Below are 56,438 nucleotides of genomic sequence, written 5' to 3' on the forward strand. Positions count from 1 at the left end.
GGCCGCTGGGCACCTCGGATCGCTACCCCTGCCGGAACACTTCGCGAGCATCGACGGCCACGGTGTGCACGGCGTCGTCGACGGGCACACCGTCATCGTCGGCCAGCCGTCGCTGCTGGCGGCACGGTCTCACCACCTCAGCGACCACCTCACCCGGGCCAAGATTCACGCGGAGAGCCAGGGCAAGACGGCGGTCGCCGTCGGCTGGGATGGGCAGGCCCGCGCTGTCTTGGTGGTCGCCGATGAGGTCAAAGCCACCAGCGCCGCAGCGATTGCCCAGCTGCGTCACCTCGGGCTCACACCCATATTGCTCACCGGTGACAACACCGTCGTCGCCCGCCAGATCGCAGCGCAGGTCGGCATCGATGAGGTGATCGCCGAGGTCTTGCCACAGGACAAGGTCGAGGTGGTGGCCGGGTTGCAGGCGGCCGGTAAGACCGTGGCGATGATCGGCGATGGCGTCAACGACGCCCCCGCGCTCGCGCACGCCGACCTCGGGTTGGCGATCGGCACCGGCACCGACGCCGCGATCGAGGCCGCAGACATCACCCTGATACGCGGAGACCTGTGCAGCGCCGTCGACGCGATCCGGCTGTCCCGCAAGACATTAACGACGATCCGGGCCAACCTGTTCTGGGCATTCGCCTACAACGCGGCAGCGCTCCCCGCCGCGGCCCTGGGCATGCTCAATCCCATGCTGGCCGGGGCCGCGATGGCGCTGTCGAGTGCATGTGTGGTCGCCAACAGCCTGCGGCTGCGCCGATTCCGCAGCACGGCGCCCGTCGGTGCAACGACATCAATCCGGTACCGCCGCGTGACCGCCACACCTCGCCCCATACCGGTACGGGGTATAGAGTGACGGCTGTGGGTAGCTCAGCGATCCTGGATCGCCGCGCCGTGCAGATGCACCGCGGCGGGTCGGCGTTAGTCGCTCGATCCCGCGCCCCGCGGTCGCTGATCGCCGGAATTGCCGTCGCGGCGATGGTATTCGCGATCATCGGTATCGGCGCCCACCACGGCGAGCACAGCGAGCACGGCGAGCATCACCATGGGCACGGCATCGCGCATGCCGGGCTGACCACGACCGGACATGTCAGCGCCGTCGGCGGCCGTCACTCCTTCCTGCTGGGTGGGTCGGCCGCTTCGCATCATCCTGAGCAATTGACCAACGCGGTGCGGCCCCATCATCTCGGCACCGGAGTCGCGGCCGGTGTCGGTGCCGTGATCACCGTTATCGGCGTGGCCGCCGCCGCCTTGTCGTCGTGGACGTGGGCCGGTCGCGATCCCCCGCGCAGACCTTTGTATGCCATGAGTGGTCGATCTCTGCTGACCAGGTTCTGCCTCGCCCGCCGCTGACTAGTCAGCGCCAGGCCGTTGTGCGCTGTCACGACGGCCAGAGCCCGCTGTCTCTGTCGGCGGTCACGGCTTCGTCGTGGCCACGTGCCCAGCGAGGAATTCATGAACCACGTTCTGCCTATCACCAGCGCGCTCGCGCACACTCCGCACCACACCGCGCTGCAGCGCGGGCCCGCCATGCCTGCGCAGACGCGCGCCGCGCTCCCCCAGCGCCGGCATGCGCCCGACAAGTACCGCCGGATCGGCGCCATGGTCGGCAACACCCCGGTGCTGTGGGTCTCCGAACCGTTCGCTTCGGGCCAGCGCGGATTCTGGGCCAAACTGGAGGGCGCCAACCCCGGGGGAATGAAAGACCGGCCGGCCATGCATATGGTCGAACGCGCGCGATTGCGCGGAGATCTTCTACCAGGCGCGCCGATCATCGAATCCACCAGCGGCACACTAGGATTGGGGCTAGCGCTGGCCGGGATGGCCTATCATCACCCCGTCACGTTGGTCACCGATCCCGGCCTGGAACCGATCATCCGGCAGATGCTGGCAGCCAACGGCGCCACCGTCGACGTCGTGGACGAACCCCACCCGGTCGGGGGCTGGCAGCAGGCCCGCAAAGACCGCGTCGCTGAGCTGATGACAGCGGCGCCCACGGCGTGGAATCCCGACCAGTACAACAACCCCGACAACGTCGACGCCTACCGGCCGCTGGCCGAGGAGCTGCTCGAGCAACTCGGCGAGGTCGACGTGTTGGTCTGCTCGGTGGGCACCGGCGGTCACTCGGCCGGCATCGCCCGGGTGCTGCGACGCGCCAATCCCGACCTCAGGCTGATTGGGGTGGACACCGTCGGCTCGACGATCTTCGGTCAGCCCGCCGGCACGCGGCTGATGCGCGGCCTGGGGTCGAGCATCTATCCCCGCAATGTCGACTACGGCGCATTCAGCGAAGTCCACTGGGTCGCCCCCGCAGAAGCCGTCTGGGCCTGCCGCACGCTGGCCGCCACGCACTACACCAGCAGCGGCTGGAGCGGGGGAGCGGTCGCATTGGTCGCGGGCTGGGCGGCACGCAATTATGCGCCCGGCACCACGATCGCCGCCGTGTTCCCCGACGGGCCGCAACGCTACTTCGACACCATCTACAACGACGACTACTGCCGCCAGCACAGCCTGCTCACCGACACGCCACCCGAACCCCCCGAGCAGATCGGCGCGCCCACCGACACCGTCGTGCAACGCTGGACGCGCTGCACCACCGTGGCCGACCCCACGGCGTCGGCTCCCGCGGCTGCAAACGACAGGCCGTCGACGCCGGGCCGGCACACCCGGTCGCACCCCCTCTCCGCCTAGAACACCCGCGGCTGGCATGAGCTGGCGACCGCAAGGCCGACGACCGCCACTGGCCGCACCGACGATCACGACATCAACAGATTGGACTTTAAAGTGACGAATCCTGCAGCAAGCCAGCCGGTCCAGCACATCGCCTCCCGCGAGGGAGTGGCGTTGCCGGTGCTGACCCGCAGCGATCTCGCCGACATCCCGTTGTGCCCGCGCGACGTCATCGAGGCGGTCCGCGGGGCCTATCTCAGGGTCGCGCAGGGCTCGTCAGTGGCGCCGGCGAAAATCATGATGCGCTCCCCGCACCGCGACTCCGCCGCCTACGCCATGCCCGGCTACGACGGCGGGCTGCAGGTGACGGCGTTCAAGGACTATTACATGCAAAACGATGACGGGAAAAAGGAATACATCACCATCGTCTTATACGACGACCGGTCCGGAACGCCGATCGCGTTCATGGACTGCACGCGGGTCACGACGCTGCGCACCGCCGCCAGCACCGCGCTAATCGCCGGTTCGTGCGCCCGCGAGGGGGCGCGCACCGCGATGGTCAGCGGCTCGGGCGCTCAAGCTCGCGAGACATTCCCGTTCCTGCTGGCGGCGCTGCCTGATCTGGACCGGTTACTGTTGTTCGCCACCCACGCCGACGGGATCGCCTCGGTGGTCGCCTATGTGCGCGAGCAGCACCCCGGCCGCGACATCGAGGTGGTGAGCGACCCCGAACATGCCGCGGGTGAATCCGACATCCTGGTGGCGACGTCGGCGGGGCCGGCCACCGCCGTCAAACTGCGGACCAGCTGGCTCAAACCGGGCTCGCTGTTCATCTCGGTGAACGGAACCGGGGTCCATCCCTCGTCGCTACGCGACGCTGACTACGCGGTGGCGACCAGCGCTGGTCAGCTGGCGGTCACCGGTCGGCGCTTCGTCAGCGACGACGGCGCGTTAATTCTGGATGCCGAGCTGCCGCAGATCTTGGCGGGGACCGCGCCGGGCCGCCGCGAGGAATCCGATCGGGTGTTCGTGTTCAACAGCGGCATGGCGATCACCGACATCCCGGTAGCCCATGCGCTGGCCACCCAGGCCATCGCCCGTGGGCTCGGGCAGGAGATCCACTTGTGGAGCTGACCCGCCACACGGTGTCCTTACCGGCGTTTGAGCCGCAGTGGTGTCGTGGACTGCGAGCCGACCCCCACTTGCTGGGCGACATCCACCACGCGGTGGGCGGGCCGTTCCACGTGCTCTACCCGCCGCGTTTCGCCCGGAACCTGCGCGCCTTCACCGGAGTGATCGCTGCCGCCGGAATCTCCGGTCAGGTGTATTTCGCCAAGAAAGCCAACAAAGCGCTGTGCTGGCTGCGCGAATGCGCGCAGGAAGGTGCCGGTGTCGACGTCGCCAGCGTCCCCGAACTCACTGGAGCGCTCGGCCACGGTGTGCGCGGCGCCGATATCGTGGTCACCGGCCCCGCCAAGAGCGATGAACTGTTATGGTTGGCGGCCCGCCATGGCGCGTTGGTCGCCGTGGACGCCCTCGACGAGCTCGACCGGGTGATCGCGCTCGGGCGCGCCGGGTTGCCTGCGCGGATCCTGCTGCGGGTGTGCCCGGACGTCAATCCCGACAGCCGATTCGGCCTGTCCCTCGCGGAGCTGCACACCGCAGTGATCAACTGCCGTGACGCGAGTCCTCGAGTGCTGATGCAAGGATTTTCCTTCCACCTCAACGGATACGAGGTTGCGCCGCGAGCCCGGCTTGCCGACCAGCTGATTGATCTTCTGCTCGAATGCCGCACGTTGGGCCTGCCCGCCACATCGTTGTCCATCGGTGGGGGGTTCGCCGTCAGCTACCTTGACGCTACGACCTGGACCCGGTTTCAGCACGAGCACCGCGACACAGATTTCCACACCGGTAAAACCTTCACCCACTTCTACCCCTACCACCAGTCGGTCACCGGGGCCGACATGCTGGCGGCGATCCTTGCCAGCCCCACCGCGTCGGGGCATAAGGCCCTGGGTGACAAACTCGCCCAGACACGGACCACGCTGTTGATCGAACCCGGCCGCGCACTGCTCGACGGAGCCGGCGTGACCGTCTTTCCCGTCCAGGGCTTCAGGCGGCGCGGCGACTACGGCATCACCACCGTCGCCGGACTGAGCATGAGCCTGTCCGAGCAGTGGAAGTCCAGCGAATTCCTGCCCGACCCCGCGCTGTGGCCGGACCACGACTCAACCACACCCGTTGAGGTCCGCAGCTGCGTTGCCGGCGCCAGCTGTCTGGAATACGACATGATCAGCTGGCGCAAAATCAATTTCACGCGCGAACCACGGCCCGGCGATCTGCTGATCTACCCCAACACCGCGGGCTATCAGATGGATAAGAACGAATCGGCCTTCCATGACGTGCCGCTACCTCCGAAAATTGTGCTCACCGACGCCGCCAGCCGGTTTCGGTGGCGCCTCGACCGCAGCAGCCCACACCCGTGAGCCACGGCCGCCGCACAGACCACCGGCGCGCGTCCCAGCTGGCCGGCAGCAGCCGACAACTGATCGCCCTGGCCGCCCCCATCGCCGGTGTCCAGTTCGCCCAGGTCGCATTGACCACCACCGACATGGCGATCATGGGCCTCATTGGGGTGCAGGCCATCGCCGCGGGCGGGCTGGCGGCGGTGCTGTACAACCTTTTCCGCACGATGTGCGTTGGGGTGGTGACCGCGGTGGGCAACCTCGTCGCCGGCGCAGCCGGTCGCGGCGAAACACGCTCGGCCTCCGATAGCCCCGACGCAGTCGCGGGTGAGGAGATCCGGGCAACGACCCGCTCGGGGTGTCTGCTGGCCACCGTGACCGCCGCCCTGCTGGCCGCCGTGTTGATCGCCGCGAGCTACGTGTTACCTCTGGTCGGGGTCGACGCAGAGGTGATGGCGCGCGCGCGACCGATGATCATCACCCTTGCCCCTGGCCTGGTACCGATGGTCTGGCTCAACGTACTTCGCCAATTCAGCGTCGGCATGCGCCGTCCCGGGCCTCTGCTCACGGTGTCCATCGCCTCGATCGCGCTGAACGCGGCCCTCGATTTCGCGTTCGTCTACGGGCTGTTCGGTGCGCCGAAGCTCGGTTTGGCCGGTGTCGGGCTGGCCACCACGATGGTGCAAATCCTCACCGCCGCCGCCTTCTACACCGTCGTGCGCCGCGATACGCGGCTGGCGCCGTATCTGTCGGTGAACCTATGGCACGCTGATTCCGCGACCGTGCGCCAGATCCTGCGCCTGGGCTGGCCGATCTCGGTGACCTACGGCTCTGAGGCCGGCATCACCTCACTGGCGGCGGTCATCATGGGCGCGTTCGGGCCGGTCGCCCTGGCGGCCCACAATGTGGTGACCCAACTAACCCGCATCGCTTTTCAGGTCAGCATCGGCCTGTCGCACGGGTCGTCGATTCTCGTCAGCCGCGCGATCGGTCGACATGACATCCGCGACGCGCACCGTATTGCCACCGCAGCGATCGCCTTGGGCGCGGCCACCACCGCGCTGCTGGGGCTGATTTATGTGGCCGTACCGAGCTGGGTGTTGCGCCCATTCCTTGGGCCGGCCGACGCCACCACGATGTCGGTGGCCAGGATTTTCCTGCTCTTTGCCATCCTGCAGCAACTGGTGGATTTCACGCAGAACATCGCCGTGGGTCTGCTGCGTGGAGTCGGCAACACCCGCTACAGCTTGCGGGCAACATCCATCGGCTACTGGGCGGTGGGCCTACCGGCCATGCTCCTGTTCGCCTACCCCGCGCACCTCCGCGGACCGGGCATCTGGCTGGGGCTCAGCGCCGGCTTCGCCACCACCGCCGTCCTGCTGTGGCGACGCTTCCGCCGCGACCTGGCCGCCGCAGCTGATAACAGCCCCTAAACCTGATCCGCGGCCGTGCGCCGCGACCCTGTTGTTGGGTCCGCCGATCCCAGCTAGCGACCACGACGCGACCCTTCCCCGGTCCATTTACCCATCCTCAAACCCTAGGTACGTATACCCTACGGGGGTATAGTATCTGGTGTGGAGGCGATGCCCAACGACGAAGCCGATCCGCGACGCGGAAGCCTTGTCCGCGCCCACGCCAACGGCGTACTGCCGCGCCGCATCGACGTCACAACCGCTAATCCATCGACAGAATGAGGACGATCATGAGTCCCACCAGAAAAGCCGCCGCCGGCGGTCTCGTCGCCACCGGCGTCGGCCTGATCACCGTATTCAGCGCCGCTGCGGCTCAGGCGCAAACGGCGCCACCACCACCTGCGGCGCACAGCGTCATCTGCCCGAGCGACCTCGAAGTGCACTACCTTCCAGACCCGTTGGACACCAACGCCTACTTCGTCTGCCGGGACGGAGTGCAGACCCAGCACATCGCGTGGCCCACCGATCGCGAAACTGGTCTTCACGACGCCACCGAGGTGCGCACCACAAAGTAACCACCACATGGCGTGATGTCAGGCGCCGCAGCGCAATTGGTGCCCCTGGTGGGACATGTTGCCGGTGACCGCAGTCTTTGACTGTCATGGAGCCGCCGCAGGGACGGGTCGCCGCCCCGCTGTCGTGACTAGGAGCGAACGAGGCGGGCGATCGCTGCTGAGGCCTCGGCGAGTTTCGCCTGCGCGTCCTGTTCGGCGTCGCCGACCGCCTCAGTGAGACAGTGCCCGAGGTGATCATCGAGGAGAGTCAGCGCCACCGACCGCAGGGCACTGCTCACGGCGTTGATCTGGGTGAGGACGTCGATGCAGTACTTATCCTCGTCGATCATTTTCGCGATCCCGCGCACTTGGCCCTCGACACGGTTGAGCCGCGCGGCATAGTTGCTCTTGCCGCCTGTGTAGCCCGGTGCGCTCGCCATGGGGCGAGTCTAGCTGAGGATACCCCGGCTGGGTATGCGTGAGCGCGCCGCCGAATCCGCTGCCGCGCTGCCCGCGCCATACGCGGTTCGCGCCGGCCAGCGTGCTCACGATCGCGGCCGTCTGCGGCCCGAGTCGCCCGCGTGCACAGGTCGCTCCCTCGTTGACTCGATACCCCATGGGGGTATAGGTTGGTCGCGCTGGTGACAGCGAACACGGCGAAGGAAGGGTGATCCAGGTGGGTGCGATCGGGCATGCGTTGGTGCTGGCGGGCGCGATGACATGGGAGATCCTGTGGGCGCTGATCCTGGGTTTCGGGCTGTCGGCGGTGGTGCAGGCCGCGGTGCGGCGCTCGACGATCGTGGCGTTGCTCGGCGATGACCGACCGCGCACCCTCGCGGTCGCCACAGTGCTCGGCGCGGCATCCTCGTCGTGCTCATATGCCGCGGTCGCGTTGGCCCGATCGCTGTTCCGCAAAGGCGCGAACTTCACCGCTGCCATGGCTTTTGAGATCGGGTCCACCAATCTCGTTGTCGAACTGGGCATCATCATGGCGTTGCTGATGGGCTGGCAGTTCACCGCCGCCGAATTCGTCGGCGGGCCATTGATGATTGTCGTTCTCGCGGTGCTGTTCCGGCTGTGTGTGCGCTCCCGATTGATCGACGCCGCCGCCAAGCAGGCCGGCCTCGGGCTCGCCGGTTCGATGGAAGGCCACGCCGCGATGGACATGTCGGTCGCGGGCCCGGACACGGTGTGGCGCCGCATCGGTTCCAGGCAAGGTTTCACCGCGATTTCGCATATTTTCGTGATGGAATGGGCTGCGATCGTGCGCGACCTCGTGCTGGGGTTGTTGATCGCCGGCGCCATTGCAGCATGGGTGCCTGAATCCTTTTGGCAGAGCTTCTTTTTCACCCAACATCCGGTGATCTCCGCGCTGTGGGGGCCGATCGTGGGCCCGTTGGTCGCCATCGCGTCGTTTGTATGCTCGATCGGCAACGTGCCGCTGGCGGCGGTGCTGTGGAACGGTGGCATCAGCTTCGGCGGGGTCATCGCGTTCGTGTTCGCCGACCTTCTGATCTTGCCGATCTTGAATATTTACCGCAAATACTACGGTGCGAAAATGATGTTCACCTTGCTCGGCACCTTCTACGTCGCGATGGTGGCCGCCGGATATCTGGTCGAATTGCTCTTCGGTGCAACGGGTCTCATCCCGACCCAACGTCATGCGAGCGTGATGGGCGCCGGCATCTCGTGGAACTACACCACCTGGCTGAATATCATCTTCCTGCTGATCGCCGCCGCGCTGGTGGCCCGCTTTCTCACCTCCGGCGGAGTGTCGATGCTTCGGATGATGGGCGGTTCACCCGATTCCGCTGACCAGCACCACCATCACGACGGTCCCAACGGCGGGCACCTTCACGGCGGGTGCACACCCGCACCTGATGAGCCGTCGGCAAGCCGACCGGCATGCGGCGATGATGAGACCAGACCGAACACCGATCAACGATGACTCCCCAGCGACCTGTCCCGGTGTCGACCGCGACCGAATCATCTTCATTATCAACGGTGTTGAGCCGGCGAGCATTCGTGACCGCCACGATCGCCGCGGGGATGACGCTGGCGGGCTGTCACCGGTCCCCCGCCCCGAACGCCGGCCTCGCCGCCGCGATCAACGCAGCCGAGGCCGCACGTCCCCGCAGCGGGCGGACGGTCACCGCATCGTTGACGCCGCAGCCGGCGACCATCGACCTGGGCGGCCCGACCGTGCGCACGCTGGCCTACGGCGCCAGCGTGCCCGGGCCGGTGATCCGCGCCAATGTCGGCGATGAACTCGCCGTCACGGTCGCCAACCGGCTCGATCGCTCGACCTCGGTGCACTGGCACGGGATCACCCTGCGCAATGACATGGACGGCGCCGCGCCGGCCACACCGGACATCGGCGCGGGCCGCGATTTCACCTACCAATTCTCGGTCGCCCATTCCGGCACTTACTGGGCGCATCCGCACACCGGTCTGGACACCGACTACGGCCTGTACCTGCCGGTGATTGTCGACGACCCGGCCGATCCATCACGCTATGACGCCGAATGGATCGTTGTCGTCGACGACTGGTCCGACGGGGTCGCCAGGTCCCCGAAACAGATCTTCGACGACTTGCGCCGCTCACCGCCGGACCCCAACGGCGACATGCCCGGCATGGGAGGGATGCCCGGCCCGCGGGCATCCCGCGCCAGCGCCCTGCTCGGCGGTGACGCCGGCGACGTCAGCTACCCGTTGTATCTGATCAATGGTCGTATCCCGGCTTCGCCGAGCACGTTTGGCGCCAAACCGGGTCAGCGGATTCGGCTGCGGATCATCAACGCCGGTGCCGACACCGCCTTCCGGGTCGCGTTGGCGGGCCACCCAATGACCGTGACCCACACCGACGGCTACCCCGTGGAACCGGCCGTCGTCGACGCGTTGCTGGTCGGCATGGGTGAACGCTACGACGCGGTGGTGACCGCCGGTGACGGCGTCTTTCCGTTGGTGGCACTGGCAGAGGGAAAAAACGCCCTGGCCCGGGCGATCCTGTCCACCGGCGCCGGTGACGCACCCGACCCCAGTTATCAGCCACCCGAATTGCAGGCCCGGGTGGGCACGATCGATATGTTCACCGCGACCCCGGACGTCGATCTTGGATCGGCCAAACCCGACACGCGACTGTCCGCCAATCTGGGTGGTTCAATGACCAACTACGTCTGGACCATCAACGGTCAGCCCTACCCCCAGAGCCGGCCGCTGGCCGTCGGCCAAGGGCAGCGAGTGGCGCTGACATTCGTCAACGACGGCGCCCGGATGTGGCACCCGATGCACCTGCACGGCCACACCTTCCAGGTGATCAAACCCGACGGCAGTCGCGGGGCCCGTAAAGACACCGTCATTGTGCTTCCCAGTCAGAAAGTGACCGTCGAGCTGCTCGCCGATAACCCCGGCGTGTGGATGCTGCACTGCCACAACACCTATCACCAGGAGGCCGGCATGATGACCCGCCTCGACTACACCACCTGACGGTCGAGGGCAGCAGCAGCAGATAGATTTCGGGAATTACCCAACGGAGGTTAACTCCGCTCGCCTGTATGCCGGTGCTGGCGCCGGACCGATGCTGGCCGCGAGTCAAGCCTGGGACGCCCTGGCCGGCGGACTTCATGCGATCGCCGATTCGTATCTTCGATGGTTTCCGGGTTGACGTCTGGTCCGTGGATGGGTCCGGCGTCGGTGTCGATGGCTTGCGCGGCCGCCCCGTATGTGAGTTGGCTGCGGGCTGTCGCCGCTCAGGCCGAAGAGACCGGCGCCCAGGCGAAGTCGGCGGCCGCGGCCTACCAGGCGGCCTTCGTGGCCACGGTTCCGCCGGCGATGGTCGCAGAGAACCGAAGCCTGTTCGCGACGCTCGTCGCGACCAACCTGTTCGGCCGCAACAGCCAAGCCATCGCCGCGAATGAAGCGCAATACTCGCAGATGTGGGCGCAAGATGCCGCGGCCATGTACGGCTACGCGGCGTCCTCGGCCACCGCGACCCAGTTGCCGACTTTCGTTCCGCCACCACACAACACCAATCCGATAGGCGCGGCCGGCCAATCGGCTGCGGTCGACCTTGGCGCCGCCTCCGCCGCGGGCAACGTGCAAAGCACAATTCAGCAGGCTTTCACGGCCGTGCCGTCCGCGCTGCAGGGCGCCGCCGCGGCGCCGGTAGCCGCGGTCGACCCGCTAACCACCATCAGTAATCTCATCGCCGTGTTCGCCGATCTGCCGGCTGCTATCGCAACATTCACCGCCGACATTCCTCTCGGTAGCCTCGCGCTTGTCGCACTCCCCTTCGGCATGGTCGGCGCGCTGAATGGTAGTCATACCGACCGGATCGTCAGTGGGTGGAACGGCGAACAGGCCTGGCCGGGCGAGGGTCCGGCTCCGGTCAAGCCGTTCCCTGCCCCGCTGCTCAACCTGCCGAAGGGCACCGTGCCGACCAGATTGTCCGCGGGCCTTGCCGACGCACACCACATCGGCGGGCTGTCGGTTCCGCCGAGCTGGACGATCGCCACACCGGCGGTCAAGCCTTCCGCGGTGACACTTTCCGTGCTGCCAGCGATCGGCGCCGCGGAGTCGATCTCGGGCGCATCGGGAACGACGCTGAGTCAAATGGCGCTGGCAGGAATGGCCGGGCGCGCGACGGCCGGGTGCGTCGGCATCGGCGGCGTGATGGCCCGGCCCAGGGACTCGCTAGACGTGTTCGAACGCAAGACAATTGATGATGCCACTAAGACCACGCCGCGGAAGGTGGTCACCGGTGTCGCGGCCGAGCTGCGCGAGTTCACCAAGCTTCGCGACGAAGGGATTCTGACCGACGAGGAATACAGCGAGCAGAAGAACCGCCTGCTGGGTCGCTGAAACGCACACCGGCTTTTGGGGGTACGCCCAATGAGCCGCGTGACAAGGATAACGGGATTGCGCAGCAATGGAATTCGGTTTATGTCAGCCGGATCCCGACTTCGGCCGAATGTGTTCCGGTTCGGCGTCGTCGCCGATGGTTGCCGCGGCGCAAGCCGGGGCGGCACTTGCTGACGAGCTGTACAGCGCGGCAGGCGGCTACCAATCCGTGGTTTCGGAACTGGCATCCGGTGACTGGTTCGGCCCCAGCAGAACACCGACTCTGGCTCGTCGGTCGGCCCGCCCGCCGCCGACCCACTCTCCACCCTGGCCAGCTCATCGCGATCTTTCTATGCGGCAAGACAGTGCCGTGATTCCCGGTGATGTGCCATACGTCATGATGGGTTCGATGACCTTCCAGCACCGTAAATCTGTAAGTGATTTGCTGCGTGTTGGTATCGCCGGGCTCGACGACCGCTGTGGCGGAGCAGGTGAAGCCATCGGCCTTCACCTTTCGGTGCACCGCGGCCGCCCCGTCCACGTAGGCGAGCGCGGCGAACACGTCAGGCGGCAGGAGGGTGAAACATCGGTGAGGCTGCCGCCGGACTGTGCCCTCGGCCGCCAGGCCGGTCGATTACGACGCCGCCCCTTGCGCACTACGGACCGTGATGACCGGTGCCGCGGCCGCGGCCGCGATCAGCAGCTCGTAATGTGCTCGCATCTTCGCCGCGCCGCGCGCCGACGGCCGGATGAGCGAACAGGGATACGCTAGGCATGGAAGCAGTGCTGCAGGCCTGATCACTCAGTAGCTCATGTGGCGATACGTCGCGTCGTTGCGGGTAGCCGCCGCCGGAGTTTTTTGAAGCTTTTTGCTCAAGCTCCGGGCGTGCGAGAACTGCACCGCGACAACGCTTATCGCCGGGAAGCGTGTTTGTGAACCTGCCTTAAGCACGCCGGCCGACGATCAGGGCCGCAGTTATCAGCTCTGATCGCCGGCCGACGGTGCGGGCCAGAATCAGATGCCCTCTATAGAGATGCCTCGATGGTTTGCATGGTGGCGATCTCTTGCTGCTGACTGTTGACGATGGAGCGCGCCAATGTCACGGCTGGCGCGTCGTGACCGGAGCGGATTTCCACCTGGGCGGCGTCGATGGCGCCCCGGTGGTGCTTGATCATCTGGGTCAGGAACAGCTTGCCGGCGGCGGGGCCGTCGGCGTTGCGTAAGGCGCCCATGTCGGCGTCGGACATCATGCCGTTCATGCCGCTGTGGTTCGGCATTCCCGGCATCGCGTCTCCCGGTGTCCCGTGTGCCGGCGCGAGCGGTTGCCCCCATTGGCGCAGCCAGGTCTGCATCGTCTGGATTTCGGGTCCTTGCGCGGCTTTGATCTGGTGGGCCAGTTGCGTGACGCGCGGGTCGATGCCGGGTTTGCCGAGGATGATGTCGCTCATCTGGATGGCTTGTTGGTGGTGGGGAATCATCTGCTGGGCGAAGGTGACGTCCGCGGCGTTGTGGGTCTGCCCGCTCGCCGGCGAACTCGATGCCCCCGCGGGGGCTGTGGCGGAGCCGGTCGGGCTGGGCTGATGGGGCGCGTTGCCACATGCCGTCAAGGCCAGCAGGGTTGCGAACGCTGCCAGCACGAAAAGTGGGGATCGTTGGGTCATGAGCGTGGTGTCTCCTCGGTTAATCGGTGATTGTGCAGTCGTGCGACGTGGGCGGTCCAAGACATCGGGGCCCTCGTGCTCACGGTGCGCGGCACTCCAGCGATGTCCGGGGCGTTCGCCCGGCACACCCCGGCGAGGGGCGTCCGGCGCGTGGACCGTGCGGACGGCGCGCCGCGGTGGGTTGACGCCTCACCTCCGCGTCCACAACCTCGGTCTACGGCACCGACGCCGCTTGCGCGGGCCTGCGGCGCCAAGGCTGTGCGCCACCGGGCCGCAGGCCTCGACGCGATCCAGAAGCGCGAGCCAGGCGGGGATGACGCGAAGGTCGTCGACGACGTCGCGGCAGCGGCGACACCTTCTGAGGTGTGCCTCGTAGTCACGCTCATCGTCTGCCGAGAGTGCGCCGAGCACGTACGCGGCGTCCCACGTCGCGTACGGGTCGCGGTCGCAGCGACGGGTCACGGCGTGCCTCGGGCGATCGCGCCACGCACACGGCGTCCCGGTGTGTCTTCGTGAGGCTGCCGCGCGCTCAGAAGTCGTTGTTCGGCGGCGCCGGTTGGTGGTGTGCTGGGCTGTCGCCGCGGCCGGGTCGGGTGATGGCCATATCCTCATCGGGGTCTTCTCTCCTGGGGGTGACGCTGCGCTAAACCGGTGCGCAGCAACGTTTGTGGTGGTGTTATCCGGCGGCCGGGGACCGCGGAACGACGCTGGGACGGGTATCGAATCGCGGTGTTGCGCTGGCCGGGCTGGGGTCGGTGCGCCCAGCGCCCGCTGCCAGCGGCACCGGGCCGAGCATGCTTGCCGGCGCGGCGGGCCCCACCGGCGAGGAGACGCTCGGGGTGGGCGCCGTCAGCGACCCGGCGGGACTGATCGGCGCCGCACCGGTGGCCCAGGTTTGTGGCACCGACAGCGGGCCGATCGTGCCGGCCCGACCCACCGCGGCCGACGCCGCGGCCTGGGTTCCCCCAGAGCCCAGCCCGGCAAGACTTGTCGAGCCCGCCGCGCCGGTTGCCGGCGCGAGCCCACCGGCGGCGGCGGGCAACGCGGCGGCGGCTGCCGTGCTGGCTGCTGGGAACAAATTCTTGAGCTGGTTGGCGTTGGACAGTCCCGCACTGGTGATCCATCCCAGCGAACTGGTCGCCGACATCACCGGCTGCAGCGTGGTGAGCGAGTCGAGTCCCGACGTCGTTACTGTCGAGGTGGGCGCCGCCAGGGTTTGCAGGGTCTGCGGTGTCGTAGCGGTCAGCTCGGCCAGCGCCGTCTGCGCGCTCGTCGCGGCCGGGGTGCCCGTGGCGTGGCCGACTGCAGCGGCCTGGTAGACCAAACCGACCGGGTTCGTGGTGTGTTGCGGCACAGCGAATGTCGGCAATGTCGCCGCGCTCGCCGAGTTGGCGGCGTAGCTGTACATCGCCGTGGCGTCCTGGGCCCACATGGCGTCGTAGAGGGCTTCGGTGACCGCGATCGCCGGGGTGTTTTGCCCCAACACATTGGTCGCGATCAGCGCCATCAGGGTGCTGCGGTTGGCCGCGATCACCGGTGGAGGCACGGTCATCGCGAACGCGGTCTCATAAGCGGTCACCGCCATCCGCGCTTGGACGGCGGTCTGTTCGGCTTGGCCAGCGACGGTCGTCATCCACAGCACGTTCGGTGTCGCCGCGGCCGCCATCGCCGCCGACGCCGCACCCAGCCACGGCCCGCCGGTCAGCCCGGAAATCACCGCTTGGTAGGACGCTGCGGTGGAATACAGGTCCTCGGCCAGACCGTCCCAGGTCGCGGCGGCGGCCAGCATCGGTCCCGCGCCGGGGCCGGCGTACATGCTGGCTGAATTGATCTCCGGCGGTAAAGCAGCGAAATCCATTGTGTCACCTTGGCTTAACTGACAGTAAGAGGGTGGGGGTCACCGACGGCGGTACGCGCGTAGCGTGGTCTCGCGGGGTCAGCACGTTCGTCATGGGCGGTCACTGCGTCCTTGCTGACCCAGGGCGGCGGTGCGGGTGCGGCCGTGGCTCACCGCGCAGGTCGGGTCTGCTTCGGCGGCGCCGCCGCCATGCGGGCAGCCGGTGCGCGCAAAAAGTGTGCTCGCGCTGCGGCCGGTGACTGCGGCACCACGGTGGTGGCGGTGGTACCGCGACGACGGTGAGACGAAAGCCCGGCGGTCAGCCGGTCAGCGGCGCGAGATACCGAGCCGAGTCAACAGGTCTCGGCCGGCGAGGACAAAGCGTGGCGCCCTGGGCGGCCCACGGCCAGCGGGCACCACGCGAGGGGCCCACACACCTGCGGCGACGCCCAGCGCGACCACCAGGCCGAGGCCGGCCGGGTTGACGGCCTGTCCCGTTGCCGCGGTGGTGGCCAGCAACTTCGAGCATCGGGGTGCCAATCCTTGATCCGCGGACGCGTCGTGGGCGTAGATGCTGCCGTGGGTGGGCTGCGCCGGTGCCGCCGAGGCCTGCGGCGCGCCGAACGGCAGACTCGCCAGATGCATCCACCCGCAGCCCAGAGCGACCAACACCAGACACACCGCCAGCGCTGTCGCGCACGCGGTCCGCACAGTCGCCGATCTGCCGGCGTGGCCGGGTCCTCTGATGCCTCGATAGTACCCAGATATGGGGGGTATGCGGAAGGCGGTGGCGGCGCCCCCGCGCTGCCCGGGTCCGAACCGCTGGAGCTTTTTACGGTGATCAGCGCAGCTGAAGCCGTTATGAGTCCTTGCGCTGAACAGCGTGGCCGACTTCCCGACTCGCGGTCGCGTGATACCCGTACCGTCTACGGGTATGGCGGTCTGCGGATCAGTCATGTCGTCACAGCACCGCGGTGTGCCGGGCGGGTCGTTCGCGCCGAGCCGTTGCCGGGCCCCGCGGCGAGGGAACATCCGCATTCGCCTCGGCGGACCGGACCCCGCGGGGGCCGCGCAACGGCGCGCCCGGGGTGCGGCCGCGTTGCCAGCAGACTCGCGACCGGTGCGCAGGCCCGCCCCGCCGGCCGCCTGATCCCGGCGGGCGACGACAGCACCGGTTCGCCGGCGGCGGGCTCGCCGTGCGCGCCGCCGGGCTGGTGGGCGCGATTGAGGCGCCACAGCGCGAATGCGGCGCCGGCGCCGATCAGCGTCAGCCCGCCCCATACCAGCGCGCCGGCACCGACTCGTAGTGCCACACCGAAGGCGGTTCCGGTGGCGAGGTTGCCGATCAGGATTCCCGCACCGACGATGGTGTTGTAGAACCCGTAGTGAGTGCCCACCCGCCGGTTTCCGGCCAGGGCGATGACGGTGTCCATCTCGAAGGGGAACACCGCCGCCGAGCCGATCGCGAGCAGAGCCGCCGAGATCAGCAGGGCGGCCACCGCGACCGGCGTCCCGAAGCGCTGGCCGTCGGGGACGGCGGCCAGCGGCAAAAACGAGGCCGCCACCATGGCCACCCCGGCGGTCAGACTGCGCCGGGGTCCCCAGCGGTCGGCGAACCAGCCGGTGATGCGTAACTGTCCGGCGACCGCGATCAGACCTGAGACGGCGAACATGGTTGCCACCAAACGGGTTTGAGCGCCCGGGGCCAGCACCGCGGCCTGTAGCGGCAGAGCCAGATACACCTGGAAGGTCAACACATACGTGCCGATCATCGCGGCTGCGAACAACACGAACGACCGGTTACCCAGAACGATCCGCCAGTCCTGGACAACCGAGGTTGTGTCCGGTTCCGGCTCGCGTTCACGCTGGGGCAGCGCCGCGAGCTGCGCGGCGGTCAGGACGGCGAACACCGCCGCCGCGGCGGCGGCGGTGACCCGAAAGTCGATGGCCACCAGCATCATTCCGACCAGTGGGCCCAGCAGGATCCCGGCTTGGTAGAAAATGTTGAACATGGCGAACGCCTCGACACGGCGCTCACCGGCCTCGGCGGCCAAATAGGCCCGCACCGCCGGGTTGAACAATGCGCCGGCGAACCCGGTGGCCGCGGCGGCGATCACAATCGCCGGTAGGGAGTGGGCCACGACCAGCATCGCGAACGCGCCGGTGCGCAGCACGCAGCCGGCCACGATCAGCGGCTTGTAGCCGATCCGGTCGGCCAGGGTTCCGCCCACAATGAACATGCCCTGCTGGGAGAAGTTACGTACTCCCAGTACCAGACCGATCGCCCAGGCGGCCAGCCCGAGCGGACCCGCGAGGTACCCGGCCAGATACGGCATCAGCAGGTAGAAACCCAGGTTGATACCGAACTGGTTGACCATCAATACGTGTGCGGCGCGATCGAAGCTTCGCCACCGTGTCAGGAAGTCCCTCATGCGGCCACGTCCAAGGCGGGGTTGGTGACGGTGGTCGTTCTGGTCCAGGAGGTCACTACCTGCTGGCTGGGGTCGGTGATGACCGCCGGTTCGTCGACGGGCTGCCAATCCAGCAGCTCGTGTTGGCGGCAGTAGTCGTCGTTGTAGATGGTGTCGAAATAGCGTTGGGGCCCGTCAGGGAACACCGCCGCGATCCGGGCGTCACCGGGGTAGGTGCGCGCCGCCCAGCCCGCGACCAACGCGACCGCGCCCACGCTCCAGCCGCCGCTGGTGAACTGGCTGGCCGCCAGGGCGCGCGCCGCCCACACCGCCTCGCGGGGCGCCACCCAGTGCACTTCGTCGAAGGCCTCGTAGTCGATGTTGCGGGGATAAATGCTCGAGCCCAGTCCGCGCATCAACCGCGACGCCACCGGCTGGCCGAAAATGGTGGAGCCGACGGTGTCGACCCCGATCAGCGTCATCTGCGGGTTGAAGTGGCGCAACACCCGCGCCACCCCAGCCGAATGCCCGCCCGTGCCCACTGAGCACACCAGCACGTCGACCCGGCCGATCTGGTCCACAAGTTCCAGCGCCAACGACCGGTAGCCGTCGATGTTGTCGGGGTTGCTGTATTGATCCGGGCACCACGCCCCGGGGTGCGCGGCCAGCAATTGTGCGACGCGGTCTTTGCGGGCCTGTTGCCAGCCGCCCACCGGGTGCGGCGCGTCGACCAGCTCCACCTGCGCGCCGTAGGCGGCCAACATGTGCCGCACGATCGGCTCCATGCCGGGGTCGGTCACCACCGTGACTGGATGACCGTAGGCCTGCCCGGCCAGTGCCAGCCCCAGCCCAAAGCTGCCGCTGGTGGACTCCACGATGCGGGCCCCGGGCGCCAGTTCGCCGCGCGCGCGGGCCGCCTCGATCATGTGCATCGCCGGGCGGTCTTTCATGCTGCCGCCAGGGTTGAAGCCTTCCAACTTGGCCCAAAACCCCCGCCCGGCCGGCGCCAACGGCGCCCCAACTCGCAAAACGGGAGTGTGGCCGACCATCGCGCCCGGCCGCACATACGTGGCCGGGGCGGGCTGGCCGCAGTCGCGCGGCTGCACAACCCGCAGCGCGGAAATCGGCTTAGCACAGGTGTTGTCGAAAGATAAAACGTCGGTCATCAGAAATCGTCGCTTTCTTGGCGAGACCGCGCGTCCCCGCGCGGCACGTGACAGAGGTCAGCGATCGCCGGCCGCGGGCGTCGCCCAACGACCTGACGCTGACCAGTCAGCGACGAGACAAACAGAACCGGATCAAACGATCTTGACCGGCGAGAAGTGCGGCAGGCCCCACCGGCGGACCCCGCCCGGGCGACACCCCTGACGTCACCAACCACCCCGCCGCGGCAGCTACCCCGACGACACCCACCAGCATCAACGCGCCCAACACGGTTGATGACCGAGGTATCACAGCGGTCGTCAACCGCTCCGGATGCGGCATCGCCGAGCCTCGGTCTAGATGCGGATGACCCGGGGTGAGAGTGAACCCGCCGTGCAACGAGTCCAGCATCACGTGCGTGTGCTGTGCAACCGCCGACTCCGTATGCGCGGCGACATCGTGAGCCCCCACGGCCAGCGCCCAGCCCGCCAACCACAGCACCGCAAGCGCAGCCACCACGCGCCGGGACCGAGATGTCACACCAGCTAGATCAGACATTTCCGCCACTGATCCCACTGCGGCCCTGACGAAGCGCTGGGGCGTCGGTCGCGTGATGACCAACGAGCACTTGGCCGCGCCTCACGCGCTGACGCTCCCCGGTCGCCTGACCGGGAACAAACGCATCGAACTGGAGGGCGGACATACCGCGATCGTATACCCCCCACCCGTATATGCCAACCGGGGGAACCGCCGCAGCGGACCTGCTGACGACTAGGCAGGTCCGAAGCAATCCATTAGCGGGGCGTCATCACGCATGGTCGAGAACATCTTTCTCAGCCTGGACGAGCATCGCGCGTAGAACTGCGCCGCCGCGGTCGACGATGGCCAGTTCGTCGTAGGTAGGAGGCGACGAGAATCTGAGCGAAAGGATCAACGTCGTCAGCCAGCATGAAACGAATGTTACATCGCTTGTAGAATTTCTACACTTATTGTCATACTTGCGTGTCGAGCTCGATGCGATCGCACATTGGGGCCGATCCGCCTGGGCCAATAGTCCCGGCCGGCCGGAATCTGGCTGCGCCCAGCGCAATCGAGATTTTTAGTAGAGCTAATGTGTCCAATTGCGTGTCCACGAAGCAAGTAAACGGCCCCCGGAGTAATCTCCGAGGGCCGTTCCTACTAGTAGCGGGGACAGGATTCGAACCTGCGACCTCTGGGTTATGAGCCCAGCGAGCTACCGAGCTGCTCCACCCCGCGACGGGTGAATATCAGGTTACCGAATGCGCGCGATGCCACCAAATCGCGCTCTCACCAGTACCGGAGCTCTACTTCGCCTCGTTGTACTTGTTGATCGCGTCGTCGAGACGCTGTAGCGCGGTGCCGTAGGCGCCGAAGTCTCCCGACTTCTGCGCGTCTCGGGCCGCACTCATCGCGGTCTCGACGTCCTTGAGCGCGCCAGCCTTCGCCGGTGACAGGCTGACAGCGCCGCTGGGCGGCGGCACGGCGGCGTTGGCCGGCGGCGGCGGGTTGGCGGGCGGCACGCCCCCGGGTTGCGAACCGGCGGCCGGACCCGATTCGGTGGGCGCGGGGCCGGCTGCGGTCGCACTGGCGCCGGGCCCGAACAACCCGTTCAGCGCGTCGCCGACGGTCGGGCCGTAGCCGATCTTGTCGTTGTACATCATCGCCACCCGGATCAACCGCGGATACGACGACGCGACATCACTGGAGCCGGGCGAGGCATACACCGGCTCGACGTAGATCAGTCCACCCTGGGCGACCGGCAGCGTCAGCAGATTGCCCCACTTGATCCGGTTCTGGTTGTCCCGGCCGATCACGCCGAGGTCTTGGGACACAGCGGTATCCGTGGTGATCGCGTTGTTCGCCAGCTTCGGACCGTTGACCTGCCCCGGGATGGTCAGCACGGAGATCTTGCCGTAGGTCGACGGATCGGAGCTCGCGCTGATGTAAGCGGCCAGGTAATCGCGCTTGAACCGGTTCATCGCACTGGTCAACTGGAATGACGCCGAATCATCGCCTTTGGCAATGTTTTTCGCGACGATGTAGTACGGCGGCTGATAGCTGCTAGCAGTGGGGTTCGGGTCCAGCGGCACGTCCCAGAAATCCGATGTGGAGAAGAACGTCACCGGGTCGTTGACGTGGTACTTGGCCAGCAACATCCGCTGCACCTTGAACAGGTCTTCGGGGTAGCGCAGATGCGCGGCCAGCTCAGTGCTGATCTCGCTCTTCGGTTTCACCGTTCCCGGAAAGACTTTCATCCACGCCTGCAGCACGGGATCGTGCTCGTCCTGCTCGTAGAGCGTCACCGTGCCGTCGTAGGCGTCGACCGTGGCCTTCACCGAGTTGCGGATGTAGGACACCTGCTTGTCGGGCGCCAGCCGGTTGAACGCCACTTCGGTGGAGTCCGCGGTCGCGGACGACAGGGACGTGAGTTCGGAGTAGGGATAGTTGTCCAGCGTGGTGTAGCCGTCGATGATCCACACCAGCCGCTTGTTGACGATCGCCGGGTAGACGCTGCTGTCGGTGGTCAACCACGGCGCCACCGCCTCCACCCGCTGGGCCGGGTCCCGGTTGAACAGGATCTTGCTGTTCGATCCGATCACGTTGGAGAACAAGAAGTTTCGCTCGGCGAACTTGGCGGCGAAGACGCTCCGGGAAATGATGCCACCCAGCGGTACACCACCGGTCCCGGTGTAGGTGTAGTTCTTGGTCTCGGTGTTGGTCTCGTAGTCGTATTCCCGGTCGACACCGCTCTTGCCGACGATCGCGTAATCGGCGGGCGTACTGGCGATCACCGGCCCGTAGTAGACCCGCGGCTGATCCAGCGGTGCGGGACCGCTGGACGTCACGCTGCCGTTGGCCCCGACGACGCTGGCCAGGAACTCCGGGTAGCCGCCGTTTTGGTTGGGGTCGTTGGCAATACCGCGCACGGTGTTGGCCGGCGACGCGATGAAGCCGTTGCCGTGGGTGAAGACGGTGTGCCGGTTGATCCAGTCCCGTTGGTTGTCGATCAGGTGGTCCGGATTGAGTTCGCGGGCGGCGACCACGTAATCGCGCAGGTTGCCGTTGCGGTCTCGGTAGCGGTCGATCGACAACTGGTCGGGGAAGTAGTAGAAGTTCTTGCCCTGCTGGAACTGGGTGAACGCGGGGCTGATGATGGTGGGGTCCAGCAGCCGGATGTTGGAGGTGGTGGCCCGATCCGAGGCCACCTGCTCAGCCGTGGCCCGTCCGTCACCGCTGTAGTCGCGGTAGGTCACCACGTCCTCGGTCAGACCGTACGCCTGCCTGGTCGCAACGATGCTCCGGCTGATGTAATCGCGTTCCTTCTGCGCCGCATTGGGTTTGACGCTGAACTGCTCGATGACCAACGGCCAGGCGGCGCCGACCACCACCGACGACAGCAGCAACAACACCAATCCGATGGACGGAATGCGCAAGTCCCGCAGCACCACCGCGGAGAACACCGCCGCCGCGCAGATCAGCGCAATCGCCAGCAGGATCAGCTTGGCCGGCAGCACCGCATTGATGTCGGTGTACCCGGCTCCGGTGAACGGCTTGCCCGCGCGAGTATGCGACAGCAACTCGTAGCGGTCCAGCCAGTACGCAATAGCCTTGAGCAGCACCAGCGTTCCGACCAGGCTGATCAGCTGGATCCGGGCGGACCGACTGAGCGCACCCGTGCGCCCGGACAACCGGATGCCCCCGAAGATGTAGTGCGCCAGCAGATTCGCGACCAGAGCCAGCAGCACCGCAGCGAACAGGAAACTGAGGACCAGCCGGTAGAACGGCAGCTCGAAGGCGTAGAAGCCGAGGTCTTTGCCGAACTGCGGATCGCGGACACCGAAGCTGCTGCCGTGCAGGAAGAGCTGGATACGAACCCAGAAGGTCTGCGCGACGATTCCGGCGAGCAGCCCGATCGTGACCGGGACGCCGACCCCGATCACCCGCAGCCTCGCCAGCACCGCGGTGCGGTAGCGCGCCACCGGATCGTTGCCGTTACTCGGGACGAACACCGGCCGGGTGCGGTAGGCCAACGCCAGCCCGGCGAACACGATGCCGCCGACCAGCAGCCCGATCGTCACGAACACGATCAGCCGGGTCGCCAGCACCGTGGTGAACACCGATCGGTAGCCGAGCTCGCCGAACCAGAGCCAGTCGACATAGGCGTCGATCAGCCGGGGGCCGACCAGCAGCAGCCCGATCACGGTCAGGGCGATCGCGATGAGTGTCCGACTGCGTCGAGTCAGCTTCGGCATTCTGGCGGCGGGCCGCATCCCCACTAGCTACGCTCCCTGCTCGGTCTCGACGGCGATCCTGTCGTCGACTTTACGCATCACTTGAGATCTGCCCCGAGATCGATCGCGCGGCTCAGCAACTCGGCGGCTGTCCGCCGGTGTGGACGGTGTGCAGTGCCTCGACCGCCCCGCCGAGGTTGTCGACCTTGATCAATTGCAGGCCGGGCACCTTCCCGGAGTTCGCCTCGTAACAATTTCCGGCCGGCACCAGAAACACCGTGGCACCGGCGTCGTGGGCGGCGCTCATCTTGTGCGCGATCCCGCCGATCTTGCCGACCTCGCCGTCCGGCTTGATCGTGCCGGTGCCGGCCACGAACTTCGACCCGGCGAGATCACCGGTGGTGAGCTTGTCGATCACCGCCAGGCTGAACATCAGACCCGCGGACGGCCCGCCCACGTTGGCCAGGTTGAAATCCACCGCGAACGGCGCCCACGGCGCGTCGGTGACCGAGACACCCAGGAATCCGAAGTCACCCTTGGGGTTATGGCCCAGCGTGATCTTCGCGGACCCGGGCGGCGCGTTCTTGCGGCGGAAATCGACGGTGACCTCTTGTCCGGGTTTGGTGGTCTTCAGGTACGAGGTGAACTGCTCGACGTCAGCCACCGGCTTGCCGTCGACAGCCTGCACGGCATCGCCTGCCTGAAGTTTCCCCACCGACGGCCCGGGGTCGGGAACGGTGACGATGGTGACCGCCTTGGCGTACTTCAGGTAGCCCAGGGCGGCGAACTCGGCGTTGTGCTCGGATTCCTTGAAATCGGCGTCGTTGGCCTTGTCGACCTCGTCGCGGGATTGCCCCGGCGGGTAGACGAGGTCGCGCGGCATCAGCTGCTCCTGCCCGGACAGCCACAGCATCAGCGCCTCGGCCAGGCTGAGCTCGTCGCGCTGGGACACCGTCGTCATGTCCAGGTGGCCGGTCGTCGGGTGGGTGGTGGTCCCTTTGATCTCGACCACCTGCTTGCCGTCCACCTCGCCGAGGGTGTCGAAGGCCGGGCCGGGACCCAGCGACACGTACGGCACCGTCACCGCGGCGAGCAGCACACCGAAGACGACGATCGGGACCAGCGCCACCATCAGCGTCAGAATCCGCCTGTTCACGTCGCCAACACTAGACGGCGGCATCACCGCGTCCCGGTCCGTGACCCGCCCTCAGCGGGCAGGTTCGCTCACGGCGTGACGCCGGTGCGCGCGTCGCGCCCCGACCATGAGTACCGTTGTGGACATGGCTGACCCGCCTTTCGGCTTCTCCGCGGGAGACGACTCGGACCGCGACAAGCGCCGCGAGAACGAACCCGAGCCTGGCTCGGGCTCCGCTGATCCATTCGGACTGGGCGGCCTCGGCGCCGAATTCAACGTTGCCGACCTGGGCCAGATGTTCACCCGGCTCGGGCAGATGTTCAGTGGCGCCGGCTCCATGGGCGGGCAGTCCTCCGGCCCGGTGAATTACGAACTGGCCCGCCAGCTGGCGTCGAGCTCGATCGGGTTCGTCGCGCCGATCCCCGCCGCCACCCGCGAAGCGGTCAGCGACGCGATCCACCTCGCGGAAACCTGGCTCGACGGCGTGACCGCGCTGCCCGCGGGCACCACCAGGACCGTCGCCTGGTCACCTAACGACTGGGTGGACAACACGCTGGAAACCTGGAAGCGACTGTGCGATCCGATGGCTCAGCAGATCGCCACGGTGTGGGCGTCGGCGTTGCCCGAAGAGGCCAAGGCGATGGCCGGCCCGTTGCTGTCGATGATGTCGCAGATGGGCGGCATGGCCTTCGGCTCGCAGCTCGGCCAGGCGCTGGCCCGGCTGTCCAAGGAAGTCCTGACGTCCACCGACATCGGATTACCGTTGGGGCCCAAGGGAATCGCGGCACTACTGCCTGATGCCATCGAGTCGTTTGCCGACGGGCTCGAGCAACCGCGCAGCGAGATCGTCACGTTCCTGGCCGCCCGCGAGGCTGCCCATCACCGCTTGTTCAGCCACGTGCCCTGGTTGTCCAGCCAGCTGCTCGGCGCCGTCGAGGCCTACGCCAAGGGCATGAAGATCGACATGAACGGCATCGAAGAGCTGGCCCGCGACTTCAACCCCGCGGCGCTGAACGATCCGGCCGCGGTCGAGCAACTGCTGACCCAGGGAGTGTTCGAGCCCAAGGCCACCCCGGAGCAGACCCAGGCACTTGAACGGCTCGAGACGCTGCTGGCCCTGATCGAGGGTTGGGTGCAGACCGTGGTGAACGCCGCACTCGGCGATCGCATCCCGGGCGCGGCCGCCCTCGGCGAGACGCTGCGTCGCCGTCGTGGCACCGGCGGGCCTGCCGAGCAGACCTTCGCCACCCTGGTGGGCCTCGAACTGCGGCCCCGCAAGCTACGCGAGGCCGCGGCGCTCTGGGACCGGCTGACCCAGGCCGTCGGCGTCGACGCCCGCGACGCGGTCTGGCAGCACCCCGACCTATTGCCCGGCTCCGACGATCTCGACGACCCGGCCGGCTTCATCGACCGCGCCCTCGGCGGCGACACCAGCGGGATCGACGAAGCCATCGCCGAATTCGAGCGTCGCGCTGGCGACGACGGCGCTGTGGATAGCTGAGTTTCCCGGACCGAACCCCGTGGCACAGTGCCACGATGGCGCAGGAGCTGTTCGCGCTCGACCCGGCGCTGCCGGTGCTGCTTCGCCCCGACGGCGCCGTGCAGGTGGGCTGGAGCCCGCGACGCGCCGTCTTGATCCGGCCCCCGCGCGGCGTGACCGCGGCCGGACTGGCCGCCCTGCTGCGGGCGATGCACTCCCCGGCGTCGATGGACGACCTGCGACGCCGATCCGAAGGGCTGAGCGACGAAGAACTGGACGATCTGATGCGACGATTGGTGACGGCGGGGGTCGCCACCCGCGGCGTCCGACAGCGGTCGACTCGGTCGGCGTCGATCCGGGTGCACGGTCGCGGCCCGCTGTCCGAGCTGTTGGCCGAGGGCCTGCGATGTTCGGGCGCGCGGGTCAAACAGAGCAATCAGCCGCACGCCGCCGTCACCTCCGCCGACGCCGACCTGGTGGTGCTGTCGGACAACCTCGTCGCCGATCCGCGGCTGCTCAGGGAACTGCGCGACCAGGGGGTCGCACATCTGGCGGTCCGGGTGCGCGACGGCACCGGACTGGTCGGCCCGCTCGTGATCCCCGGGGTGACCAGCTGCCTGGACTGCGCGGACCTTCATCGCCGCGACCGAGACGCGGCGTGGCCCGCGGTGGCCGCTCAGCTGCGCGACACCGTCGGAGTGGCCGACCGGGCCACCCTGCTGGCCACCGCGGCGCTCGCGCTCAGCCAGGTCAACCGAGTCATCGGCGCGGTCCGCGGCGTGGATTCGGAGCCACCGGCGTCGCTCAGCGCCACCCTGGAGTTCGACGTCCACGCGGGATCGATCGTGGCGCGGCGATGGCCGAGGCACCCGCTGTGCTCCTGCTGACGCCGGTTGTGGGCAGATCGGTGGGGCACCCACAGATTTGTCGTGGATGATGGTTGACGTGGCAGACATCCAACGCAAGGGCGCCGCGCGCAACGCGAAGCTGGCCGGCCTCGCGGGCGGCATCGCCGGTCGTACCGCGCTCGGGTTCGGTAAGCGACTGGCCGGCAAATCTCAGGACGAAGTCAACGCCGAGCTGATGGAGAAGGCGGCCAAGCAACTCTTCAACGTGCTGGGCGAGCTCAAGGGCGGCGCGATGAAAGTCGGCCAGGCCCTGTCGGTGATGGAAGCCGCGATCCCCGAGGAGTTCGGCGAGCCGTACCGCGAGGCACTGACCAAGCTGCAGAAGGACGCGCCGCCACTGCCCGCCGACAAAGTGCACCGGGTGCTCGACTCACAGCTCGGCACCAAATGGCGCCAGCGGTTCAGCGAGTTCGACGACACCGCTGTCGCCTCGGCCAGCATCGGCCAGGTGCACAAGGGGGTGTGGTCCGACGGCCGGGTGGTCGCCGTCAAAATCCAGTACCCCGGCGCCGACGAGGCACTGCGCGCCGACCTGAAGACGCTGCGTCGCATGATCGGTGTGGTCCGACAACTAGCACCGGGCGTGGACGTCGAAGGTGTGGTCGACGAGTTGATCGAGCGCACCGAGATGGAGCTCGACTACCGCCTCGAAGCCGAGCACCAGCGCGCCTTTGCCAAGGCCTACGACGGCCACCCCGACTTCCTGGTTCCGCGCGTCGTGGCCAGCGCCCCCAAAGTCGTGATCCAGGAATGGATCGAAGGCATCCCGATGGCCGACATCATCCGCGAGGGCACCGTCGAGCAGCGTGATCTGATGGGAACCCGACTGGCCGCCTTCATCTTCGACTCCCCGCGCCGGATCGAGATGATCCACGGCGACGCCCACCCGGGCAACTTCATGTTGATGCCCGACGGAAAGATGGGCGTCATCGACTTCGGTGCTGTCGCACCACTTCCGGGCGGCTTTCCGGTCGAGCTCGGGGCGACGATCCGGCTGGCCCGCGACAAGAACTACGACGAGGTGTTGCCGACGATGGAGCGGGCCGGCTTCATCCAAAAGGGTCAGCAGGTGTCGGTTCGCGAGATCGACGAGATGCTGCGCCAGTACGTCGAACCGGTCGAGGTCGAAGTCTTCCACTACACCCGTAAGTGGTTGCAGCGCATGACATATCGTCAGCTCGACCGGGCCGGCGCACAGATCAAGACGGCGCGGCAGATGGATTTGCCGCCCAAGCTGGCGATCCCGATGCGGGTGCTCGCCACGTCGATGGCGATCATGTGTCAGCTGGACGCCCACGTGCCGACCCAGAAGCTGTCCTACGAGTTGGTGCCCGGCTTCGCAGATCCCGACAAGGCCGCCGTCTAACGGCTTTCGCGCCTAGGCGGCGATTTTGCGAGGGCGTCCGCGCGGCCGTTTGCGGCTCACGACCGAGCCACGGTCGAGGATCTCGCCGCCCCACACTCCCCACGGTTCAGCGCGGTCCAGCGCATCGGCCAGGCATGACCGCCGGATCGGGCAGTCGATGCACAACTCCTTGGCGCGCTCCAGATCGGATGGACTGTCAGCGAACCACAGATCGGGATCGCTGACGTGGCAGGGCAACTCAGCTTGCTGATCGTCGGGATCGAGTTCCGCGGTCATATCGTGCACACCTGCTTTCTGGTCTGATGGATTCCGGACCAGTGGCGGGGTGCTCAACCAAAGAAATTGGCCACGGATCCTGGTGACTTCGGGTCCGTGGCCTGCTGGCTAGCTTGGGGGCAACCTAGATGGGTCGTGCCCCAAACCACGGACGCTGGGTCTTGGCGGCGGCAATGCGCTTGTGCGTAGCCGCCGAAATGGCGGCATGGGCTGCATGGCGGGAGCCAGCGACGCCGGCCGGGTGTACGTCGAATACGTTCACGGTGATCATCGGGCTCCCTCCCTTCATCAGGACACGCAAGATTGCGCTTCGAGGCTAGATGCTACCAGCGGGACCCGGCAAGCGATTTTCTGAGCTGGGCTTATGCGGCGACCCGCCCCGTTTCAGGACCGGCTGCGGACCAGCTCGAGAACGTCGGGGCCGAACTGCTCGAGCTTGCGGGCGCCGATGCCCGGGATCGCCACGAGCGCGGCGTCGTCGGTGGGCAACAGCTCGGCGATCGCGATCAGGGTGTTGTCGGTGAACACCACGTAAGCCGGGACGTTCATCTCCTTGGCGGTCCGCAGTCGCCAGTCCTTGAGCTCGAGCAGTAGCTCGTCATCGATGTCGGCGGCGCAGGTTTCGCAGCGGCGCAGCATGATCGCCGCCGGAGTGGTCAGCGGGTTGTTGCAGATCCGGCAGCGCGACGCCGGCGCACTCTTGCGCCGCGGCTTGTTCGGCGTGGGGTCGACCTGCGTCTGCGGCGACAATCCGTTCAGGAAGCGCGACGACTTGCGCCCCTGCCGTCCGCCCGGGTTGCGGGCCAGCGCCCAGCTGATCGCCAAATGCACTCGGGCCCTGGTGATTCCGACGTAGAGCAGACGGCGCTCCTCCTCCACGGCCTCGCTCTCGCCGCCGTGGGCCAGCGCATGCGAGATCGGCAGTGTGCCGTCGGTCAGGCCGACCAGGAAGACCGCGTCCCACTCCAGGCCTTTGGCGGCGTGCAGCGACGCCAGCGTGACGCCCTGGACGACGGGCGCGTGACGGGAGTCGGCACGGGTCCGCAACTCGGCCAGCAGCTCGGGCAGGTTCAGCGACGGCCGGTGTGCCACTTCCTCGTCGACCAGCTCGGCCAGTGCCACCAGCGCTTCCCAGCGTTCACGGGCCCGGACGCCGGTCGGCGGTTCAGCGGTCAGGCCCAGCGGTTCCAGCAGGCCGCGCACCACGTCGGGCAGCGGTGTTTCCGTGTCGACGTCGCGGTTGGCGGCCCGCTGCATCGCCAGCAGGGCCTGGCGGATCTCCTGACGGCTGAAGAAGCCCTCGCCGCCGCGGACCTGATAGGCCACCCCGGCCTCGGTCAGCGCCTCCTCGTAGACCTCGGACTGCGCGTTGATCCGGTACAACACCGCGATTTCCGACGGCGGCGTGCCGGCGTCGACCAGCTTCGCGATGGACTTGGCCACGGCCGCGGCCTCGGCGACCTCGTCGGGGTAGTCCCGAAACGTCGGCTCCGGGCCGGGATCCCGCTGGCCGACCAGGTGCAGCTTGCTGCCGGCCACTCGGCCGCGGGCGGCGGCGATCACCCGGTTGGCCAGCGACACCACCTGCGGTGTGGACCGGTAGTCACGTTCGAGGCGGACCACCGTCGCATCCGGGAATCGCCGGGAGAAGTCGAGCAGGTAGCGCGGCGAGGCGCCGGTGAACGAGTAGATGGTCTGGTTGGCGTCGCCGACCACGGTGAGGTCGTCACGATCACCCAGCCACGCCGACAACACCCGCTGCTGCAGCGGGGTGACGTCCTGGTATTCGTCAACGACGAAGCAGCGGTACCGATTTCGGAACTCCTCGGCCACCGCGGCGTCGTTCTCGATCGCGGCGGCGGTGTGCAGCAACAAGTCGTCGAAGTCCAGCAGCGCAACACCTTGGGCGTTGTTGCCACGAGCCTTCAGCGACTCGTAGGCCGTGTAGACCGCGGCGACCGTCGCGGCATCCAGCGGGACATCGCGGGACACCGCGGCCACCGCCTCGGGGTATTGCTCGGGGGTGATCAGCGAAGCCTTCGCCCACTCGATTTCGCCGGCCACGTCGCGGACGTCGTCGGTGCTCAGCCTCAGCCCGGCACTGGTGGCCCCACGGGCGACGACGGCGAACTTGGTGTCCAGCAGTTGCCAGCCGGTGTCGCCGACCACCCGCGGCCAGAAGTAACGCAGTTGGCGGTGCGCGGCCGCGTGGAACGTCATCGCCTGCACTCCTCCGACCCCGGTTTGCGCGGCGGCGCCCAGCGCCCGCAACCGCATCCGCATTTCCCCCGCCGCACGCTGGGTGAACGTCACCGCCAGCACCTGGCCCGGGGCGACGTGTCCGGTCGCGACCAGCTGGGCGATGCGGTGCGTGATCGTGCGCGTCTTACCCGTGCCCGCGCCCGCCAGGACACACACCGGTCCGCGGGGAGCCAGTACGGCTTCGCGCTGTTCGTCGTCGAGTTCGGCAACCAAGGAGTCGGCGTTGGCAGTGATCCCCGGCATGGCGTCCATCTTGGCAGTGATCGCCGACATAGGCGTTATAGGCATACCGCCGTCGCCCTCTATGTTTGTAGGACTATGACTAATGCTTCCGTCACGATGTACTCCACTCAGTGGTGCGGCTACTGCAAACGGCTGAAGACCATGTTCAAGTCCGAGGGCATCGGCTACGACGAGGTCGACATCGAGCAGGATCCCTCAGCCGCGGACTTCGTCGGCTCGGTCAACAACGGCAACCACGTCGTCCCGACGGTGAAATTCGCCGACGGGTCGACGCTGACCAATCCCGGCGTCAAAGAGGTCAAGGCGAAACTGGCCCAGTTGGCCGGCTAGCAGTCGGCCCGCATTGTCACCGGTCGGCCCAGGACTCGACGATCACCCGAGCGATCGACACCGACCCCGGCAGCAACAGCCGAGATTCCGAGTCGCTGCTCCAGTCGCCCAGCGCCAGCGCGACGCGGATCTCGTCGCGAGTGAACCACTCGGCCTCGGCGATCTCGCCGTCGTTGAACGAGAACGGCTCGGCGGGGTCGGCGATCGCGTGGAAGCCGATCATCAGTGACCGGGGAAACGGCCACGGCTGGCTGCCCAGGTAGCGAATGTCGCTGACGGTCAGCCCGATCTCTTCGTGGATCTCGCGGGCGACGCACGTCTCGAAGGACTCCCCCGCCTCGACGAAACCCGCCAGCAGCGAGAACATCCGGTCCGGCCACACCGTCTGACGGGCCAACACCGCGCGGTCGCCGCCGTCGTGCACCAGGCAGATGATCGCCGGATCGATGCGTGGGAACTCTTCGTGACCGGTGACCGGGTTGCGCCGGGCCCAGCCCGCCCGGATCGGTTTGGTCGGCGATCCGTCGATCGAGCTGAACCGCGAAGTGGCGTGCCAATTCAGCAGTGCCGCGGCCGCCGACACCAATTGCGCGCCGATGTCGTCGAACAGCTGACCGGCCCGGCGCAGATCGGCGACCTCGGCTTTGACGTCGGGGTCGCCGGGCGCTTCCAGCGGCCCGCGTACCGCCCACACGTGCCGGCCGTCCTCGAGGCGGCCGAGGAAGACCGCGTCCGCGGGCGGCTGGTCGGCCAGGGTGATCGCCTTGCCCAGCAACACTTTTCCGTCGGCGACCAACACCTGGTTACGCGAGTCCAGCCGCAGCAGCGCCGCGTCGGGCCAGCCCGCCACGGCGGCGTCGGTGTCGGTGCGCACCTGGTCGGCCCGGTCGGCGCCGATGCGCGACAGCAACGGGACCGCCTTCAATTGGAAATCCACGTGCGTGCCCTACTTCCCTGTGTTGCGGACATAGAGCAGGCGGTCGCCGGCCTCGATGGCGTCGGCCTCGGGCGCGTCGACGCGCAGCAGCCGTCCACCACGCACCACTCCGAGCACGATGTCGGGCAGATGCCGGGGCGAGCCGCCGAGTTCGGTCTGTTCGACCTCCCGTTCGGCGATCGCGAACCCGTGCGAGGGCGTCAACAGGTCGTCGATCATCTCGACGACGCTGGGCGTGGTGGTGGCCACGCCGAGCAACCGGCCCGCCGTTTCGGAGGAGACGACCACCGAGTCGGCCCCGGACTGCTTGAGCAGGTGCTGGTTTTCGGCCTCGCGGATCGACGCGACGATCTTGGCATTGGGCGCGACCTCACGGGCCGTCAGCGTGACCAGGGTGGCGGTGTCGTCCCGGCCGGTGGCCACGATGATCGCCGACGCGTGCTGGGCCGAGGCGAGCCGCAGGACGTCGGATCGGGTGGCGTCGCCGTGCACGGTGACCAGGTCGGCGGACGCCGCGTGGCTCAGGGCGGTCTGGTCGATGTCCACGACGACGAAATCCTTGCCGGCCGCTTCGTCCCCGCACATCGCGGCGACCGCGGTTTTGCCTTTGGTGCCGTAGCCGATGACGACCGTGTGGTTGCGCACTGAGCTCCTCCAACGCTGAATCTTCCAGGCCTGCCGGGACCGCTCGGTGAGCACCTGGAGGGTCGTGCCGACCAAAACCACGAGGAAAAGAATTCGCAGCGGCGTGAGCACCACCACGCTGATCAGCCGGGCGAATTCGGTGTACGGGGTCAGGTCGCCGTAGCCGACCGTCGTCAACGACACCGTCGCGAAGTACAGGCAGTCCAGGAACGTCAGCTGCCCGCCCCGAACGTCGGTGTAGCCGTCACGGCCGAGGTAGACGGTGATCACCGCGGCCGCCAGGGCCAGCAGGGCGATGACGATTCGGCGCCAGATCGCCCTGATCGGGCTGAGTTGCACCTCGGGCACCCGGACCACGCCGACGAGGGCGTAGCCGGGCTTGGCGGTCAGCCTCTCGTCGAGATCGCGCTCCCGAGGGCTAACTCTGACCACGACTCATCGGCTCAACCGGACGCACGACACAATGTAACCATGACCGCGATCACACACAGTCCTCAACGGGACGCCAACCAGACGCTTGCCTATCGGGTCGCAGCGATGCTGCTCGGCATTGGCACCCTGCATTTCGTCGCGCCCAAGCCGTTCGACGGGATCATTCCGGTCGAGCTGCCGGGCAGTGCTCGCTTCTACACGTATGCCTCCGGGGTCGCCGAGATTCTCATCGGTGCCCTGCTGGTGCCGCTGCAGACCCGGCGGTTGGCGGCGTTCTCGGCTGCTGCGCTGTTCCTCGCGGTCTTCCCGGGCAACGTCAACATGGTCCGGCTGTGGTGGGACAAGCCGTGGCCGATGCGAATCATCGCGCTGGCCCGGTTGCCGCTGCAGATCCCGATGGTCACCACCGCCCTGAAGATCGCCCGCAACTCCTAGGCGCGCAGCATCTCGGCCAACTCGTCGTAGCCAGGCAGCGACTCCGGGACAACGGTGCGGCCGCTGCGCACATAGTGAAAAGCGCCGCGCACCAACGACTCCGGTGATCCGCTGAGCGCAGCCCAGGCGAGCCGGTACACGCCGAGCTGGACTGCGGCATGCCGGGCGGCCTCCGAGCCGTGCGGCGGCTCACCGGTCTTCCAGTCGACGACGGTGGCGCCGCCGTCGGGTTCGGCGAACACCGCATCGATACGGCCACGCACGATCGTGCCGCCGATCGCCATCTCGAACGGCACCTCGACCGCGACCGGTGTGCGCGCCGCCCACGGCGATGCCATGAAGGCTTCTTGCAGGACCGCCAGCTCGTCGGCGTCGCGCTGAGCGATGTCGGTGTCGGCCGCACCCGGCAGGTCAGCCAGGTCGAATAGCCGTTCGGCGCCGTAAAAGCGCTCGACCCAATCGTGAAAGGCGTTGCCCAACAGGGCATGCGGCTCCGGACGAGAGGGCAGCCTGCGGGCCAGTCGCTGCATCGCCTGTTCGGGATCGCGGGCGAGGTCGACAAGACTGCTGACCGACAGCCCGGTCGGTAGGACCGGTGCAGGCGGCTGCGCGGCGCGGGCGCGCTCCTGCAGCAGCGCGTCGACATCGGCCGCCCAGCCTTCTGGATCGCCATCGGCGGTGGCAACGCCGGACTCCATCGCGGCCGCGACCAGTGCGGCGCCGCGCTGCACGTCTGCCCGGCGGTCGCCGAGCGGGTCGACCGGCCAGTTGGCCTCGTGAACGTTGTCGCGCAGGGGGTTTCGGTCACCGTCGGCCGGGGCGGGCGCCCACTGCTCGATCACTTCACCCTCGACGGAAGAGTTTTCGATGATGTCCTTGAGTTCGGACAGAAACGCGGACGGTCCGCGCGGCTTGATGCCGGTGGCAGCCCAGTGATGGCCGGACAGTAGCAGCGTGTCTTCGCACCGGGTGATGGCGACGTACAGCAGGCGCCGCTCTTCGTCGATGCGGCGCTGATCCAGCTGTGCGCGGTGCGCGGAGATCCTGTCGGACAACTGCTTTCGATCGGTCACATCCGAGGTGTCCAGCACCGGCACCCCGTGCACACCTTTGCTGGACCGGTCGCCCCGCAGCAGCGGTGGTAAGTCGGCGGCATCGGTGAGCCAGGTACGGGCCTGGGCGGTCGACGGGAACAGCCCGCCCGACAGGTGTGGCACGGCGACCACCTGCCACTCCAAACCCTTTGCGGCGTGGACGGTCAGCACCTGAACCCGGTTCTGCGCGACCACCACTTGGGCCGGCGCCAAGCCGTTCTCGACGACCGCGGCGGCGTCCAGGTAGCCCAGTAGTCCGACGACGGACGCGAGCGGATCGGTGGCACTCCCGGCGCGGTCGGCATATCCGGTCACCACGTCGGCGAAGGCGTCGAGTTGCTCGGTGCCGGTCCAGCCGTTACCCGGCGAGGCGGCCCGGACCTCGCAGTCGACGCCGAGGAGTCGACGTACCTCAGCGACCAGATCGGGCAGCGGGTGGCCGAGATGGCTGCGCAGCGTCCGCAGCTCGTCAGCCAGGGCCGTGATACGGCGATAGCCTTCCGCCGAATACCCCTGCGCGGGGCCAGGATCGGCGAGCGCATCGACGAGACACGCGGTGTCGGCCTCGACGCCCACTGCCGCAGCGATCTGCTCGGCCGTCTGGTCGCGACCCGCTGCACCCGGCCCCGCCGGGCTTGCGATCGCGACGGCCCGCCGCCACAGCGCCGCAACGTCGCGAGCTCCGAGCCGCCAGCGAGGTCCGGTGAGCACCCGCATCGCCGCCGGGCCGGCGGTCGGATCGGCGACCAGGCGCAGCATCGCGACCACGTCGGCGACTTCTGGAACCGACAGCAGTCCGGCCAGCCCGACAACCTCGACCGGCACCCCACGCGCCCGCAGCGCGGCGGCGATCGGGGCGGCATCGGCGTTGCGACGCACCAACACTGCGGCGGTCGGCGGCGCGACACCGTCGGCGGCGGCCTGCTGGTAGCACCCCTGCAGATGGTCGGCGACCCAGTCGCGTTCGGCCAGAACGTCGGGCAGCAGCGCGCAGCGGACCGTGCCGGGCGCGGCATCGGGCCGCGAGCGCAGCGCATTGACCGCCACGGACCGTTGTCGCGCATCGGCCGACACGGCGTTGGCCACATGCAGGGTCGCCGGCGGGTTACGCCAGCTGGTACTCAACTCCAGCACCGGCGCCGGGCTGCCGTCACCCAGCGGAAAATCGGTGGTGAACCGCGGCAGGTTGGTTGCCGAGGCGCCACGCCAGCCGTAGATGGACTGGATCGGGTCCCCGACGGCGGTCAGCGCCAGCTCCTCGTCGACTCCGCCGCCGAACAACGACGACAGCAGCATGCGCTGGGCGTAACCGGTGTCCTGGTACTCGTCGAGCAGCACCACCCGGTATCGGCTGCGCAGCTGTTCGCCGACCTGCGGCACCGCCAGCGCCAACCGTGCGGCGCAGGCCATCTGGCCGCCGAAGTCCATCACCTTCTCCGCACGCATCCGCTGGTGCAGCGCATCGATCAGGGGCACCAGCTCGGCGCGCTCCGCCTGGGTGGCCAGCATGCGCAGCAGCCACTGGCTGGGCCCGCGGTCGCGCTGATACGGGCCCGCGGGCAGGGTGTGCACCAGCCGCTCGAGCTCGACGTGGGTGTCGCGGACCTGGTCGGTGTCGACCAGATGCTCGGCGAGCTGCCCCGACAGCCGTAACACCATCGCGGTGATCGACGTCGGATTCTTCTCGGTGCGTAGCTCACCCGGGTGGCGGTTGACGACGTCGAACGCCAGCTGCCAGAGCTCGGTCTCACTGAGCAGCCGGGTGTCGGGCTCGACGGGTTGGGTGTGTAGCCCCGTCGACAGCAGACCGTATTCGCGCAGCAGTTGACCGGCGAAGGCGTGGTAGGTGCTGACCATCGGCGTGCCGACGGGCTCGCCAGGGCCCGAGTCGCCGGCGCACACCAGGCCGGTGCCACTGAGCCGGGCCAGCCGCGACCGGACCCGCCGCAGCAGCTGCCCTGCCGCCTTGCGGGTGAAGGTCAGTCCCAGCACCTGACCCGGGTCGGCGTAACCGTTGGCCACCAGCCACACCACCCGAGCCGCCATCGTCTCGGTCTTGCCCGCGCCGGCGCCGGCGATCACCACCAGCGGCCCCGGCGGTGCGGCGATGACCGCGGCCTGCTCGTCGGTCGGCTCGAAAAGTCCGAGCGCGTTTGCCAATTCGGCCGGGGTGTACCGCGGGACAGCCGTGACGGTCATAGCGCCGTGTTCCCTTCGATTCCGGTTTGAGCCGGGCAACTGGCCCGCAGCGGACAGTGCGAGCACCCGTCGTTGACCCGGGCGATGAATTGCGGGCCGGCCGTGGCCCCGGCCGCCTCCCGGATCCGTTCGCGCCACTGCTCGCGCGTCTCGGGCGTCAGCGGATCCTGCTCCCGCTCAGTGGCTCCCGCCGACCCGGTTTTGCCGAGGTAGACCAGCCGACCGCCGCCCGGCTCGTCGCCCTGCGACACCAGCCCCTCGGCCACCGCGAGCTGATAGGCCGCCAATTGGGCGTGCCGCTGCGCGTCGTCCTTGCTGACCGGGGTCTTGCCCGTCTTGACATCGACGATCACAAGCCGCCCGGCGGCGTCGCGTTCGATCCGGTCGGCCCGGCCGCGCAGGCCGACGTTGCCGTCGAGGACACCCTCGATGTCGACCTCGACTCCCACCTCGCTCAGCTCGCCGCGGGTCTGTGCCCGCCAGGCCAGGAACGTCTCGATCATGGCGCGGTGCCGGGCCAGCTCATTGTCGGCGTACCAACGTGATTCGAACGGCAGATGCTGCCATGCCCGTTCGAGCGCGGCGAGCAGCTCGGACTCACCACGACCCGGCTCGGCGATCAGCGCGTGCAACACCGAGCCGACGGTCGAGCCGAGATCCCGCGGGTCGGTGCCGCCGTGCCGCTCGGCCAGCCAGCGCAGCGGGCAGTCGGTCAACGTCTGCAGGCTCGACGGCGTCAGCGTGACCATGTGTTCCGGGTCATCGTCTCTACTCCACATCGGTTCGGTGGTGCTTACCGGCGACATGCCGTACCAGCCGGCGGGGTCGGCCCCTGCGACGCCCGCCGCGGCCAGGCGCGCCAATTGCGCTGCCGCGCAACCACGCATCCCAGCGCTCACGGCATCCTGCGGCGCGCAGACCACGCCACGCAGCCGGCCCACGACGGCGTTGGCCGACAACACCCGCGGCCCGACGACGGGCTGAAGTGCCGTGTCGGCTGCGCCGGTCGACAACTGCGCGATCTCGGCGAAGAACGACGACGGGATGTTCGCTTCGTCACCGCCACCGGCCTCACCGTCGACGGCCGTCACCAGCAACCGGGTGCGGGCCCGCCCCATCGCGGCAACCAGCAGTCTGCGCTCCTCGGCGAGCAGCGGAGCCCGCATCGAGACGGTCTCGGTGACGCCGTCGAGCACATCCAGCAGCCGCTGCGTGCCGAGCACACCGCCACGCGGAATCGTGTTGGGCCACAACCCCTCCTGCAGACCCGCGATGACGACCAGATCCCACTCGCGGCCGAGCGCGGCGTGTGCGCTGAGCACCGCGACCTGCTCCGCCGCGGCCGGCTCGGAGCCGACCGGACACACCTGCTCGGTCGCCAGCTGATCGAGCAGGCCGCGCAACGATGCACCGGTGGTGCGGGCCAGATACTGGTCGCACGCGTCGAACAACGCCGTGACCGTGTCCAGGTCCCGGCCGGCCTGAACGCCGGCGGCGCCGCCACGCTCACTCGCCGTCACCCAGCGGCGCTGCAAACCGGAACGGTGCCAGGCCGCCCAGAGCGTGTATCGCGGATCCTCGCCGCGCTGGTGTGAGCCCGCCGCGGCGTCCAACACCGCGCGGACCCGCTGCAACGATCTGGCCTGCGCCCCCGGCAGCCGGACCGGCAGGTCGCCGGTGAGCACCTCGACCAGCAGGTCGCCGAATTCCCTTGCCGATCCGTCGGTCTCGGCACGGCGCAGCGTCCGGCGCAGTTGGCGAAGCGACACCGGGTCGACGCGGCCGATCGGGCCGGTCAGCAGCGTCAGCGCCTGCTCGCCGTCGAGCCCGTCAGCGGTAGCGGCCAGCACCGTCATCAGCACCCGGGCGGCGGGCTGCGCGAGCAGTGAGCCGGTGGGCGCCGGCGTGGCCACCGGGACACCGGCCCGTTCCAGCGCGTGCGACAACCCCGCCGCCGCACGCGGAACCGACCTGACGACAACCGCCATCTGCGACCAGGGCACACCGTCCACCAGATGCGCGCGTCGCAGATAGTCGGCGATCATCGTCGCCTCGGCGCCGGTCGACGCGGCCAACTGCGCCAGCACCGAACCGAGATCCTCACCGACGCCGTCGATTCGGCCGCCACCGGCCAGCCGCCCGGCGATGCCCGACACGGCGTGCGCGACCGCGGGGCTGCAGCGATGCGAGCTCCGCAACGTGACCGACGGCGTCCTGTCGTTCAGCAGCGCCGTCGGGTCGGCGCCGCGGAAACCGAATACCGCCTGGTCCGGGTCGCCGGCCAGTAGCGTCAGGTCGGCGCCGGCGGCCAGCACCCGAACCAGCAGCGCGGCCTGCGGGTCGAGTTGCTGTGCATCGTCGACCAGCAGCACACCGATTCGGGCCCGCTCGGCGGCCAGCAACTCGGCGTCGACGGCGAAAGCCTCCAGCGCGGCGCCGACGAGTTCGGCGGCCCCGACAGCCGGGATCGTCGCCTGCGGCGCGGCTGTTCCGACCGCCGAGCGCAGCAGCATCACCTGCTCGTAGTTGCGCGCAAAACGTCCCGCAGCAACCCATTCCGGGCGACCCGCCAGCCGGCCCACGCGCTCCAGCTGCTGAGGATCGACGCCGCGCTCGGCGCAGCGGGTCAACAGCTCGCGCAATTCGGCGGCGAAGCCCTCGGTACCCAGGGCCGCCCGCAACTCGCTGGGCCAACCCCGCAAGCCGTCGGCGATCTCACCGGCGAGCAGCTCGGCGATGATCACGTCCTGCTCGGCGCTGGTGACCAGCCGGGGCGGCGGCCCGCCCACGCGCTGGGCAGCAAGTCGCAGCACCGCGAACGCATAGCTGTGCACGCTGCGCACCAATGGCTGCCGGATGACCGGTGGCCGGTCGGCAGAGCCCTGGGCGGCCAGCAGTTCCGCCGTCAGCACGCTGCGGGCCTGGGTGGAGATCCGGCCCGAACCCGTCAGCAGCAGAACCGATTCCGGGTCGGCGCCCGCGCCGATTCGACTGGCGGCGACATCGATCAACAACGAACTCTTGCCGGTCCCCGGACCGCCCAGCACGCGTACCGTCCCACGCAGGGTGGGATCGAGTACAGCGCGGGCTTCCGGGCCCCAGTGATGCGGCATAGCGGAATGACATCATGGGGGTCCGACAAGTCGCCCCGATCGCCGGGCTGGCACGATCAAAGCGTGACCCGCCTACATGTGCACCGCTTCGGCCCGCCCGGGCCGGTACGGCTGCTGGCCTTACACGGGCTCACCGGTCACGGCCAGCGCTGGCAGCACCTCGCGGATCGGCATCTGCCCGAGATTGCCGTTGCCGCACCGGATCTGATCGGGCACGGCCATTCGTCGTGGGACGCGCCGTGGACGATCGACGCCAATGTGGCGGCGCTGGCCGCACTGCTCGAACAGGAGGCTGACGGGCCCGCTGTCGTCGTGGCGCATTCATTCGGCAGTGCTATCGCCATGCAGTTGGCGGCCAGCCATCCCGCCCGGGTCTCGGGGTTGGTTCTACTCGACCCGGCGGTCGGACTGGACGGCGCGTGGATGCTCGAGATCGCCGACGCCATGCTGGCCTCCCCCGAATACTCCGATGTCGCCGAGGCTCGCGCCGCGAAAACCAACGGATCCTGGAAAGGCGTCGAGCCGGCCGTCGTCGATGCCGAACTCGACGAGCACCTCGTCATGCTGCCCGGCGGCCGCTGCACCTGGCGGCTCAGTCTGCCGGCGATGATGGCCTACTGGAGCGAGCTGGCCCGCGATATCACGCTGCCGCCCAAGGGAACTCAGACCACCCTGGTGCGGGCAGCGCACACCTCCCCGCCGTATGTCACCGATCGGCTGGTGCAGGCTTTGAGCGAGCAGTTGGGTGAAGATTTTCGCTACCTGACGCTCGACTGCGACCACATGGTGGCCGAGACCAAACCGGCTGACGTGTCCGCGCTGATCCGCGAACGGCTGACCTGACGTGGCACCGATCACCGAGGACCAGGTCGAGCGGGTGCGGGCGCTGGTCGCCGCGATTCCGGCCGGCCGGGTGTCGACTTACGGCGACATCGCCGCGGTGGCAGGGCTTTCCAGTCCGCGCATCGTCGGCTGGATCATGCGCACCGATTCCCTCGACCTGCCGTGGCATCGGGTGATCACCGCATCGGGCCGACCGGCCAAGCACCTGACCACCCGGCAACTGGAACTGCTTCGCGCCGAAGGAGTTCTGGCCAGCGACGGCAAAATCCCGCTCGACGAAGTGCGGTTCCAGTTTCTGGAATAGAACATGAGCCCGAATAGAGCATGAATCCGGCTAGAGGATCAGCCGGACCAACGCGGCGGTGCGGGCCAGCCCCGGGAACGCCGCAGCCGTCGACCGCGGGTGCAAGGCGTGGACAGCGAGTCGGAACATCAACGCACGCAACAACATCTGCGGCCACTCCGGGAGAGCGTTCCAGCGGTCGATGAGCCCCTCGTCGGCCTCACCCCACGACAACGCGTCGACGACGACCACCCCGGCCGCCCAGGAGGCAGGCCGCCAGTAGGGCGTGATGTCGGTGATACCAGGAGCGGCGGCACCGGCGAACAGCACCGTGCCGTACAGGTCACCGTCGACCAGTTGGTTCGGGCTCTTGGTCGCACGGCGCAGTCCCGCAAGCTGATTGATCAGTTCGACCGACCGCTGTCCGTCCGCGGTAGGCGATGCCGTGCGGGCAGCCGCCGGAACAGACTGCAGCGGCCGTTCTTCCCAGGCGGCCCGGTCGGCGGCGATGAAGACGTCGACGTCGGCCCACGGCGCGGTCGGCCCCTGCGTCAGGAACCGCGGCCGTTCCAGCTTGCCGGTGGCCTCATGCAGCCGCACCGCGGCCGACACCACCTCGTCATGGCGCGGCTCGGGTTGGCCGGCGACGAAAGTGTCTGCTCGCCAACCCGACACCACGTAGCGTCCGTCGGTCGAGCGGACCGGCCGGGCCAGCCGCACACCGTCGACGAACAACGTCTCGCGGACTCGCGCCGACCACGCGGCCCGAGCGTTCTCGGCGACCATGGACAACACCACTTCGCCACACCGCCAGCCGCCCTCCCAGGCAGCACCTAGCGGAATCGGGCCGACGCCGCTCAAACCGAAAGCCGACAGCACATGCTCCGGCGGCGGTTCGACACTCACGCGATCAGCCTAATCGGGCCCAGCGAAGTCCCGGGACTTGACACGAAGTCGTGGTTTCGCGTCGCGATCGGCTTCAGCCGCGTCGCGATCAGTACATGACCATGTCGGGCTGCATCTGCTCGGCCCAAGCCACGATGCCGCCCTGTAGATGGACCGCGTCGGCAAACCCGGCGTCGCGGACAGCCGCCAACGCCGCGGCCGACCGCACGCCCGTCTTGCAGTACAGCACCGGCCTCCGGCCGCGGGGCAGCCGATGGAGACCCGCACCGGAGTTGAGCAACGCACTCGGGATCAGCTCGGCGCCGTCGATCCGGTTGATCTCCCATTCGGCCGGCTCGCGCACGTCGATCAGTGCCACATCGGTGCCGGAATCGAGCAGTTCACGCAGCTCACGCGGGCTGATCGCGGCACCGTCGGTAGGTTCTGCGACCGTGCCGCAGAACTCGTCGTAGTCGGCCAGCTCGGTGATCGCGGGCGCGGCCGGGTCTTTGCGGATGGCGATGGTCCGATGGCTCATCGCCAGGGCGTCGTACATCAGCAGACGGCCCAGCAGCGGTTCACCGATGCCGGTGATCAGCTTGACGGCCTCGGTCCCCATCACCGACGCGATCGAGGCGCACAGCAAGCCCAGCACGCCGCCTTCGGCGCACGACGGAACCAGTCCCGGCGGCGGCGCGTCGGGATACAGGTCGCGGTAGTTCAGACCCCGCTCGTTGCCCGCCTCATCGGCCGGTGCGTCTTCCCAGAACACCGAAACCTGACCCTCGAACCGGTAGATCGAGCCCCACACGTACGGCTTGTGCGCCAACACCGCGGCATCGTTGACCAGGTAGCGGGTGGCGAAGTTGTCGGTGCCGTCGAGGATCAGGTCGTACTGCTCGAACAGCTCGACCGCGTTGTGCCGGTCCAGTCGGACCTCATGCGCGCGCACCCGCACCAGCGGGTTGACCTCGGCGATCGAATCGCGGGCGGACTGCACCTTGGACCGGCCGATGTCAGACACCCCGTGGATGATCTGACGCTGCAGGTTGGACTCCTCGACGACGTCGTCGTCGACGATCCCGATGGTCCCGACGCCGGCCGCGGCGAGGTAGAGCAGCGTCGGTGCGCCGAGGCCGCCCGCGCCGATGACCAACACCCGCGCATTCTTGAGTCGCTTCTGGCCGTCGACGCCCAGATCGGGGATGACGAGATGCCGGCTGTAGCGGGCCACCTCGTCGGCGGTCAGCTCGCCCGCCGGCTCAACAAGCGGTGGCAACACACCAACGAGGCTAGTCCTGCCGGCTCCTCCTCAGAACGCCTCGCGTTCTGCATCGTCGTCCGGCGGGCTAGTCCTGCCGGCTCCTCCTCAGAACGCCTCGCGTTCTGCATCGTCGTCCGGCGGGCTAGTCCTGCCCAGGGTCAACCCTGCCCGCCTCGCTAGGCGATCGGGTAGGGCCAGGGGTTGAACCGGCAGGTCTTGCCGTCCGGTTTGACGTACTCCGGGTCGAACCTCGAATTGTCGTCATTGGACGTGGAGAACGTCTGCTGCATCATGATCGGCGCCAGCGCGCCCTGCTTGTCACACGGCTCGTGCCGCAGGTAGCCGATCGCGTGACCGACCTCGTGGTTGATCAGGTACTGCCGGTAGGAGCCGACGTCGCCCTGGAAGGCCAGCGCGCCGCGCACCCATCGGGCCTCGTTGATGAACACCCGCGGCTGCACCCCGGCGCCGTAGGACGGGTTGTAGCACGACGTTTCGAGCGGGAACTCGTAACCGCAACCTTCGCGAACGGTCATCGGCGAGCTCAGCGAGATGCGGATGTCGGGCTTTGCCGTGGAGTTCGCATCGATTCTGATGAAGGCGAATTGGGCGTCGTGGGTCCAGCTCTTGGGGTTGCCCAGCGTCTGGTCGACCATCGAGGCGAACGCGTCGTCGCCGCCGAAAGCAGCGGCGTCCATCCCGTTCTCGACTTCGACGGTGTACCGGAAGACTTTCGCCGCGCCCTGACCGATCTGCGGCGTAACTCCCGGCACGACGTGCCACGACTTGTCGCCGGCATTGGTGAAAGGGCCGCCGTTGGGCAGCATTCCAGTCGGCAGGCTGGCGTCGAACTGGGTCAGGCCGCGGGGCGGGGCGTCGACGATCACGGTGCCCACCGCGCCAATCTTGGGCGGGCCCTGCGCCGGCTGGCCTGACGCGGGCGCCGTCGCGCTCGTCCCGGTGACGGTCTGGTACAGCACAACGACGGTCACGGCGACCAGCACCGGCAGCGCATAGGCGCGCCAGCCGTAGGTGGAGACGAAACGCCCCAGCCACGTTTGTTTGCGCCAGCGACTGTTGTCGCGACTCGACCGGGTACGCCCGGGGCCGCCCCATGCCAGCGGATCGCGCTGGGCGCGCAACGGCTCGCGCCAGTCGTCGCGGAGAACCGGTGTCCGGTTACCCCCGCGCCACTCCGGGTCGAAGGTCACTTTCCCAGAATGACACAACACCTGCTAGCAGGGACTCTCGGCGCGCCAGACGCCTCGGGTGAGACGCCGCGGAGCCGACATTCAAGGCTTGGATCAGTGGTGAACAACCCGCTGGGTAGTAGTGTCGATCGGATCAGCTGCACATTGTTTGCAGCCACGCAATGACACGAAGATTGAGGAATGGATGAGCGATCTCGCCAACGCCGCCGGCAGGAGCGGGGTGAAGCCCGCCACTACTGCCCGGCGCGGCAACCGACTGCCCCGTGACGAGCGTCGTGGCCAGTTGCTCATCGCCGCCAGCGACATTTTCGTCGACCGCGGCTATCACGCCGCCGGCATGGATGAGATCGCCGAGCGCGCAGGAGTCAGCAAACCTGTTCTCTACCAACACTTTTCGAGCAAGTTGGAGATGTATCTGGCGGTCTTGCAACGCCACGTCGAGAACCTGGTGTCCGGCGTGCGCCAAGCGCTGCGAACCACCACCGACAACCGACAGCGACTGCGCTCGGCCGTGCAGGCATTCTTCGACTTCATCGAGCACGACAGTCAGGGCTACCGGCTGATTTTCGAGAACGACTTCACCACCGAGCCGCAGGTCGCCGCGCAGGTGCGGGTGGCCACTGAGTCGTGCATCGATGCCGTATTCGACTTGATCAGCGCCGATTCCGGTCTGGACCCCCACCGCGCCCGGATGATCGCGGTGGGCTTGGTCGGGCTCAGCGTCGACTGCGCCCGCTACTGGCTGGATGCCGACCGTCCGATTGACAAGGACGACGCCGTCGACGGCACCGTCCTGTTCGCGTGGGGCGGGCTGTCACACGTGCCGCTTACCCGCTCTTAGCGGCGCTGCTCCCGATTCCGAAGCCGACGCGGCGGGAGTCCGCGGCACCGATCTCGACGTAGGCGATCTTGGCGGAGTTCACGAGATAGCGGCGACCCTTTTCGTCGGTCAGACCCAGCACGTCCGCGTCCTTGGCCAGGGCAGCGGAGACCAGAGCTTCGACCTCGCTCGGCGTCTGCGGGCTGCTGAAAACCAGCTCGCGCGGGCTGTCCGTGATACCGATCTTGACCTCCACGCCGGTCCCTTCCCGTTCTTCGATAAATGGTGCTTGCGCTTTGCAGGCTAGTGGAAGCCCACGGGACGCGCCGAAAGCCGGTCATTGCCAAGGCTTCGCGAGTCACGCCGCTCGATGGCCGTTGGCAAATCGTGACCTGACACGCCCGCGCCCCGCCCACTGACATCCAGCCACTTCACTAACATCTGCACCATCAGTACCACTAGGGATTACCTGGGCTACGAGCTCCGGGACGATGACACCGTCGACGACATCTACGCCGACGGCGATGAGGTATTCGACCCTCTCAACGGGCGCTGGCGTCCGGTCGCGGCCATTGCCGGGATCGTGTTCGTGCTCGCGGTGATCGCCACCCTCGTGATCGTCAACGGAGGCGACAGCGGCTCGACCTCGGCCACCGTGGTGGTGCCACCCAGTCGAACCACGACGCCACACCTGGTGCCGGCCCTGCCGCCCGAGACGATGACCACGATCACCCCGACCTCGCGTCCGCCCGTCCCGACCACCACGCCGTCGGCAACCCCGCCGCCCGTCGTCCCCTCGGCGGCACCGGATGTGGCCGGCCGCACCTTCGTCTACCGGGTGGCCGGCACCAAAGGCCTGCTAGATCTCGTCACCATCGTCTACACCGACGCATCGGGTGCGCCGCAGACCGACTTCAACGTGTCCCTGCCCTGGTCGAGGACCATCGTCCTGAACCCCGGGGTCAGCACGCGATCAGTCGTCGCAACGAGCCTGACCGGACGCCTGAACTGCTCGATCGCCGACGCCGTGGGTCAGAACGTCGCGCTCTCGACCAGCAGCACGATGATCGCCACCTGCACCGCCTAGGACAGCCCCAGCTCGCGGGTGCGCTCGTCGTGGGTGTTCTGCAACCGGTCGAAGAACCCGGTCAGCTGGGCCAGCCCGTCGGTCCGGGACACCACCAGGTCGACCAGCTCGTCGTGCTCGGCCATCACGTACTGGGCCTGGGTGATCGCTTCGCCGAGCAGACGGCGCGACCACAGGGCCAACCGGCTGCGCTGCTTGGCGCTCTTGGTCACCGCGGCGCGCACCTCGGCGACGACGAACTGCGAGTGCCCAGTCTCCGACATCGTCGATCGCACAACGTCGGAGACATCGTCGGGCAGTGAGCCGGCGATCTCGAGGTAGAAGTCGGCCGCGAGCGCGTCGCCGATGTAGGTCTTGACCAGCGCTTCCAACCAGGTGCTCGGGGTGGTCAGCCGGTGGTAGCCGTCGAGTGCCGAGGCGTACTTCGAAATCGCCGGCAACACCTCGACACCCCGGCGCTCCAGCGCCTCGCAGAGCACCTCGTAGTGCGCCATCTCAGCCGCTGCCATGCTGGCCATCGAGATCCGGCCGCGCAGATCCGGTGCCATTCGCGCCTCGTCGGTCAGCCGGTAGAAGGCCGCGACCTCGCCGTATGCCAACAGGGCGAACAATTCGTTGACCCCGGGATGGTCGGCCGGAAGGCGTGGCTGAGGCGAATCGGCCAGCTGATCGCCCGGGGAAAGCGGAGTCATGGCCACCACTCTAGAGATCCGCGTGGCGACCCGCTGCGGGCGACAGGACCGCCCTGGCGATCGCCACAAGAGATCCGCGTGGCGACCCGCCCGATCGCGCCGACGCCGCGAATCGTGGCCGAGACGACCGAGCAGCTACAATCGATCCAGGTAACGGTGGTCGATCCGTACCACCTCGCCTATGCAATGTGCGTGCACGCAGTTGGCCCCGCCTCATGAGCGCAGGGCCCCGCGAATCGGAAACGTATTCGAAAGTCAACTGGTGCGCGCTGGACCGCAACGATTGACAATCGAATACAACCCCGAAAGGCATACGTGTTTCACGCATGACTCCACTCATCACACCTAACCGCGCCGCGGTCGAAGCCACCTTTGCCGACCTGGGCGTACGCGAAGAAATAGTCCGGGCACTCAGCGAAAAGGGCATCGAGCATCCGTTCGCCATCCAGGAGCTGACGCTGCCGCTCGCCCTCACCGGCGACGACCTGATCGGCCAGGCCCGCACCGGAATGGGCAAGACCTTCGCCTTCGGCGTGCCGCTGCTGCAACGCATCACCACGGCGGGTGACGACCGCCCGCTCAACGGAATTCCCCGCGCGCTGATCGTGGTACCCACCCGCGAACTCTGCCTGCAGGTCTACGGCGACCTGTCCACCGCCGCCAAATATCTGACCGCCGATGACGACCGCAAGCTCTCCGTGGTCTCCATCTACGGCGGACGGCCCTACGAGCCTCAGGTCGAGGCGCTGCGTGCCGGCGCCGACGTGGTGGTCGGCACGCCCGGTCGGCTGCTCGACCTGGCTCAGCAAGGCCACCTGCAACTCGGCGGCCTGTCCGTGCTGGTCCTCGACGAGGCCGACGAGATGCTCGACCTGGGCTTCCTGCCCGACATCGAGCGGATTCTGCGCCAGATTCCCGACGAACGGCAGGCGATGCTGTTCTCGGCGACCATGCCGGACCCGATCATCACGCTGGCCCGCACGTTCATGAACCAGCCCACCCACATCCGGGCGGAAGCACCGCACTCCTCGGCCGTGCACGACTCGACCAAGCAGTACGTCTACCGCGCACACGCCCTCGACAAGGTCGAGCTGATCAGCCGGGTGCTGCAGGCTGACGGACGCGGCGCCACCATGATCTTCACCCGCACCAAGCGCACCGCCCAGAAGGTTGCCGACGAGCTCGCCGAGCGCGGTTTCGCCGTCGGCGCCGTCCACGGTGACCTCGGCCAGATCGCCCGCGAGAAGGCCCTCAAGCAGTTCCGCGGCGGTGACATCGACGTACTGGTCGCCACCGACGTGGCGGCTCGCGGCATCGACATCGACGACATCACCCACGTGATCAACTACCAGATCCCCGAGGACGAGCAGGCCTACGTGCACCGCATCGGCCGGACCGGACGGGCCGGTAAGACCGGTATCGCCGTCACCCTCGTCGACTGGGACGACCTGGCCCGCTGGACGCTGATCGACAAGGCCCTCGGCCTGGGCTGCCCCGATCCCGCCGAGACCTACTCCAATTCGCCGCACATCTACGTCGAGTTGGACATCCCGACCGGGACCCAGGGTTCAGTCGGAGCGCCGAAGAAGTCGCCGGTCAAACGCCCCGCCTCCAGCGGTGGACGTAACGGCGCCGACGCCGGCGAGACCGCCCCGGCGCGCAACAGCGACCGGCAGCGTCGCCGCACCCGCGGCGGCAAGTCCGCAACCGGCCACTCCGGCTCGGCCGGCAACGTCGACAACGACGGCTCGACACCGGTCGCGGGCAAGCCCGACGCCGGGTCTGCCGACGGCACCCGCGCGCGGCGTCGCCGTCGGCGCCCGCGTAAGTCCGCCGGTGCCGCCGCTCCTGCCGCCAACTGATTCGGCGTCGCCGCTCCCCTGATGGTCAAGCCGGAACGTCGCACCAAAGCTGATCTTCTGGCGGCGACCGCGATCGTGATCGTCGTGGCCACGACCGCCGCGTTGATCTGGTGGACCAGCGACGCCCGGGCCACCATCAGCCACCCGGCATCGGGCCCGGCGCCCAGCCCGAGGCTGGCCCACGAGGTGCCGGTGTCACTCAAGCAGCTCTGGACAGCGCCCAACCTGCCGACGGACCAGCCGGTGGTCGTCGCCGGAACCGTCGTCACCGCCGACGAACATGCGGTCCAAGGCCGTGATCCGGTCACCGGACAGGTGCGCTGGAGCTACGCGCGCAGCACTGACCTGTGCGGAGTCGCCGGCGTCTACCGTTTCGCGGTCGCCGTCTACCGCGACGATCGTGGCTGCGGTCAGGTGAGCACGCTGGAGGGGCCCACCGGAAACCGTGGACCCGCCCGCAGCAGCTACGCCGACCGACAGGTCACTCTGTCGTCCGACGGCACAACGGTCTTGTCGGCCGGTGACACCCGGCTGGAGTTGTGGCGCTCCGACATGGTCCGGATGCTTTCGTACGGTGAGATCGACGCCCGGATCAAGCCGTCGTCGAAGGGGCTGTACGCCGGGTGCCGGCTGACGTCTGCCGCGGCCAGCTCCTCAGCGGTGTCGGTGTTCGAGGCGTGTGGCCGGCAAGCAGACCTGCGGCTGACGCTGCTGCGTCCGGCCAAAGAGGAAGACGAGCCGGATCAGCACAGCGTGGCCGAACCGGGCATCAGCGCCGACTCCGGCGCCAAGATTCTGACCGTGTCGGAAACCAGGACGGCGCTTTACCTGCCGGCGCCGCAGCCCAGGGTCGACACCATCGACGAGACCGGCACCACCGTGGGAAGCGCCCTGCTGCCCAAGCCGCCGTCGTCGTCCAGTGTGGTGACCCGGCCCGGCAACCTGATCACCTGGTGGACCGGCGACAGGGTGATGGTGTTCGACTCGGTGAATCTGGCCTACCGCTACTCGATCGGGCCGGCCGGCTCGTCCGTCCCGGTGGGTCCGGCGACCCTGATGGCCGGCAAGTTGCTCGTCCCGGTGACCGACGGCATCGCCGTCTGCGATCCGGTCACCGGCGTGGGCGAAGGCTTCCTGCCGGTGCAGCGGCAGCCGACGAACTCCGCAGTGATCCCTGCCGTGGCAGGTTCGCAGCTGCTCGAGCAGCGCGGCGGCACCCTGGTCGCGCTCGGCTGAGAGCTCCGGCTGCTAGGCATCGATCGCGAAAGTGGGCAGCGCCTTGCCCGTCTTCCAGTGCTTGAGCAGCGCCTGCGCCAATTCCTGATACGCCGCGGCACCCTTGTTCTTGCGTGCGGCCAGCACCGACGAACCCGACGCGCTGGCCTCGGCGAAACGCACGGTGCGCGGGATGGGCGGCGCCAGCACCGGCAGGTCGTAGCGGTCGGCGACGTCGAGCAGCACATCGCGGGTGTGGGTGGTGCGTGGGTCGTAGAGCGTCGGCAGGGCGCCGAGCAGCGTGAGGTTCGCGTTGGTGATCTGCTGAACGTCGTTGACCGTCCGCAGAAACTGCCCGACACCGCGGTGGGCCAACGTCTCACACTGCAGCGGCACGATGACCTCGTCGGCGGCGGTGAGCCCGTTCAGCGTCAGCACGCCCAGCGACGGCGGGCAGTCGATCACGACCACGTCAAAGGCGTCTCCGAGTTTGTCCAAGGCCCGTTTGAGCGCGTATTCGCGGCCGGCCCGCATCAGCAGCATCGCCTCGGCGCCGGCCAGGTCGATGTTCGCCGGCAGCAGCGTCATCCCCTCCGCCGTCTCCACCAGCGCGGCGTTGGGCTCGACGTCACCGAGCAACACCTCGTGCACCGAGACCGCCAGCTTGTCGGGATCCTGGCCGAGCGAGAACGTCAGACAGCCCTGCGGGTCCAGGTCGATGAGAAGCACTCGCTTGCCCGCATCCACGAAGGCCGCGCCCAGCGAAGCGACGGTCGTCGTCTTGGCCACCCCACCCTTCTGGTTGGCCACCGCCAGCACTCGGGTCCCTTTCATCAGACGCCGTTCCTCCTCATCTCTTGCTGGGGGTTTGTTACCTGCCATCCAACACCAACACCATGGTGCCCGCGCGTGGATGGCTATGTGTGTCAGGCAGAATCGGTCAGATGGGCGTCGAAAGCCATCGATTGGTGTTGCTGCGCCACGGCGAAACCGAGTGGTCGCTGTCCGGCCAGCACACCGGCACCACCGAAATAGACCTCACCGACAACGGGCGGGCGCAGTCGAGCGCAGCCGGCGCGATACTGGCCGACCTGCACCTCGACCACCCCAAGGTGCTCAGCAGCCCGCGCCGACGTGCCGTGGAGACCGCCGAACTCGCGGGTCTGACCGTCGATGAGACATCGGAGCTGCTCACCGAATGGGATTACGGCTCCTACGAGGGCTTGACGAGCGCCGAGATCCACAAATCCCATCCCAGTTGGTCGATCTGGACGCATGGCGGGCCGGACGGTGAGTCCGTGGCGCAGGTCAGCGAGCGCGCGGACCGTGCCGTCGCACTGGCGTTGGATGTGATGGAGTCACGCGACGTGGTTTTCGTCGGGCACGGCCACTTCTCCCGCGCGGTGATCGCGCGCTGGATCGAGCTCCCGCTGACCGAGGGCAGCCGCTTCGGCATGGGCCCCGCCTCCATTGCGGTCGGCGGCTTCGAGCACGGAATACGCCAGATCACCGCGCTGGGCCTTCCACGACCCGATGACGGCTGAGCCGCCGTTCGTCCTGTGCGGACCGTCCGGCGTGCTTATTGCCGACGCCGTGCAGTCCAGTTATCCCGACGTGGCCGCCGCACAGTCGGCCCTGCGCTCGGGGCAGGCGTCAATTGTGCTGGGCGCGTTGGCTTTTGACGCGCACGGCCCGGCTGCCCTGATCGCGCCGCGTTCAGTGCAGCGGTTGACCGAGTTGCCCGACTGGCCGACCGGAGCGGTGCCCACTGTGCGCGTGTCCGGGGCACTGCCCACCCCCGACGAGCATCGCGCACGGGTCCGGCGCGCCTGCGACGAGCTGACCGCGGTCGGCGGCACGCTGCAGAAGGTGGTGCTGGCCCGCGCGCTGGAGCTGACCGCCGACGCTCCGCTGGACGCGCGAAACATCCTGCGCCGCTTGGTCGACAACGATCCGGCCGCCTACGGCTACCTGGTAGACCTGTCCGCGGCGGGCGGCGACTACGTGGGTAAGGCACTGGTCGGCGCCAGCCCCGAGCTGTTGGTCGCCCGCAGCGGCGACCAGGTGACGTGTCAGCCGTTCGCCGGCTCCGCGCCGCGAAACGCCGATCCCGACTCCGACGCCGCGGCCGGCGCGGCGCTGGCCGAGTCGGCCAAGGATCGTCACGAGCATCAGCTGGTGATCGACACCATGGCGGCGGCGCTGCGACCGCTGTGCAGCGAGTTGACGATCGCGCCGGAGCCGACGCTGAGCCGCACCACGGCGCTGTGGCATCTCAGCACTCCGATCACCGGCCGGTTGCGCGATACGTCAACCACTGCAATCGATTTGACGCTGGCCCTGCATCCGACGCCAGCGGTCGGCGGGGTGCCCACTCCCGCGGCCACCCGGCTGATCGGGGAGCTGGAGGGCGATCGCGGCTTCTACGCCGGCGCGGTGGGCTGGTGCGACGCCACCGGCGACGGGCGTTGGGTGGTGACCATCCGCGGCGCACAGTTGTCCGCCGACCGGCTCACCGCACTGGCCCACGCCGGCGGCGGCATTGTCGCCGAATCCGATCCCGATGGCGAAGTCGCCGAGACGACAACCAAATTCATCACGATCCTGACTGCGCTGGGAGTCCGACCATGAGCGTGCGCATCCGTCGCGCCGAACCGGGCGACGCCGCGGCGATCACCGCGATGATCCATGGCCTGGCGAAATTCGAGCACGCCCCCGAGCAGTGCACCGTCGGCGAAAGCCAAGTGCGCTCGGCGCTTTTCGGCGCTGCACCGACGTTGAGGGCCCATGTCGCCCAAGTGGACGGTGAGGTCGCGGCGATGGCCTTGTGGTTCCTCAACTTCTCGACCTGGGACGGCGTCGAGGGAATCTACCTCGAAGACCTCTTCGTGCGTCCACAATTTCGCCGTCTCGGACTGGCTCGCGGCCTGCTGACCGCACTGGCCGGGGAATGCGTGGTCAACGACTACACCCGGCTGTCCTGGGCGGTGCTGAACTGGAACACCGATGCGATCGCGCTGTACCAATCGGTCGGTGGTCGGCCGCAGAACGAGTGGACCACCTACCGGGTGTCCGGCCCGGAGCTGACGGCACTGAGCCGCACCGAGCTTTGAACGGCGCTAGGACCGCTCCGAAACCCACCGCACCGCGGCGGGACTGAACAACAGCGCCAGCACGACCACCGACAGGGCGGCCACCGGAACGCCGATCGCCGCCCGGTGCGATCCCGTCGTCAGGTAGTAGGCCACGCCGAGCAGCAACAGCTCTGCGAACACCGCCAGCCCGCGACCCCAGCGTCGCCCGTTCAGCAAGGCCCAGCCGGCCGCCAGCACCGCTCCGCCGAACAGGGCAAACCAGCCCGCGGTCCCAAATCCGTTGATTCCCCGCTGACCCGCGCCGCCGATCGCCCGAATCAGCAGGATCGCGGCGACCACCAGGCCCGTCGCGCCTTGAGCAGCAACGATGAAGCCTGCGCTGCGGACTGCGGTCGGGGAACGCCTGTTCACCGCCCCAGCGTAGCCATACCGCCGGGCCGCAAAGTCGCACTCCTCCGCCGCCCGTAAGGCGGTTCGGCCGAACACGCTGCGGATAGGCTTTGTCATCATGCGCGCCGTCCTGATCGTCAACCCGACCGCGACTTCGACGACGACGGCAGGTCGAGACCTGCTGGCGCACGCGCTGAAAAGCCGCCTCCAGCTGACCGTCGAACACACTCGCCACCGCGGCCACGGGCGCGAGATCGCGCAGGCCGCAGTCCAGGACGGCGTCGACCTCGTCGTCGTCCACGGCGGTGACGGCACCGTGAGCAATGTGGTCAACGGCCTGCTCGGCAAGCCGGGACCGCAGCTGCCCACCGGACATATCCCGGCGCTGGCGATCGTGCCCGGCGGCTCCGCCAACGTCGCCGCCCGCTCCCTGGGCATCCCCCCGGGTCCGATCGACGCCACCAACCAGCTGATCTGGCTGCTCGACAAGTACGGCCCGCAGAAACAGTGGCGCCGGATCGGTCTGATCGACTGCGGTGAGCAGTGGGCGGTGCTGAACGCCGGAATGGGTGTCGACGCCGAAGCGGTCGCCAAGGTGGAGGCTCAGCGGGAGAAGGGCCGCAAGGTCACGCCGACGCGTTACATCCTCGCCGCGACACGCGCCACCCTCTCCTACTCGCGCAAGGAGCCGCGGCTGACCGTCGAACTGCCCGGTCGCGAACCGGTCACCGGCACCTACTTCGTGTTTGTGTCCAACTCCAGCCCGTGGACCTACGCCGACGCCCGCCCGATGTGTACCAACCCCGACACCACCTTCGAATCCGGGCTCGGAGTCTTCGGCGTCACCCAGTTGAAGGTCGTGAAGAGCCTGCGCCTGGTCGCACAGATGTTCTCCAAGCAGCCCAAAATCGCCGGTGATCAGGTAGTTCGCGACGACAACACCGATTACGTCCGGGTGACGTGTGCCGATCCGCCCATGCCGAGCCAAATCGACGGTGACTACCTCGGGTTGCGCGAGGAAATGACCTTCCGATCCGTCCCGGACGCCCTCGATGTCGTGGCTCCGCCCCCGAAAAGCGGTCCCTGAACTGCGACGATCCCGGTTTGTGGGCAAAACCACTGGTCAGACTCGCGGCGAGTGTAGTACAACCGATTAAGGGATTTGGTAACAGATCTCTGAAGTGAGATAGCCCACGGACCAACGAGCCGCTATTGACATCTGTTGAGCCTGTGAAACGATCGAACAATCGCATGCAACGGTACGGAAACATTTCTTGTGCCTGCGTTAACAGCCGAAGAAAATCATTCGTGCGCACACTGCTGCGCACACAGTGAGGAGTAACGACTTATGGATTGGCGCCACACTGCGGTCTGTCGCGACGAGGACCCGGAGCTGTTCTTCCCTGTCGGGAACAGCGGACCGGCTCTCGCTCAGATCGCCGACGCGAAACTGGTCTGTAACCGCTGTTCGGTGACGACCGAGTGCCTGTCGTGGGCGCTCAGCACCGGACAGGACTCAGGCGTCTGGGGTGGCATGAGCGAAGACGAGCGACGTGCACTGAAGCGTCGCAACGCTCGGACGAAGGCTCGTACCGGAGTCTGATCCCCAGCGCTCACAACGGTGCGGCCCCGACGACCAGTTGGGGCCGCACCGTTGTGTTTGGGGACGGTTGTGTTTGGAGTCAGTCGGCGATCATTGCGGGACACGGGCGCGACGACCGATCGGGACCCGCAGCACCACATCCGTCCCGCCTTCGGGGGCGTCCTTCATGTCCAGCGAGCCGTCGAGTTCGGCCGACACCAATGTCCGCACGATCTGCAGTCCCAGCCGGTCGGACTGCTCGACAGTGAAGCCGTCGGGCAGCCCGCGACCGTTGTCGTGCACCACCACGTCGAGCCAGCGCGCCGACCGCTCGGCCCGGATCGTCACCGCTCCGCCGCCGGCGGCGGAACCGCAGGTCGCCTGGTCGAAGGCGTGCTCGATCGCGTTCTGGACGAGCTCGGTGATCACCATGATCAACGCGGTCGCGCGGTCGGAATCCAGTACTCCGAGCATCCCGGTCTGATTGATCCGGATCGGGGTGTCGACCGTTGCGACGTCGTTCATGATCGGCAGAATCCGGTCGATCACCTCGTCGAGGTTGACCTCTTCGTCGACGGACATCGACAGCGCATCGTGGACCAACGCAATCGAGGAGACTCGTCGCACCGACTCGATCAGCGCCTCGCGACCCTCGGCATTGGTGGTCCGGCGGGCCTGCAGACGCAGCAACGCCGCGACGGTCTGAAGATTGTTCTTCACCCGGTGGTGGATCTCCCTGATGGTGGCGTCCTTCGACATCAGCGCACGGTCGCGGCGCTTGATCTCGGTGACGTCTCGAACAAGCACCGCGGCGCCGGCGGCCGAACCGTTGATCACCAACGGCAGCGTCCGCAGCAACACCGCGGCACCGCCCGCGTCGACCTCGATGCGCATGCTGGCGCCGCCCCGCAGCGAGTTCAGCACGTGCTCGGCGAGCTCGTGAGCCTCGAAGGGGTCGGATATCAGCGGACGGGTGATCGCGATCAGGTTGTGCCCCTCCAGCTCTGAGGTGAGGCCCATCCGGTGGTATGCCGACAGCGCGTTGGGACTGGCATAGGACACCAGCCCGCCTACGTCGAGACGGATGAAGCCGTCACCCACCCGC

Annotated in this window: 50 protein-coding genes, 1 tRNA gene and 2 pseudogenes; 28 read left to right on the forward strand and 25 right to left on the reverse strand. The window is 68.0% G+C overall.

Going from position 1 to position 56,438, the window contains the following annotated elements; translation table 11 throughout:
* The 7 genes from CYU59_RS26085 to CYU59_RS26115 form a co-directional block, all read left to right on the forward strand.
* On the forward strand, positions 1-859 hold an 859-nt coding region (locus tag CYU59_RS26085), incomplete at its 5' end, for an HAD-IC family P-type ATPase (RefSeq protein ID WP_293004181.1).
* 5 nt (positions 860-864) lie between these two features.
* Positions 865-1,356, forward strand: coding sequence for a hypothetical protein (locus CYU59_RS26090; protein WP_293004182.1), 492 nt, complete (start codon positions 865-867; stop codon positions 1,354-1,356).
* Positions 1,357-1,605: 249 nt separating this feature from the next.
* Positions 1,606-2,694, forward strand: a complete 1,089-nt coding sequence (locus tag CYU59_RS26095; protein ID WP_293004222.1) for a PLP-dependent cysteine synthase family protein — start codon at positions 1,606-1,608, stop codon at positions 2,692-2,694.
* Between the two features lie 93 nt (positions 2,695-2,787).
* Positions 2,788-3,807, forward strand: coding sequence for an ornithine cyclodeaminase (locus CYU59_RS26100; RefSeq protein ID WP_363115339.1), 1,020 nt, complete (start codon positions 2,788-2,790; stop codon positions 3,805-3,807).
* Complete coding sequence (locus CYU59_RS26105; RefSeq protein WP_293004183.1) at positions 3,798-5,159, forward strand: Y4yA family PLP-dependent enzyme; 1,362 nt, start codon at positions 3,798-3,800, stop codon at positions 5,157-5,159. The genes CYU59_RS26100 and CYU59_RS26105 overlap by 10 nt, the downstream gene beginning before the upstream one ends.
* Positions 5,156-6,571 carry an MATE family efflux transporter gene (locus CYU59_RS26110; RefSeq protein WP_293004184.1) on the forward strand — a complete coding sequence of 472 codons (1,416 nt, stop codon included), beginning with the start codon at positions 5,156-5,158 and terminating at the stop codon, positions 6,569-6,571. Before CYU59_RS26105 ends, CYU59_RS26110 begins: the two co-directional genes overlap by 4 nt.
* Positions 6,572-6,840: 269 nt before the next feature.
* Positions 6,841-7,125, forward strand: a complete 285-nt coding sequence (locus tag CYU59_RS26115; protein ID WP_293004185.1) for a hypothetical protein — start codon at positions 6,841-6,843, stop codon at positions 7,123-7,125.
* 128 nt (positions 7,126-7,253) lie between these two features.
* Here the strand turns inward: CYU59_RS26115 and CYU59_RS26120 are convergent, their stop codons facing one another.
* The gene (locus CYU59_RS26120) at positions 7,254-7,544 is read right to left on the reverse strand and encodes a metal-sensitive transcriptional regulator (protein ID WP_293004186.1); all 291 of its coding nucleotides are present in this window, start codon (positions 7,542-7,544) and stop codon (positions 7,254-7,256) included.
* A 227-nt stretch (positions 7,545-7,771) separates the two neighbouring features.
* On the opposite strand from CYU59_RS26120, the pseudogene CYU59_RS26125 reads away from it, so the two are divergent.
* The 5 genes and pseudogenes from CYU59_RS26125 to CYU59_RS29115 form a co-directional block, all read left to right on the forward strand.
* Positions 7,772-8,914, forward strand: a pseudogene (locus CYU59_RS26125) (permease); the annotation flags it as partial.
* Between the two features lie 239 nt (positions 8,915-9,153).
* The gene (locus CYU59_RS26130) at positions 9,154-10,590 is read left to right on the forward strand and encodes a multicopper oxidase family protein (RefSeq protein WP_293004224.1); all 1,437 of its coding nucleotides are present in this window, start codon (positions 9,154-9,156) and stop codon (positions 10,588-10,590) included.
* A 91-nt stretch (positions 10,591-10,681) separates the two neighbouring features.
* Positions 10,682-11,034 (forward strand): annotated as a pseudogene (locus CYU59_RS29105) (PPE family protein); the annotation flags it as partial.
* A 366-nt stretch (positions 11,035-11,400) separates the two neighbouring features.
* Entirely contained in the window at positions 11,401-11,964 is a 564-nt protein-coding gene (locus CYU59_RS29110; protein ID WP_363115352.1) for a hypothetical protein, read from the forward strand.
* 67 nt (positions 11,965-12,031) lie between these two features.
* Positions 12,032-12,715 carry a PPE domain-containing protein gene (locus tag CYU59_RS29115; RefSeq protein WP_363115343.1) on the forward strand — a complete coding sequence of 228 codons (684 nt, stop codon included), beginning with the start codon at positions 12,032-12,034 and terminating at the stop codon, positions 12,713-12,715.
* A gap of 254 nt (positions 12,716-12,969) precedes the next feature.
* On the opposite strand, the gene CYU59_RS26140 is transcribed toward CYU59_RS29115, so the two are convergent.
* The 10 genes from CYU59_RS26140 to CYU59_RS26185 all read right to left on the reverse strand — a co-directional run bounded on the left by CYU59_RS26140 (position 12,970) and on the right by CYU59_RS26185 (position 24,405).
* A complete protein-coding gene (locus tag CYU59_RS26140) occupies positions 12,970-13,605 on the reverse strand; it encodes a DUF305 domain-containing protein (RefSeq protein WP_293004187.1) in 636 nt (211 codons plus the stop codon).
* Between the two features lie 189 nt (positions 13,606-13,794).
* Positions 13,795-14,217 carry a zf-HC2 domain-containing protein gene (locus CYU59_RS26145; protein WP_293004188.1) on the reverse strand — a complete coding sequence of 141 codons (423 nt, stop codon included), beginning with the start codon at positions 14,215-14,217 and terminating at the stop codon, positions 13,795-13,797.
* A gap of 64 nt (positions 14,218-14,281) precedes the next feature.
* The gene (locus CYU59_RS26150; RefSeq protein ID WP_293004189.1) at positions 14,282-15,463 is read right to left on the reverse strand and encodes a PPE family protein; all 1,182 of its coding nucleotides are present in this window, start codon (positions 15,461-15,463) and stop codon (positions 14,282-14,284) included.
* Between the two features lie 306 nt (positions 15,464-15,769).
* Entirely contained in the window at positions 15,770-16,114 is a 345-nt protein-coding gene (locus CYU59_RS26155; protein ID WP_293004190.1) for a hypothetical protein, read from the reverse strand.
* 281 nt (positions 16,115-16,395) lie between these two features.
* Positions 16,396-17,874 carry an MFS transporter gene (locus CYU59_RS26160; RefSeq protein WP_293004191.1) on the reverse strand — a complete coding sequence of 493 codons (1,479 nt, stop codon included), beginning with the start codon at positions 17,872-17,874 and terminating at the stop codon, positions 16,396-16,398.
* Positions 17,871-19,019, reverse strand: a complete 1,149-nt coding sequence (locus CYU59_RS26165) for a PLP-dependent cysteine synthase family protein (protein WP_293004192.1) — start codon at positions 19,017-19,019, stop codon at positions 17,871-17,873. Before CYU59_RS26165 ends, CYU59_RS26160 begins: the two co-directional genes overlap by 4 nt.
* A gap of 106 nt (positions 19,020-19,125) precedes the next feature.
* Complete coding sequence (locus tag CYU59_RS26170; protein ID WP_293004193.1) at positions 19,126-19,554, reverse strand: hypothetical protein; 429 nt, start codon at positions 19,552-19,554, stop codon at positions 19,126-19,128.
* 625 nt (positions 19,555-20,179) lie between these two features.
* Positions 20,180-20,253 (reverse strand) — tRNA-Met (locus CYU59_RS26175).
* A 68-nt stretch (positions 20,254-20,321) separates the two neighbouring features.
* On the reverse strand, positions 20,322-23,294 hold the full coding sequence (locus CYU59_RS26180) for a UPF0182 family protein (protein ID WP_293004194.1): 2,973 nt from the start codon (positions 23,292-23,294) through the stop codon (positions 20,322-20,324).
* Positions 23,295-23,382: 88 nt separating this feature from the next.
* Positions 23,383-24,405 carry a PDZ domain-containing protein gene (locus tag CYU59_RS26185; protein WP_293004195.1) on the reverse strand — a complete coding sequence of 341 codons (1,023 nt, stop codon included), beginning with the start codon at positions 24,403-24,405 and terminating at the stop codon, positions 23,383-23,385.
* Positions 24,406-24,511: 106 nt separating this feature from the next.
* On the opposite strand from CYU59_RS26185, the gene CYU59_RS26190 reads away from it, so the two are divergent.
* The 3 genes from CYU59_RS26190 to CYU59_RS26200 are packed head-to-tail and all read left to right on the forward strand — an operon-like array spanning position 24,512 to position 28,138.
* The gene (locus CYU59_RS26190) at positions 24,512-25,885 is read left to right on the forward strand and encodes a zinc-dependent metalloprotease (RefSeq protein ID WP_293004196.1); all 1,374 of its coding nucleotides are present in this window, start codon (positions 24,512-24,514) and stop codon (positions 25,883-25,885) included.
* Between the two features lie 35 nt (positions 25,886-25,920).
* On the forward strand, positions 25,921-26,751 hold the full coding sequence (locus CYU59_RS26195; protein WP_293004197.1) for a cyclodehydratase: 831 nt from the start codon (positions 25,921-25,923) through the stop codon (positions 26,749-26,751).
* 49 nt (positions 26,752-26,800) lie between these two features.
* A complete protein-coding gene (locus tag CYU59_RS26200; protein ID WP_293004225.1) occupies positions 26,801-28,138 on the forward strand; it encodes an AarF/UbiB family protein in 1,338 nt (445 codons plus the stop codon).
* A 12-nt stretch (positions 28,139-28,150) separates the two neighbouring features.
* Here the strand turns inward: CYU59_RS26200 and CYU59_RS26205 are convergent, their stop codons facing one another.
* A complete protein-coding gene (locus CYU59_RS26205; RefSeq protein ID WP_293004198.1) occupies positions 28,151-28,414 on the reverse strand; it encodes a WhiB family transcriptional regulator in 264 nt (87 codons plus the stop codon).
* 384 nt (positions 28,415-28,798) lie between these two features.
* Entirely contained in the window at positions 28,799-30,910 is a 2,112-nt protein-coding gene (locus CYU59_RS26210; RefSeq protein ID WP_293004226.1) for an ATP-dependent DNA helicase UvrD2, read from the reverse strand.
* A gap of 84 nt (positions 30,911-30,994) precedes the next feature.
* Between CYU59_RS26210 and CYU59_RS26215 the strand changes: the two genes are divergently transcribed.
* Entirely contained in the window at positions 30,995-31,249 is a 255-nt protein-coding gene (locus CYU59_RS26215) for a mycoredoxin (RefSeq protein ID WP_293004199.1), read from the forward strand.
* A 16-nt stretch (positions 31,250-31,265) separates the two neighbouring features.
* Here the strand turns inward: CYU59_RS26215 and nudC are convergent, their stop codons facing one another.
* Positions 31,266-32,186 (reverse strand): NAD(+) diphosphatase, encoded by a 921-nt coding sequence (gene nudC, locus CYU59_RS26220; protein ID WP_293004200.1) that lies wholly within the window; start codon positions 32,184-32,186, stop codon positions 31,266-31,268.
* A gap of 9 nt (positions 32,187-32,195) precedes the next feature.
* Positions 32,196-33,263 carry a potassium channel family protein gene (locus CYU59_RS26225; RefSeq protein ID WP_293004201.1) on the reverse strand — a complete coding sequence of 356 codons (1,068 nt, stop codon included), beginning with the start codon at positions 33,261-33,263 and terminating at the stop codon, positions 32,196-32,198.
* Positions 33,264-33,302: 39 nt separating this feature from the next.
* On the opposite strand from CYU59_RS26225, the gene CYU59_RS26230 reads away from it, so the two are divergent.
* Positions 33,303-33,698 (forward strand): hypothetical protein, encoded by a 396-nt coding sequence (locus CYU59_RS26230; protein ID WP_293004202.1) that lies wholly within the window; start codon positions 33,303-33,305, stop codon positions 33,696-33,698.
* Here CYU59_RS26230 and CYU59_RS26235 read toward each other — a convergent pair.
* Complete coding sequence (locus CYU59_RS26235; RefSeq protein WP_293004203.1) at positions 33,695-36,991, reverse strand: UvrD-helicase domain-containing protein; 3,297 nt, start codon at positions 36,989-36,991, stop codon at positions 33,695-33,697. The genes CYU59_RS26230 and CYU59_RS26235 overlap by 4 nt on opposite strands.
* A complete protein-coding gene (locus CYU59_RS26240; RefSeq protein ID WP_293004204.1) occupies positions 36,988-40,104 on the reverse strand; it encodes an ATP-dependent DNA helicase in 3,117 nt (1,038 codons plus the stop codon). The genes CYU59_RS26235 and CYU59_RS26240 overlap by 4 nt, the downstream gene beginning before the upstream one ends.
* Before the next feature lie 63 nt (positions 40,105-40,167).
* Here CYU59_RS26240 and CYU59_RS26245 point away from each other — a divergent pair, with 63 nt between their 5' ends.
* Both CYU59_RS26245 and CYU59_RS26250 read left to right on the forward strand, forming a co-directional pair.
* Entirely contained in the window at positions 40,168-40,947 is a 780-nt protein-coding gene (locus CYU59_RS26245; RefSeq protein WP_293004205.1) for an alpha/beta hydrolase, read from the forward strand.
* A 1-nt stretch (position 40,948) separates the two neighbouring features.
* On the forward strand, positions 40,949-41,251 hold the full coding sequence (locus tag CYU59_RS26250; protein WP_293004206.1) for an MGMT family protein: 303 nt from the start codon (positions 40,949-40,951) through the stop codon (positions 41,249-41,251).
* Between the two features lie 30 nt (positions 41,252-41,281).
* On the opposite strand, the gene CYU59_RS26255 is transcribed toward CYU59_RS26250, so the two are convergent.
* The 3 genes from CYU59_RS26255 to CYU59_RS26265 all read right to left on the reverse strand — a co-directional run bounded on the left by CYU59_RS26255 (position 41,282) and on the right by CYU59_RS26265 (position 44,590).
* Positions 41,282-42,136 (reverse strand): TIGR02569 family protein, encoded by an 855-nt coding sequence (locus tag CYU59_RS26255; RefSeq protein WP_293004207.1) that lies wholly within the window; start codon positions 42,134-42,136, stop codon positions 41,282-41,284.
* Positions 42,137-42,224: 88 nt separating this feature from the next.
* Positions 42,225-43,394 carry an adenylyltransferase/sulfurtransferase MoeZ gene (gene moeZ, locus CYU59_RS26260; RefSeq protein ID WP_293004227.1) on the reverse strand — a complete coding sequence of 390 codons (1,170 nt, stop codon included), beginning with the start codon at positions 43,392-43,394 and terminating at the stop codon, positions 42,225-42,227.
* Positions 43,395-43,555: 161 nt separating this feature from the next.
* Positions 43,556-44,590 (reverse strand): DUF3152 domain-containing protein, encoded by a 1,035-nt coding sequence (locus CYU59_RS26265; RefSeq protein WP_293004208.1) that lies wholly within the window; start codon positions 44,588-44,590, stop codon positions 43,556-43,558.
* A gap of 184 nt (positions 44,591-44,774) precedes the next feature.
* Here CYU59_RS26265 and CYU59_RS26270 point away from each other — a divergent pair, with 184 nt between their 5' ends.
* Positions 44,775-45,431, forward strand: a complete 657-nt coding sequence (locus CYU59_RS26270; RefSeq protein WP_293004209.1) for a TetR/AcrR family transcriptional regulator — start codon at positions 44,775-44,777, stop codon at positions 45,429-45,431.
* Here CYU59_RS26270 and CYU59_RS26275 read toward each other — a convergent pair.
* Positions 45,418-45,666, reverse strand: a complete 249-nt coding sequence (locus tag CYU59_RS26275) for a DUF3107 domain-containing protein (protein ID WP_293004210.1) — start codon at positions 45,664-45,666, stop codon at positions 45,418-45,420. The two genes, CYU59_RS26270 and CYU59_RS26275, sit on opposite strands and share 14 nt — an antisense overlap.
* A gap of 333 nt (positions 45,667-45,999) precedes the next feature.
* Here CYU59_RS26275 and CYU59_RS26280 point away from each other — a divergent pair, with 333 nt between their 5' ends.
* On the forward strand, positions 46,000-46,497 hold the full coding sequence (locus tag CYU59_RS26280; protein ID WP_293004211.1) for an MmpS family transport accessory protein: 498 nt from the start codon (positions 46,000-46,002) through the stop codon (positions 46,495-46,497).
* On the opposite strand, the gene CYU59_RS26285 is transcribed toward CYU59_RS26280, so the two are convergent.
* On the reverse strand, positions 46,494-47,189 hold the full coding sequence (locus CYU59_RS26285; protein WP_293004212.1) for a ferritin-like fold-containing protein: 696 nt from the start codon (positions 47,187-47,189) through the stop codon (positions 46,494-46,496). The two genes, CYU59_RS26280 and CYU59_RS26285, sit on opposite strands and share 4 nt — an antisense overlap.
* Before the next feature lie 326 nt (positions 47,190-47,515).
* On the opposite strand from CYU59_RS26285, the gene CYU59_RS26290 reads away from it, so the two are divergent.
* A complete protein-coding gene (locus CYU59_RS26290; protein ID WP_293004213.1) occupies positions 47,516-49,051 on the forward strand; it encodes a DEAD/DEAH box helicase in 1,536 nt (511 codons plus the stop codon).
* A 21-nt stretch (positions 49,052-49,072) separates the two neighbouring features.
* Positions 49,073-50,287 carry a hypothetical protein gene (locus CYU59_RS26295; RefSeq protein WP_293004214.1) on the forward strand — a complete coding sequence of 405 codons (1,215 nt, stop codon included), beginning with the start codon at positions 49,073-49,075 and terminating at the stop codon, positions 50,285-50,287.
* 12 nt (positions 50,288-50,299) lie between these two features.
* Here CYU59_RS26295 and CYU59_RS26300 read toward each other — a convergent pair whose 3' ends face one another.
* Complete coding sequence (locus CYU59_RS26300) at positions 50,300-51,100, reverse strand: AAA family ATPase (RefSeq protein ID WP_293004215.1); 801 nt, start codon at positions 51,098-51,100, stop codon at positions 50,300-50,302.
* Positions 51,101-51,210: 110 nt separating this feature from the next.
* On the opposite strand from CYU59_RS26300, the gene CYU59_RS26305 reads away from it, so the two are divergent.
* From CYU59_RS26305 to CYU59_RS26315, 3 genes are read left to right on the forward strand one after another with little or no spacing between them, the layout of a single operon-like run.
* Positions 51,211-51,810 (forward strand): acid phosphatase, encoded by a 600-nt coding sequence (locus tag CYU59_RS26305; protein ID WP_293004216.1) that lies wholly within the window; start codon positions 51,211-51,213, stop codon positions 51,808-51,810.
* Positions 51,800-52,897, forward strand: a complete 1,098-nt coding sequence (locus CYU59_RS26310) for an isochorismate synthase (protein ID WP_293004217.1) — start codon at positions 51,800-51,802, stop codon at positions 52,895-52,897. Before CYU59_RS26305 ends, CYU59_RS26310 begins: the two co-directional genes overlap by 11 nt.
* On the forward strand, positions 52,894-53,379 hold the full coding sequence (locus tag CYU59_RS26315; RefSeq protein ID WP_293004218.1) for a GNAT family N-acetyltransferase: 486 nt from the start codon (positions 52,894-52,896) through the stop codon (positions 53,377-53,379). Before CYU59_RS26310 ends, CYU59_RS26315 begins: the two co-directional genes overlap by 4 nt.
* Positions 53,380-53,385: 6 nt before the next feature.
* Here CYU59_RS26315 and CYU59_RS26320 read toward each other — a convergent pair whose 3' ends face one another.
* On the reverse strand, positions 53,386-53,772 hold the full coding sequence (locus CYU59_RS26320; protein ID WP_293004219.1) for a hypothetical protein: 387 nt from the start codon (positions 53,770-53,772) through the stop codon (positions 53,386-53,388).
* Between the two features lie 97 nt (positions 53,773-53,869).
* Between CYU59_RS26320 and CYU59_RS26325 the strand changes: the two genes are divergently transcribed.
* Both CYU59_RS26325 and whiB1 read left to right on the forward strand, forming a co-directional pair.
* Positions 53,870-54,838 (forward strand): diacylglycerol kinase family protein, encoded by a 969-nt coding sequence (locus tag CYU59_RS26325; protein ID WP_293004220.1) that lies wholly within the window; start codon positions 53,870-53,872, stop codon positions 54,836-54,838.
* 261 nt (positions 54,839-55,099) lie between these two features.
* Positions 55,100-55,354 carry a transcriptional regulator WhiB1 gene (whiB1, locus tag CYU59_RS26330; protein WP_285187785.1) on the forward strand — a complete coding sequence of 85 codons (255 nt, stop codon included), beginning with the start codon at positions 55,100-55,102 and terminating at the stop codon, positions 55,352-55,354.
* A 90-nt stretch (positions 55,355-55,444) separates the two neighbouring features.
* On the opposite strand, the gene CYU59_RS26335 is transcribed toward whiB1, so the two are convergent.
* Positions 55,445-56,438: sensor histidine kinase (locus CYU59_RS26335; protein WP_293004221.1), on the reverse strand; the 994-nt coding region annotated here is incomplete at its 5' end.

The sequence above is a fragment of the Mycobacterium sp. genome (genome assembly GCF_002863225.1).
Classification (GTDB): domain Bacteria; phylum Actinomycetota; class Actinomycetes; order Mycobacteriales; family Mycobacteriaceae; genus Mycobacterium.

Coding starts and splice junctions, on each gene's coding strand:
- CYU59_RS26120 (WP_293004186.1), bottom strand. CDS start 7,544: ATGGCGAGCGCACCGGGCTACACAGGCGGCAAGAGCAACTATGCCGCG.
- CYU59_RS26095 (WP_293004222.1), top strand. CDS start 1,606: ATGGTCGGCAACACCCCGGTGCTGTGGGTCTCCGAACCGTTCGCTTCG.
- CYU59_RS26115 (WP_293004185.1), top strand. CDS start 6,841: ATGAGTCCCACCAGAAAAGCCGCCGCCGGCGGTCTCGTCGCCACCGGC.
- CYU59_RS26300 (WP_293004215.1), bottom strand. CDS start 51,100: ATGAAAGGGACCCGAGTGCTGGCGGTGGCCAACCAGAAGGGTGGGGTG.
- CYU59_RS29115 (WP_363115343.1), top strand. CDS start 12,032: ATGGAATTCGGTTTATGTCAGCCGGATCCCGACTTCGGCCGAATGTGT.
- CYU59_RS26150 (WP_293004189.1), bottom strand. CDS start 15,463: ATGGATTTCGCTGCTTTACCGCCGGAGATCAATTCAGCCAGCATGTAC.
- CYU59_RS26165 (WP_293004192.1), bottom strand. CDS start 19,019: ATGACCGACGTTTTATCTTTCGACAACACCTGTGCTAAGCCGATTTCC.
- CYU59_RS26140 (WP_293004187.1), bottom strand. CDS start 13,605: ATGACCCAACGATCCCCACTTTTCGTGCTGGCAGCGTTCGCAACCCTG.
- CYU59_RS26200 (WP_293004225.1), top strand. CDS start 26,801: ATGGTTGACGTGGCAGACATCCAACGCAAGGGCGCCGCGCGCAACGCG.
- CYU59_RS26295 (WP_293004214.1), top strand. CDS start 49,073: ATGGTCAAGCCGGAACGTCGCACCAAAGCTGATCTTCTGGCGGCGACC.
- CYU59_RS26270 (WP_293004209.1), top strand. CDS start 44,775: ATGAGCGATCTCGCCAACGCCGCCGGCAGGAGCGGGGTGAAGCCCGCC.
- CYU59_RS26235 (WP_293004203.1), bottom strand. CDS start 36,991: ATGACCGTCACGGCTGTCCCGCGGTACACCCCGGCCGAATTGGCAAAC.
- CYU59_RS26195 (WP_293004197.1), top strand. CDS start 25,921: ATGGCGCAGGAGCTGTTCGCGCTCGACCCGGCGCTGCCGGTGCTGCTT.
- CYU59_RS26130 (WP_293004224.1), top strand. CDS start 9,154: ATGACGCTGGCGGGCTGTCACCGGTCCCCCGCCCCGAACGCCGGCCTC.
- CYU59_RS26145 (WP_293004188.1), bottom strand. CDS start 14,217: ATGAGGATATGGCCATCACCCGACCCGGCCGCGGCGACAGCCCAGCAC.
- CYU59_RS26305 (WP_293004216.1), top strand. CDS start 51,211: ATGGGCGTCGAAAGCCATCGATTGGTGTTGCTGCGCCACGGCGAAACC.
- whiB1 (WP_285187785.1), top strand. CDS start 55,100: ATGGATTGGCGCCACACTGCGGTCTGTCGCGACGAGGACCCGGAGCTG.
- CYU59_RS26285 (WP_293004212.1), bottom strand. CDS start 47,189: ATGACTCCGCTTTCCCCGGGCGATCAGCTGGCCGATTCGCCTCAGCCA.
- CYU59_RS26240 (WP_293004204.1), bottom strand. CDS start 40,104: ATGCCGCATCACTGGGGCCCGGAAGCCCGCGCTGTACTCGATCCCACC.
- CYU59_RS26290 (WP_293004213.1), top strand. CDS start 47,516: ATGACTCCACTCATCACACCTAACCGCGCCGCGGTCGAAGCCACCTTT.
- CYU59_RS26205 (WP_293004198.1), bottom strand. CDS start 28,414: ATGACCGCGGAACTCGATCCCGACGATCAGCAAGCTGAGTTGCCCTGC.
- CYU59_RS26310 (WP_293004217.1), top strand. CDS start 51,800: ATGACGGCTGAGCCGCCGTTCGTCCTGTGCGGACCGTCCGGCGTGCTT.
- CYU59_RS26215 (WP_293004199.1), top strand. CDS start 30,995: ATGACTAATGCTTCCGTCACGATGTACTCCACTCAGTGGTGCGGCTAC.
- CYU59_RS26315 (WP_293004218.1), top strand. CDS start 52,894: ATGAGCGTGCGCATCCGTCGCGCCGAACCGGGCGACGCCGCGGCGATC.
- CYU59_RS26230 (WP_293004202.1), top strand. CDS start 33,303: ATGACCGCGATCACACACAGTCCTCAACGGGACGCCAACCAGACGCTT.
- CYU59_RS26160 (WP_293004191.1), bottom strand. CDS start 17,874: ATGAGGGACTTCCTGACACGGTGGCGAAGCTTCGATCGCGCCGCACAC.
- CYU59_RS26325 (WP_293004220.1), top strand. CDS start 53,870: ATGCGCGCCGTCCTGATCGTCAACCCGACCGCGACTTCGACGACGACG.
- CYU59_RS26190 (WP_293004196.1), top strand. CDS start 24,512: ATGAGTACCGTTGTGGACATGGCTGACCCGCCTTTCGGCTTCTCCGCG.
- CYU59_RS29110 (WP_363115352.1), top strand. CDS start 11,401: ATGGTCGGCGCGCTGAATGGTAGTCATACCGACCGGATCGTCAGTGGG.
- CYU59_RS26170 (WP_293004193.1), bottom strand. CDS start 19,554: ATGTCTGATCTAGCTGGTGTGACATCTCGGTCCCGGCGCGTGGTGGCT.